The organism is Bacillus cereus group sp. BfR-BA-01379, assembly GCF_022663605.1.
In the GTDB taxonomy this organism is placed as follows: domain Bacteria; phylum Bacillota; class Bacilli; order Bacillales; family Bacillaceae_G; genus Bacillus_A; species Bacillus_A mobilis.
The window spans coordinates 1-50,982 of sequence record NZ_JAKUFT010000038.1 but is presented as its reverse complement, the minus strand read 5'-3'; the positions used below and the strand labels follow the sequence as shown (position 1 = coordinate 50,982).

Genomic DNA, 50,982 nt, shown 5'->3' with positions numbered 1-50,982 from the left:
AGTAAATTCAGCTGATTTTTGACGTATTATTGACATCATTTTGTCTGAAATATGTCTTTTGTCATTTTTTTGAATTAAATTTTTTTCATTACTAAAATGTATTTTTTTAATATAAGACTTACTTTCGTATCAACAAAATAATCGTTTTCCTCTTTATACACTTGACTTTCTTATAAAAAAATGTCCTCTTAATCAATGAAGAAATCAGTTGTTTTTTTGTCAAGAGGAAAATGTATTTTTAAAATTCAAACACAAAATATTGTTATTCAAAAATAGAAAATACCCTCCCTCCTTCTAAACTAAAAATTCATTTTTTTGTCATTTTTCCAAACTGAATTCATACACAAAAAAATACCGAGAATCGATTAGACTCTCGGTATTTTTTAAATTATTTCGCTGTATGTTTTCTAACAGCCGGTAAAATTTCAGTAGCAATTAATTCAATATTTTTCTCAATTTTATTAAGTGGTACACCACCAAAATCAATTTGTGCCATAAAACGTTGTTGTCCAAACAATTCATATTGGTAAAGCATTTTTTCAATAATTTGTTGCGGGCTACCAACCATTAATGCGTCACGGTAATCTACTGCATTTGTAAATTGTTGCTTCGGATACCCACCACCGCGCAGTGTAAGCATACCAGCATTAATATGAGGATAGTATTCATTAAATGCATCTTGTGAATTTTTTGCTGTATAAAATAAACTCGTTGTCGCAACTGGCAAACTTGCTGGATTAAATCCATTTTGCGCCGCAGCCTCACGGTAGGCATCTACTGATCCTTTAAAGTTAATAGCTGGGCCACCTAGTGTTGTTATCATCATTGGTACACCCGCACGTCCTGCTTTAATCGCACTAGCTGGTGGTCCACCAACTGCACGCCAAATTGGTAAGTTATTATTTTTAGCTCTTGGAATAACCGATGCATGTGCAAGCGGCGCTCTGAACTGTCCGTTCCATGTTACATGTTCCTCTTTATTAATTTTTAATAAAAGATCCATTTTCTCTTCAAATAACTCTTCATAATCATTCACATCATAACCGAGTAAACTATATCCCCCAATACGAGACCCACGACCAGCTACAATTTCTGCACGTCCATTAGAAATTAAGTCAATTGTAGCAAAATCCTCATATACTCGTACCGGATCAGATGTACTTACTATCGTTGCTGAACTTGCAATTTTTATATTTTTCGTAGCTTGTGCAATAGCTCCTAAAATAACTGTATGAGCTTGCGTTGTAAAATGCGTTTGATGACTTTCACCGACAGCAAATACATCAAGTCCAGCTTCATCCGCTAACTTAGCTGTTTCAATTAATTCATGAATTCTTTGTTCAGCACTAATTTTCTCTCCGTTATGCGGATTTAATACATGATCCCCAATCGAATATAATCCAAACTCCATTCCTTTACTTGTATCCATACGGTATTTTTCCATAGTTGTTCTCTCCTTTAATGAAGTGTTATTCGTTTCTATTATTAAAACGTTGGTAAGTCAAGTGTATATCCCTATTAGCTACACCATCACTTGACTAATCAATTGATGGTGTAAAAAAAATTACTCATGTGGTAATTCTTTTCTTTCGCTATGCTTATGAACTTTCGTCATTAGCTCGTATAACATTTTCTGCTCTTCTTCATTTAATACATCATCAAAAAACGAAGATTGAAATGTAAGCTGCTCTGGCAGTGCTTTTTCTAAAGCTGCTTCCCCTTGCTCTGTAAGACTAATTGTTTTCGTTTTCCAATCTTGTTTTCGCACAATATATCCTTCTTTTTCAAGACGCGTTAACATTCGAGAAATACCACCTTGTGTAACAGTTACCTTTTCAGCTAACTCCATCTGTGTTAGTGGTTGATACGTACGTATTTGCAAAAGCACATCAAATTGAGCTGTCGTTAAATCAAAACGTTTTAAAAACTCATTTGACATCTGATTACTTTGGTTCGTAAATCGTATTAAACGTAACCATATTAATGATCCTATCGTATTATCACGCATGTTTGATCACTTCCTATCGTGAATCTTACTATCACTTTACTACGCAAGTGATAAAAAAGCAAGAGAAAACGTGAAAAATATCTGATTAGAGTATTGCATAAATAACGATAAGAAAGAATTCATTTCAACATGAAGTCTTTCTTATCGCTATTCTTAACTTTCCATTTCATTCATTGCTATATTTAAAGCTGCTACCGCTTTTGGCCAGCCAACATAAAAAGCCATATGCGTTATTAATGCAATTATTTCATTCTCCATAATTCCATTTTGCTTTGCCAGCCGCAAATGAAATGGTAATTGTTCTGTCTGATTAAGACTAATTAGTGCCGCCACTGTACATAAACTTCTTTCTCTTAATGTTAAAGTGGCATCTCGCCACACTTCCTCGAACAATATCTCTTCACTATATTGAGCAAATGCAGGGGCCATTTCTCTCATTTTCTTTTGAATACAATATTCAATGGATTCATTCATCATCTCATTCCCCTTCATTTTACCAATTGCGCCACTCCTTGACCAAACGACCAATTTTCAGCAGCTGTCTCATTTAGTGTAATAAAAATGTCTGCACTTTTTATACTAGAACATTCAGAAACCTTCAAGGATATCGACTGATACAGATCCCTTTTCTGTTTTATCGTTCTTCCCGGTCCACATGTAATAGAAACATAAATCATATTCTCTGTTCTCTTTTCTCCTCTTTCTAATAAATAATATGGATTAAATAAAAAGTGATTTTGTTTATAAGGTAAAAACATTTGAAAAAAATCATTTTCAGGGATGTTAAAATGTTCAATTAATGAAAGATGAATACATTCACCTATCTTTTTCAACTCTTCTTTATTTAATATATTTTCATAATAATAAACGTTCACAAAAGGCATACATTTCCATTCCTTTTTCTTAATTTAACTTCAACAAGTTTTCATCGTGAAATGTGCAAAATCTCATATACTGTAACCCCTTTATTGGTTACCATGTCGGGCTTTCCTTCATAAAAATTAAACTGACTATACCTCCATTTATCTGGATTATAAATGATTACATTTCCTAAACATTTTTCTATGTTTTGTACATTTTCATTTATAATATTTAATTGCGTTCCCTTCAGTGAATTACTTTTGGAAATACTCCCTGTAAACTCAACAGCATATTTACTTTTTTTAAAATCATCACTTAAATTAACAACTAATAGAACACCTATATTTATTTGTTGCCATCCAAAAGATTGTAAAATATTATCGTAATACCCTTCAAATATAAATTTGTTCATTCCTTCATGGCCATTCCAAATATATAAAGGTGCATAACAGTTATAGAAATTCCCGTCCTTTCCTGCCTCTGTAATTAAATACGCTTTGAAATTCAATTCTTGAAAACCATCCGTTTTATGTCCATTATCCTTTACCCTTTTTTTTATGATTTCCATATCATAATCCTTTGGCAAAATGACCTTATATTGCATTCCAATCATGTTTATCACTCACTTTCTATCTTATATACACAATGATAAACCGATGAGTGACTAGCGTAAAATAGGTATAAATTATGGTTGATATCATTTATAATGATACCGTATAAGGAGCTGTGATACATGGAAATAAATGATCTTATTATATTCAAAACTGTAGCTAGTGAAGGCTCTATTAGTAAAGCTGCTAAAGAGTTAGGATATGTTCAACCAAACGTAACTGAGCGAATCAAAAAATTAGAACAAGAATTAGAAACACCTTTACTACATAGAGATAACAAAGGCGTTTCCTTGTTACCCTCAGGTGACATTTTATTAGACTACACGCATCAAATATTAACTTTAGTAGAAGAAGCGAAAGATAAAATTAAAACGAGTGGTTCTTCTTATATCATCGCGACGTCACAATCTATTTTGACTAATTATGTAAGTAAGCGTATTAAAGAAAATTTCAGGAATTATCAAATATATGTAGAAAATAGTAGTCATTTGCATAAATTACTGCAACAACAAAAAGTTGATATGGTCATTACTTACGAGGATGATCCCGAAGCAGCTTTTAAAAAAGTATTTACTACTTCCATTTCTGTTGGCTTATTAAAAGCGAAAGAAACGCCTATCATTGACTATTCAAAGGAACTCTTCTTCGTTAGTAATGATAAAAAGTGCCCTTTTAAAAATAAGACGATACAATTTCTAAAAGAAAATAATTTATCTCAAGGTCAACTTCAACAATTAGATTCTTATTCGCTTATGGAAGAGTTTATTCAGGACGGTAAAGGAATAGCCTTTTTACCGATTAAAAATGATAACTTAGTGCCCATTGAAGATGTTCCCATTGAGAGATTCGCTGTTCATTTTTTTACAAATCGAAACTCTTTAAAACAAATACCTAATGAACTATTTGATTAATATAATTGCTAGGTTTACAAACTAACTAATTACATACACCAATAAAAATCCCTCCTTTACGAATCTAAAAGAGGGATTTTCATATTCTATACAATTGATTTTTCACACGTTTTGCTCCACTTCTGTACTTTTCTCCTTCTTACTCCGTTTCATATTCTTCAGGCCCTTAATCGTCCCAACTAATCCTTTCGGAAAAACTAGCAAGACGATAATGTACAATAAGCCAAGAATAATTGTCCATCGTTCAAAAATTGGATACGCTGTAGCTAGTTCTGATAAATAATATTTCAGTGATTCAATAATGCCAGCTCCCGCAATTGCTCCTATTAACGTTCCAACGCCTCCAATCATTGACATCAATAATGCATTTAATGTCATTTCAATTGAAAATACAGTCGTATTAACAAAGCGGAGTGTGATAACAAATAAGCCACCGCTAATCGTAGCAACTACTCCTGCAACAATACTAGCAATAATTTTATAATGAAGAACTTTATATCCTAGTGCTTCCACACGTTGTTCATTTTGTGAAATTGCCTTTAATACTTTTCCAATAGAAGATTTTGTGAAAAGACGTAACAGAATAAAAATGACAATTAAACATATAAGTGTTACATAATAAAACGTAAAACGGTCACGAAATAAGTCTGGTACACCAAATGTAAAACCATCTCCTCCGTGAGTGAGCCCACGCCATTTTTCAGCAAGTACGAAAAACAACTGTGAAATAGCAAGTGTTAACATTGCATAAAAATGACTTTTCAGCCGTAAAGAAAGCAAACCAATTATATAACTAACAATTGCTGAAATGATAATTGCAGCTACTATCCCTATTAAAAAGTTCGTTATGGATACTCCTTGCCGATCAAATAAAAGCGCTACGCCATATGCTCCTATTCCAAAGAACATACAGTGGCCGAATGATACAATTCCGGTATATCCAAGCAATACATCAAAACTCATTGCAAAAATAGCAAAGATGAAGATTTGAGTGAACAAAATTAACAAACTCCGTGAATCATTTACGAATGGAAATACACTTAAACAAATGAGCATACATACTCCGAAGTATACTTTAATTCGATTTGAAGTGCTGTTCACCATTTCACCCCTTTTCACCAACAAGTCCGTTTGGCTTCACTATTAAGAAAAATAGTAACATTAACATATTAATTGCAAGTGATAAATCCGGTATAAAATACGCTGTAAACGCACCCGCTAATCCGACAATTAAAGAAGCGATTGCCGAACCTTGTACGCTTCCTAACCCGCCAATAATTACTACTATGAAAGCTAAAATCGCATACTGCATACCCATCTCGGCAAAAATAACGCCTGAATAAGGTGCTAATAGAAATCCTCCTAACGCTGCCATTCCTGCTCCTAATAAAAAGACGAAAGAAAATATCGCTTTTACGTTTATACCGAGCGCTTGAACCATCTCTTTATCCATTACACCTGCACGTATCATAAGACCTATCTTTGTTTTTTTGAGCAATAATAGTAAGGCAATGTAAATGATGATCCCGATTAAAATAACGAATAGACGATATTTAATTAATATAATACCTTCAAATGTATAACTACCTTGTAACCATAACGGTAATTTAGCACTAATGGGATTTGGTCCCCAAAATACTTTAATACATTCACTAAGTACAAGCATTCCTCCAAGCGTCACAAGAAGCTGTCGAACATGATTTCCATATACCGGCCTAATAAGGAATCTTTCTAAAATGAACCCAAGGAACATGCCCATAACTATCGCTCCAATTAACGCTAATACATAACTACCTGTCATATTAAATAGCCAAACACCTGTAAACGCTCCCCACGCAAATAAACCACCATGTGCGAAGTTTAGAACACTCATTAAACCGAAAATAAGTGAAAGACCTGATGCTAATAAAAAAATGAGCATCCCTGTTGAAATCCCATTTACAAATAAATTAATTAACACATCCATCCTTCTCACCCCGGATTCATGTTAAGAGATTCCTAAATATTTATGACACATTTCCTTATCCTCTTTTAGTTCATGCATAAAACCGTTATGAACAATTTTTCCATTATCCATAATATAAAAATAATCACCAATTTGACTAGCCATCATAAAATTTTGTTCCACGAGTAAAACTGTTGTTTTCTCCTTCATTTTCAATATGGCTATCATTAATTTTTCTATCATAATGGGGGACAAGCCTTTACTCGGTTCATCAATAAGTAATAAACCATCACTATTTATAAATGCTCTTGAAATTGCTAGCATTTGCTTTTGTCCTCCGCTTAAGAGTCCGCTTTTTTTGTGCCAAAACTGCTTTAAATCCGGAAATAATTCAAGCATCCATTCTATTTTTTCTTCCGCCTCTTCTCCCTTCCCCCTAGCAAGAGCGAATGTTTCTTCTACTGTCAGGTCATAAAAAATACCTTGATTTTCTGGTACATACCCTATTCCTTTCCTTGAGATTAAATGTGTAGATAATCCATTTACTTGTGTACTATCATAATAAATTTCACCATGTGCGATATGGTGAAAACCCATAACCGAACGTAATGTCGTAGTCTTCCCTGCCCCATTTCTTCCAAACAGTACAGTAATCGTTCCTTTCTCGACAGCAAGAGATACCCCTTGTAAAATATGAAACTGATCTAAATACGTCTCTATATTATTTACTTGTAATAGTGCCACTATATAATCCCCCTAAATAAGCACTTTGTACACGCTCATCTTTCATAATTTCTTCGGGCAAACCTTCAGCCAATAACTCCCCATGGAACAAAACGATAAGATGGTCTGACAAACCTAGTACCATATCCATTTTGTGTTCAATCAGTACAATTGTACTCTCTGGATGTTTCTTAATATTTTCAATCACTTGTAAAATAGCCGGTACCTCCTCAACTGATATACCTGCCGTCGGCTCATCAAGTAGTAACACATCCGTTTTTAAAGCTAATAACATCGCAAGCTCTAACTTTCGTTTTTCTCCATGCGCTAAATCTTTCGCTAATACATGTTCTTTCTCCTGAAGTAATACCGTTTTTAAGAACCGTCTCGCCTCTCCTACTTGTTGTTTAAATTTTGCCGAACTCGGAAAAAAACTATAGTAATCTTGAACAAATGATTGAACACTTAAACGAACATTTTCAAGTACCGTTAACTCTGGGAATATATTTGTAAGCTGAAAGGAACGGCCAATTCCTAATCGAGTTCGATCTGAAATTGATAATTTTGTAATCTCTTGTCCTTTAAAATATACTTCACCCTTTGTTGGAGAAATTTGTCCACTAAGTAAATTAAATAACGTTGTCTTTCCTGCACCATTTGGTCCGATAATGGAAATGAGCTTTCCTTTTTGTACTGTTACATTCACATCCTTAATAACATGATGTTCACCAAAAGATACGCTAAGATTTTTCGTTTCAAGCAAGTGTGTCACGATATCCCTCCCTTTAAAGCTTTCAGTATGAAAGAAATACGTATAAAGAGGGTATTCCCTCTTTATACAAAAACAATAGAAAATTCAGTCTATTTATTTTGAGCTGGTGGTTCTGTCTCTTTCATCGTTAATTCTCGCTCTAATACTGGCACCGGATAGTCAACACCATCTTGCTTTTTCAATGTGATAGAATACAGTGTCTGCATCGCTTGGTGATCCTTTTCTCTAAACTTCATCTTTCCTTTCGGTGTCTCAAATTCCATTCCTTCCATTTTCTTAATCAATGTATCTACATCTGTATCACCTTTTGTTTTCTTTACAGCTTCTACAATTGAAATTGCCGCTGACATTCCACCCGCTGTAAATAAATCTGGCACCGCACCATTAAATCGTTTTTTATGTTCCTCCACTAACCAATCATTCACCTTATTTTTCGGGAGTGTATGATAATAAACAGAAAAACCTTGCATTCCTACTAATGCATCCATCGTTTTTAATGCCGGTATATCTGGTGCACCGGTAGAAATTTTAATACCTTGCGCTTCCACATTCATATCTTTTAACTGTTTCCAAGGTGAATTTGCCCCAGCCCAAACGATAAATAAATAATCCGGTTTTGAGCTAATGATATTTTGAATATTTGCAGTGAAGTCAGTCGAATTCGTATCAGCATATTGCTCGTTGACAATATTCGCACCTAATTTCTTCGCTCCCGCTTTAAATGCCGCAATTCCCTCACGACCAAATGCATTATCCGGGGCAAACGTCGCAATCTTTACATCTTTTTTTGCAATTGCCGCTGCTCCTGCAATCGCATCTTGCGAAGAACTTCTTCCTGTTCTAAAAATATATTTATTCCAGTTCTTCCCGGTAATACTATCAGCTACTGCCGGTTCTACAACCATTATTTTTTCATATTCTTCAGCTAATGGTAAAACCGCTAATGTATCACTTGAACTAGACGATCCGACTAAAAAATCAACTTTCTCTTCTTCTAATAATTTCGTAGCTTTTTTAACTGCTACATCAGCTTTTGTTTCCGTATCTTCTACAACAAACTTAATCTTCTTCCCTTCCACTTTCCCAGTTCCACCCGTTGCATAATCTAACCCTAATTCAAATCCGTTCACTGTTTGTTTTCCATACGATTCTAATGGACCTGTTAATGATGCAAGAACCCCTACCTTAATCGTCTTTTCATCCTCTGTACTTGTTTTCTTTCCTGAACAAGCGGCCGTTATTAATAACGAACCTAAAACACAACCAGTAGCCATCATTCTTAGCCATTTACGTTTTTTCATCGACATTGTGATCCTCCCCATACTTTTCTTTCTGATAGAATCAAACACGCCAAAGTTACCCATCCGTAATTATGACTTTTTCTTTGAATCATACAAACAAATCTGTTTAAAAATTTTAATGAAGTACCTTTACATTCGCCGCCTCTTTCCAAATACCTCCATTTATCATATACTCATCTAGTATTTTTCACCACCTAATTACAGTCGCTGCCCACGTATACCCAGTCCCTGCACTAACTACTACTGCAATATCTCCAGGCTGTAACTTCCCCTGTTCATTTGCAAAGTGAAGACCAATGCATGGATCAAGCGCTGACATATGTCCATAATGATCTAAATATACAACTTGTTCTTCTTCTAGCCCTAGCCCCTGTATCAATTCTATTAACATAGAACGTTTTGTATGCAGTGGTAACAATACTTTAATATCTTTAGGAGTAAATCCACTTTTTCTTAACGCCTCCCGAATAACCTTGTCAAAATTAGGGATTGAAACCTGGTCTAGACGTTCTTTCATACTATTAGGATCTATTACATCAATATAATGTTGTCGATTCTCAACTGTATCATAGCTCGCAACCTGCTTTGATCCACCTGCTGGAATACGTACATCTTCATGAAATGAACCATCTGTTATAATCGCACTTCCTAATATTTCACCGTTTTTAGCGTCCTTTTTCACTAAAGCTGCGCTTCCGCCATCAGCGAAATTAAACATAAAACGTGAGCGTGGATTATCATAATCTACAATTTGAGATTCTTTACATCCACCTACTAATAATATATTTTCAATTGAGTTATCAGAGTAGAGCATATCTTTTGCGACTTTGAGAGCAATAGGAAAGCAAGAACTAACATTCATAATTTCAAAAGCATAAGCATTTTTCAATCCAAGTTCATGCTGAATTTTCGGGGCACTTGACCATACGTGGTAATCTTTATGTGGACTGCCAAAATAAATGACTACATCAATAGATTGAGAATCTACTTGTAATAATATTGGCTTTGCAGCAGCAATAGCTAAATCTGATGCATGCATCGTTTCATCTGCGACATGCTTTTCATATAATCCAAACTTTTCTATAATAATATTCTCAGGGATACCTGTTTTTTGAGATAGGTCTGCCGCCGTCTCTACGTCTTTTGGGAAGAAAACACCAGTCGCTTCAATCCCAATATTCATTAGACTACTCCTCCTTCTTTTGGTACCATCATAGTTGCTACACCAGTTAATACTAAATCTCCTTTTTGGTTATGACACTCCGTCAACAATTTCAAAACTCTCTTTTCTATCATAAATTCTTGTACTGTTGCCGTAGCTGTAACCGTATCTCCTATAAAGACTGGTGCTGTAAATTTAATAGTTTGTTCCATATAAACAGATCCTTTTCCAGGTAAATGAATTCCAAGCAATTGTGATAATAGACTAGAAGTTAGTAAACCATGTGCTATTCTTTGATTAAATCTAGTTTGTTTCGCATACTCATGATTAATATGGATTGGATTAAAATCCCCGCTCAAACCTGCAAATAATACAAAATCTGTTTCTGTTATTGTTTTACTACATGATGCCTGTTGACCAGTGCTATACATCGTCATCTCTTCACCTGCTTTTCAATTGATTTGCTAACTGTGCTTTTTGAATTTTACCAGTTGCATTTTTAGGCAATTCCTCTAGAAACACAATTTCTTTTGGAAGTTTATATTTTGCTAGAAATAAACGACAATGTTCAATGACTTCCTTTTCAGTTAATACACTCCTACTCTTTTTCACAATAAAGGCGATTGGAATCTCTCCCCACTTTACATGTTGCCTACCAACGACCGCTACCTCATATACCTCCGAAAGCTTATTAATGACCTGCTCTACTTCGAGTGGATAAATATTTTCACCACCGGAAATTATCATTTCTTTTTTTCTACCGACAATGTATACAAAACCATCTTCATCAACTTTAGCTAAATCTCCCGTATATAACCAACCATCTTGAATCGTTTCTTTTGTTGCATCTGGTCGATTCCAATACTCTTTCATTACATTCGGCCCTCTTATAAGTAACTCTCCAACTTCACCGATTTCAACCTTATTTTTATTTTCATCCATAAGTACATAATCACAAAACAGAACAGGTTTTCCAATTGAACCTACTTTACGTCTTGCATCTTCTTCTGAAAGCATAAATACGGTTGGTGATGTTTCAGTCATGCCAAAGCCTTGACCAAATAAAAATCCTCTATCTATAAATTCTCTCATCAACTCTTCTGGACATGGAGCACCACCGTTATAAAACCAGCGAACTGATTGTAAATTTGTAGTTTCAAACTTTGGGCAATTAATTAATGCTTGGTGAATAGTAGGTACTCCCATCACTACAGTCACTTTATGTTTTTCTATCATGGAAAGAGCTGTGGTTGGTTCGAATTTTTTCGGAATAATGATTACGCCACCTGCAAATAAAGTTGGAAATGCGAATAAACCAATCCCACCAATATGAAATAAAGGTAATAATACAATGGAGCGGTCGTGAATAGTTAAGTCAATCGCAAATGTATTATTAAGCGCATTCCAAAACATATTTTCTTGTGTAAGTACAGCTCCTTTCGGTTTTCCTGTTGTACCTGATGTATAACATATAATAAAGGATGCGCTTTCATTTTTCTCTTCAAAGTTGTCACTTTTTCTATCTTCTATTTCTTTTAAGCTTTCAATCGAAATAACTCTTTGTACGTACGATACCCTATGCATTGACAGTGCCATATTTTGAAATGTTTCCTCTACAAATAAAACTGTAGTTCCACTATCTTTTAACTGAAATATAAGTTCATTTTCTGTTAAGCGTATATTCAATGGAACAGCAATACATTCTACCTTTGCTATAGCAAACAAAAGTACAATATATTCCAAGCTATTTTGTGATAAAATAGCTATCCTTTCTCCTTTTTGCACATTTACATCGTAAATTAAATATGCTGCTACTTTACTTACATACTCATGTAACTGTTTATATGTCATTTCCTCCTCTTCTGTAATAATGGCAATGCGATCTGGATGTAAATAGGCCCGTTTTTCTATCCAATAAGCAATGCCTTGCATATTTTCCCCACTCCCTTATCTCTTTCTCAATCCTTCAAATATTAATGACATCGCTGCTTCAAATACATCTTCCGGAACATCTTTCTCTTCCCAATAACCCCATCGCATTCCTAGAAATTGCCCAATTGACATAAGACAATACGCAATTGTTTCTTTATCAAGTTGTTTAAACTCTCCCGCTTCCATACCAGCCGATAAACTTTTTAAAAATCCATTTGCGAGCTTTGCATAGTACCATCTATATAAATTTTCATCAACAACTACCGCCTGTTGTACAATGTTATATAGATTAGGACGATCTTTCACCCATCGAAAAAACGCCTGAAAACCTCTTCTTTGTGCCTCTTCATAACTTGATATCCCCTTCATTTCTTCTTTAATAATTAAGCGTAACTCACGGTTCAATCTGCGAATCAATTCATCAAATATGTCTTTTTTAGATGGAAAGTAATTATAGAAAGTTCCATGCGCTACCTTTGCTTCTTGTGTAATATTCACGATAGAAGCCTCGTAATATCCTTTACTACCAAACACCTCTTCTGCAGCACACAATAATTTCTCTCTCGTTTCTAACCCTTTTGTTGTTAGGTTTTTTACATCCATTATTATTTTTTCTGACACCTGAATCACCTCTTAGATTCGATTATAAACATAATTCTGAATTTTACAATTATTTTTATTAGACAAAATCCGCAAACGTTTTTCTATACCTCAACAAAAATTATCTACCTTTGACCAGCTATTAATTAATCAGAATTTTATAGCATACCCCTAGTCAAAATGAATAAACGCCCCGTCAGTTAACTTTTTTGCACTCCCCTCCTTCTTATAACACCATATATATTTAAACAACATTAAGAAGGAAAATCCATATTTTACAAAATCAAAATATGCTAATATAATAGATAAGTGATTATCACTTAAAAGTAACGGATATAAGTGAGAAGATATTGTTTTATATACTTAGGAGGAATCATAATGAATTTTAAACATGTACTCGCAACAGGCTTAATTAGCGCCACATTATTCGGCGCAACGAATGCTCACGCACAAACGGAACGTTTCATCGATGTACCAAAAGGGCATTGGTCTGAAGATTCGATTGACCATTTAACTGAACAAAAGGTCATGAATGGTTATGGTAACGGAAAATTTGGATTTGGGGACAATGTAACTCGTGGGCAAGTAGCTGCGATTATTTCAAGATACTTAAAACTAGAAAATACCGGATCTACTATTAAACATTTCTCTGATATTCATGGGCATATGTTTGAAAACAATATTAAAGCAGTTGCTCAAAAAGGAATCATGACAGGGGAAAATAGCACTGACAAATTTAGACCAGATGATACATTAACTCGATACGAAATGGCTGTTATTTTACAAAAAGCGTTTCATCTACCTGTAAAGACAAACGACCTTTTCTATGATGTTCCAAATAATTTTTGGGCAACAGACTCTGTTCGTTCATTGTATAGTAATGGAATTACAAAAGGAATTGGAAACTATCGATATGGCGGAGAAATGAATGTAACAAGAGAACAATTTGCAAAATTTATGTATAGCGCAATTAATGTAAACCCTTATTTTATTCCTGATTCTATTCCTGCGAAAGATGAGGATAAGTACAAAGAAATTGAGAATATACTGATTGATTCTGGATTTTTAAAAACCGATTATAACTATGTATATACTAAAACTGATCGTACATATGATGGCATTATGTATTTTAATTTTTCTCCTTATGATGACAGCGCATATAGAATGTATATTCATAGTGATGATTCTGTATTAAATGAGCCGGTGAAAAAAATTCTAAACACACTACTACCAACTAAAGCAGATTATCTATATAGTTTAATTAAAAATCCTACTGCAAGTTCTCGAACAATAGAATTAGATGGTCGCAAAATTGAATTTAGAAGAGACTCTAGTACTAGTATAAATGTTTATATTGGAAAACGAAAATACTAAAAGATTGACTATTTAAAATGAATACAAGTATCTATATGCTTATTCATAAAAAATAAAAAGGCTGCCCCATAAGTCGTTTTTACCAATTTATGGGGCAGCTCCCTTTAATGTTAATTAGAATTAAGTTCTACTTTCTCTAACCCTTCAGCCAATTGTTTCTTATCTAGCCCTTCCCCTATTACTACCAAGTTCGTCGGGAAACCGAAGTCTTGTTCCAATAAAGTTGGTACCCCAAATGAATATTGGAATAGGTGCGGGTATTTATCTCCATGGAATTTCACAAATCCTTTTACGCGATAAATACTGTCAGGTACATTCGAAAGCCATTCATATAATTTGTCTTGATCAATCGATTTCGTAAATTGATACGTCATCGTTTGTATATGTAAATGCTGTTTGACATGTAGTGTCTCATGTTCCTCATCATTCGTAAATTCAGCTTCTTCTATGTCTTCTAAAGATATATTACAATATTTTGTTTCAAACAATTTCGCATGATTATTTATCGCTTTCACTTCTTCAATTACTTTGTTCTTATCCGCATCAGTTAGTAAGTCTGATTTATTAATTAAAATGTGGCTACCAAACTTCAGTTGCTCATGCAATAATTGCTGAACGTTTGCACTTAATACACTTCGATTTAACCATCTTACTGCATCTAAAACGACTACAATTGATTTCACTTCTAAGAAAGGTGCTAAAATGGGTGATACACATGCATCTAACACTTCAATTGGATGTGCAACACCTGTCGTTTCTATATAAATGACATCTGGTCTTTCTTGCTGATATAACGAATGTAACTGTATTTCAAGCTCTTCTTTTAGCGTACAACAAATACATCCTTTCAGAAGCTCTCTTAAAACATTCTCTTTTCCAATAATATCGGTATCTACCGAGTATTCACCAATTTCATTCATTAATACTGCAACTTTTCTATTCTTCTTTTTCTCCGCTAACAATAAATTTTGTAATAATGTTGATTTTCCACTACCTAAAAAGCCACCTAATATATGAATTTCTACTTTATTCATTTGATCGACCATCCATTTCTTTATTTCAAACGTATTCAAAGCGTAATAATTACGATTTATATTTATCATTTTATTAAAAGAATGACCATTTGTAAACATAACAGATTCACTGTTCGTTTACTTCATGTGCAACCCTAACTCCAGACTCTATTGCTCCTTGCATCCATCCATGCGTTAATGTCGTATGCTCTCCTGCAAAGTGTACTTTGCCAGCTGGCGGCGTAATATACGGAAATAACTCTAACTCTTGGCCTGGTTCGAAAGCCGTAAATGCGCCGCAAGAATACGGATTTTTACTCCAGCTAAAAGATGTTCCAGTAACAAATTCACTATAGACGATGTCACCGTATATTTCTGCTAAATTTTTTAATGCGTAACGAATACGATCTCTTTGCGGGAGACTATCCCACGTTAACGCCTCATCTGCCCACGTATAACTCGCTAAAACGATGGCTGCCCCTGGTGTATGAATGCCATAACTCGGATAATATGTAAACCTTATAGGTAAATCTGTAATAGATTTACCGCCGTATTGTCCCGCTTTCTCCCAAAATCTACTTTTAAACTCTATCGCAATTTTAGTTGCAGCAATATAATTCAACTCACGAATTGCTCGTCTTTTATAATAAGAGAATAAATGATATGGCTGAACTTCTACAAACCGTAACGCTGAAAATGGAATTGTAATAATAGCACTGTCGCCTGTTACGATAAATGGATGTAACGTTTGCTCCTGACTTCCTTGCATCATTACTTTATTATCTTCTTGTATGATTTTCTCTACTTTATACGACATAAAAATATTATCTTTTAACTCGGGTAAAAATGAATTTGGTAATGCATCCATCCCGCCCGTTATTTCGTAATATTTTGTCGTTGAGGTAAAAAAGATCATTTCACGTAATACTTCAATTAAAGACATTCCCATATATGCTTCCATATCAAGAAGTACCCCAATCATATCTATTGCTCCGTCTGAATAATACTCAATTAAAAATGATCCCAGCGAATATGCTTTATACTTTTTTTCAACGATAATCCAATTTTTATTAGGATCTTTTTTTATAAAATTTAGTATTGGTTCTAATACTACTAACATTAATTCTTCGGCCGTTTTTCCCTTTTCGTTCTCTACATTTGGATATCGAAGTATACTTGGATTTTTTTCGAATATGCTCAATCTCGTTTTAATATTATTCGTATAAATAATATCTGAAGCGGTTTTATTTATAAACAGATTTAACGGTAATTTAAATTTGCGAATGTAAGCTAAAGTTAACTCATGCGTTTCAGGAATTCGCATCGGCCCTGCATTAAAATATAAACCAGAGCTAAATGGTTCACGAATCGTATATATTCTTCCGCCTATTCGGTTATTCGCTTCTAAAATTGTTATGTTATGACCTGCTTCTTTCAATAACGATGCTGCAACTAAGCCCGAAATCCCTGCACCAGCAATAATGATCTGCTTTGGATTCTTCGTTTTAACGAGCCCGACATTAATAATATGTAGCATTCTTTCCATCGTTAATGGCTGCATCATGCCCTTTTCTCCTTCAATAAAGGATTTTATTGCATTATATTCGGTTCACTTACTTACTATGTTTCATGCAAGAAATTGCACGGATACATTTTCAAATACTTGAATATCTTTTATAAAATGTAATAAACTAGATATGACTCTATAGAAGTAAGACGTATTATCTTACATATTAAAATCAATGAAATTGCGAGGAATTTTGAAATGAAAAAAGGTATTAACCGTGTTGTATTAGTAGGAACAGGAGCAGTTGGATGTAGTTACGCTTACTGTATGATTAACCAAGCTGTAGCTGAAGAATTTGTTTTAGTTGATGTAAACGAGGCAAAAGCTGAAGGAGAGGCAATGGATTTAAGTCATGCTGTTCCTTTTGCACCAGCTCCAACTAGAGTATGGAAAGGCAGCTACGAAGATTGTAAAGACGCTGATCTTGTAGTCATTACGGCTGGATTACCACAAAAACCAGGCGAAACACGTTTAGATTTAGTTGAGAAAAACGCGAAAATCTTTAAACAAATCGTTCGTAGTATTATGGATAGCGGATTTGATGGTATCTTCTTAATCGCAACTAACCCTGTCGATATTTTAACTTACGTAACTTGGAAAGAGTCTGGTTTACCAAAAGAACGTGTAATCGGTTCTGGTACAACTCTTGATTCTGCTCGTTTCCGCTATATGTTAGGTGAGTATTTCGATATTGGTCCTCACAACATTCATGCTTATATTATCGGAGAACATGGTGATACGGAACTTCCTGTTTGGAGTCACGTATCCATTGGTATTCAAAAACTACAAACACTTCTTGATAAAGACAACACATACACGCAAGAAGATTTAGACAAAATCTTCATAAATGTTCGTGATGCAGCTTACCATATTATTGAGCGAAAAGGTGCAACTTACTATGGTATTGGCATGTCACTTCTACGTGTTACTAAGGCGATTTTAAACGACGAAAATAGTGTATTAACAGTATCAGCTTACTTAGAAGGTCAATACGGTCAAAAAGATGTTTATATCGGCGTACCTGCTGTTTTAAATCGCGGCGGTGTTCGTGAAATTTTAGAAGTAGAATTAAGTGAAGAAGAAGAATTAAAATTCGATCACTCTGTTCAAGTATTGAAAGAAACAATGGCTCCTGTTCTTTAATCGGGTATTCAAAAAAAGCAATCCAATTTATTTTGGATTGCTTTTTCATTGCTCGCTCATTGAAAACATCAGTTATTTTCTATTTTTTAATCGATTCCTCATTATTTACATTCAGTACATCTAATAAGAAGATGAAGATTGGTATACCAATAATAAGCCCCCATATTCCAAGGAAATGCTCTGAAAAGATGAGAATCATAAATGTATAAAAAATCGGTAAATTCGTTTTCGCAGACATGAACTTCGGGTTTAAAAAATAACTTTCAAGAGCATGGATTATCGTAATGAACACAAGTATGTATACAACGTACATAACTCCGCCTACGTTATAAGCAATAATACATAGCGGGAACAAGGAAATGATTACACCGGCAACAGGAATTAATCCTAGTAAGAAAATCATGACAGCTAATACGAGAAGCTGTGGAAATCCTAAAACGATTAATGCAATGACAGTAAGAATACAATTGACAACTGCAATTAAAAACTGTGCTTCAATTACTTTACCGAACGATCTTGCAAACCTTTCACCAAAATATGCAATCTCCTCATAAAAAACCCTCAAACTACTATCTTTAAATTTCGAAGTAAATGATATGATGCGTTCTTTTTCTAACAAGAAAAATAAACTTAAAATAAGAGAGAGTAGTATTTGCAAACTGACTTTTCCTATATTTGCAATCGATTGATATATGACATCTACACCTTGTTCTATATATTTTGATACTTCCATCCCATTAATTGTTGAAAGTGCATATTTAATGATCTCATTATCAGGTGGATTTTGAAAAAACAACCTAAACTGATAAATTAATTGGGAAATTTGTATCGTTAGCACAGGTAAGTATTTATATAATGTTGTGCCGATAAAAGTAACTAATATGATATACAAACATGCGATAACAATTTTCCGATTCACTTTCAATTTCTTTGAAATAAAACGTTGAAACCGATCCATTAAAAATGTAAGTATGAACGTAATTAATATTAAATTGATCATACTTTTTAATCCATATAATACAAACGCTACTATTATTAAAACGAGAAACCGTTGGAACCCTCTACTTCGAAAGAAATTTTTCACTTCATTCATTAAGATTTAACCTCCCCCTTCAATGGATGGAAATTGAATATATTACATTTTATGAACTTCTATAGACAATCTTTCTTACTAATTGAGAAGAATCCTTTTTTTCTTTTAATAATGTTAGATTCTTTTTATATTAGCCGACCAACATAATTTAGTGGCGCTCTTTTTTTCATTTATCCTTTTACAGTTTTGGTGATTTTCTATTTTTAGACTGCTGTTCATACGCATATCCTATATTGAACAGTTCTTTCTCACCGAATTGCTTCCCGACAAACACTGCACCTACTGGCTCTCCATTGTTATCATATCCTGCTGGCACCGCTAATTCTGGATAGCCAGCTACAGCTGATAGAAGAACTTCATCGTTGTTAATCATAACTAAAGCATCCAAACCTTTTTCTACTAAATACCTATCTAACTCTTTTCTTGCATTTTCTTGACTCGTTTGCACTACTTTTTGAAACTCATCTTTCGTTATAGCAGATTTTTCAGATCCCTCAATTAATGTTTGTCCATATTTTATTCGTCTATTACTATCTTTTTTATTAAACGTTATAATCTCTTCTAGCGATTTTACCGGTACATTTTTTTGCTTTGAAAGATAATCGTTAACATTATGTTTGAACTCATATTCTAATGTTTGCAGATTATCTACCCCCCATCGTTTAACTGAATATCATCAGTCAAGATCGCACCTGCATCTTGAAGGTCTTTTCTAATCTTTTCTGCTACTTCTTTTCTATTCTCATCTTGCCTATCTATTGAAAATAGTACGCCTACTTTTTTCCCTTTCAATCCGTCTATTGATAAGTCCTTCGTATAATCGATTCTTTCTTTATCTTTCTTTATCTTTCATTTTTTCTGTCATAGCATCTTTTTCATCATAACTTACCATTGCGTTAAATAACTTTGCTGCATCCTTTACCGTCCTTGCCATCGGTCCTGCTGTATCAAGTGTTTCAGCTAATGGAATAATGCCTGATCTACTCACCATACCTAGTGATGGACGTAATCCAACTACTGATTGCTGCGTCGCTGGTGCTACAATTGATCCAGTCGTTTCCGTCCCGATTGCAAGTGGTGCAAAATCTGCGGCAACTACTGTAGCAGATCCAGAACTTGATCCCGATGTATCAAACGTAATCGGACCGTATGGATTCAAATTTTGTCCTTTTTTCCCGCTATATCCGCTAGGCATTGTAAAGGATAAATAATTTGCCCACTCAGACATATTCGCTTTTCCTAAAACGAAAGCACCTTCTTCTTTCAACTTCTTCACAATCGTCGCATCTTCATCTGCAATCCAATCTTTTAACACATACGTGCCCGCACTTGTCGGCATCACCTTTTCCGTTTGTACATTATCTTTTACGATAACTGGCATGCCGTATAAGTTCGACTTCTTATTGAAAGATCTTTCTTCATCTAACTTTCGTGCTTCTTCCATTGCATTTGGATTAATCTCTGTAACAGCATTTAATGATATTCCATTTTGGTCATGTTCTTGTATTCTAAAAAGGTAAATACTCGTTAACTCTTCATATGATAATTTCCCATCATCAATCATTTTTTGAAGCTCATCTACAGTCGCATTTACGACTTCTTTTTCTTTTATCTTTATATTTTCTATGTTAATGCCTTTCAACTGATTATGTATCGGTTTTAACACTCTATCTTTATCATATACGATACGCTCTGGTTCCTTTGGAAAATAATTTTTATACATGTAATACCCTCCGGCACATACCAACAGGACAATACCTCCAGCGATCGACAACGTTATCTTTACCCACTTTTTCATGTTGTTACCTCCACTCTAAAAGTTGCTAAATTGTATTGAAAAAGAGAGTTATCCTTGTAACTCTCTCTAATTGAAATGCTACATGAAAAAATGAAGAATTTCAATTTCATTACTTCTTTTTTTGCTTTTGCTTCGCTAATAATTCTTTCACCTGATTATATGTTAAGCCTGAATTCTTATTTAAACGTTTTACTTCCTCAACATCAGTACCTACTACTGTATATTGTTTCTCATCATTCATTTTTCCACTTCCCTTTCTATTGCATTATTTCTAATATTTTTCCCCTAAACTTATATAAATTAATACAAATAAGGAAACTATACGAAATTCGATAGCTAAAGGGAATTCAGTTACATAAGAGGAAAAGACAAAAAAATGTCGAATGTATATATTTGTTGAATTTAAGGGTTTGGAGGGTACATTTTGAAAACATATGAGTTTAAACATAACATTCCAACATTGGAAGAGTATAAATATTTATGTGATTCTGTTGGATGGACTAATTATATGAATTTTGAGGTGGCGGAAACTTCACTGAAAAATTCCATTCACTGCATCACAATCAATGATAATGAAAAAATGATCGGCATGGGAAGAATTGTTGGTGATGGATCTATCTATTTCTATATTCAAGATATAGTAGTTCATCCGGATTATCAGAAACATGGTATCGGGAAAGAAATCATGCATCGTTTAGTTACATACTTACATGAAAATGCCCCTGATAAGGCGTTTGTCGGTTTGTTTGCATCAGAAGGTAAAGAATCGTTCTATGAGAAATTTGATTTTAAAGATTTTTCACCAAATATGACGGGGATGTTTACTGTCATTTCAAAAACATAATAGATTTTTAATTGTAAGGAAAGGCTTCGGTTCATATAGAGGAATTTGTTCTTGCAGTAAAAGTTTAACTATTACATACGAAAGGAGAGTACATATATGGCTCATATGTACTCTCCTTTTATTTCGCTCTTTACATATTAAATTTCTTAATAAAATTTCACTACATCTTCAGTAGGTAAAAATGTTCTTTCTCCTGGTTGTTCATTTGGCTCTCCAAATGGCATTTGTCCTACTAAACTCCACTCTGCTGGAATGTTCCAAGTTTCTTTCACTTCAGCATCTACGATTGGATTGTAGTGTTGCAGGGATGCGCCAATTCCTTCAGCTGCTAATAACATCCATACTGTATGTTGTAACATTGCATTTCCTTGATGAGACCAGAATGGGAACTGATCTTTATATAACGGGGCATTTTCTTGCATTTTTTCTACTGTTGCTTGATCTTCAAAGAATAACACAGTCCCAACACCTGTATGGAAACCTTTTAATCTTTCTACAGTCGCTTCAAAGTTTTCTGCTGGTACGCGGGCTCTTAGTGTTTCTTTAACAATATCCCAAAACTTTTCATGCTCTCCATCCATTAATACAACCATACGGCCACTTTGCATATTGAAAGATGTTGGCGCGTGTAAAGCTGTTTTTAAAACTTCTTCAATTCTTTCTTTCGTAATTGCATCGTTTTTTGTTACTTTACGAATAGAACGACGGTTCACGATTGCTTCTTTTAAGTTTGTTGTAGTTGCTGACATGTTAATTCCTCCAAATATTTGTTTTATAATTTATTTTATTATTTCATAACAAGCGAATTAGCAATATCCATCTGTATTACACTGCATACCTTCAAATGAATTTGTTTTTTCCTTTTCAATTTCTTTATCAATTACTCTTTGTAGCGTTTCTTTACTAGCAAGTCCTTGAATGACTTCATCTCCAATCATGACAGTTGGAACAGCCATAATATTCGCTTCATCATATGCGTGCTGAATTGCTTCTTGATGCTTTTCTTTATATTTACGATTTACTAAAGCATCTTTAAATTCGGCTTCAGGAAGACCTACTTCTACTGCTAATTTTGTTAAAACATCAATATCTTCAATGTTTTGCTCTTCTTGGAAAAATGCTGTGAATACACGGTGATGATACTCATTTCCAAGTCCACGTTCTTTCGCAAATTGACATCCTTCAAAAGCTAAATGTGTATATGGTTGCGGAGAAACACGCGGCAAACGCATATCGATTCCTAACTTTTTCGCGGTTGGAAGAATGAAAGCATCCCATGAACCTAATTTTTCCGGCTCATTCCATGGATCTATTTTTGAATATGGACTTGGGCGTAATTCAAATGGCATCCATTCAATCTCTACATCATTCTCTTTCGCTACCTCATCTAATGGACCTTTTGCTAAAAAACAAAATGGACATATAAAATCTGAGTATACTTTCATTTTTACAGTCATAATTTTTACACCTTACCTTTATAGTTGTAATCGAATTAGTTACATTAATGATAAAAAAAATATAAATATGATTTAAGCATTCATTTTTTCTTGCAAAGTTTCAAACAACTGCCCCATCGTAATATTTCTTAAAACTTCTTCCATCGCAGATTGCGCTTGTATTAATATAACTTCTAATACGGCTTGAATATTCGCTCCAATTGGACAATCTGGATTTGGTTGCTCGTGAATATGAAATAGCTTGTCTTCTTCGACTACATTTACTGCATGATACACATCCAACAATGTGATTTCATGTAAATCCTTTAATAATCCCGCACCACCTGGGCCGCGATTTACATATACAAATCCAGCTTGCTTCAAGTACGACATCATTTTACGAATGACTACTGGATTCGTATTTACACTTTCAGCCATATAGTCTGAAGTACAAAGTGAAGATGGATTGTTTTTCAAAATAGATAAAATATGAACAGCTATAGAAAAGCGGCTACTAATTTTCATCGTGATCACCACCTCGATGTAATCATTATAGTTACAACAAAAAGATAAGTCAATCCTTTTCATAGATTTTTTATAAACAAATTAAAAAGTGTCCCATTATGATATATGAGACACCTCTTTTTATTCTGCAAATAGCGCTTGAAATTCCTCAATAAATAGCTGCACAGCGATTGAAGAGTCCTTTAATGAAGGAACAGCTAAAGCAATTTCTCTCCATACTTGCGGCTCCAATTCTCTCGTTTGCACATTCTGTGGTAAATTCGTTAAAGATAATTCAGCTAATATTGCAATACCTAAGCCTTCTTGAATCATATTTAAAGCTGTAGTAACGGTCGAAATTACATATTCAGCCCGAAGTGGTACGTTAGCTTGTTTAAACATATCAATAATGGGTGGTTCGTATCCGCCCTTACATAATATGATCGGCTCATTCTCTAAATCACTAATTGTAATAGAGTCCTTCTTACAAAGAGGATGATCCTCTCTTAAGATAGCAACCATTTTTCCCTTCGTTAACGGGACAATCTCCATCTCTTTATTAGGCAAGATAACAATTCCTATATCAACAATCCTTGATATTAACCAATCTTCAACTTCTTTAATTGTTCCTTCACAAAGAACGACCTCTAAGTTCGGATACTTCTCCTTAAAATGGTTTATCATTTTCGGTAAGAAATGTGCCGAAGCACTCGGAAAACTCCCAATTCGAATCGTCCCCACTTCGTGTCCTTTCTCCATCGCAACTTCTTGTTCAATCTTCTCTACACCGTTCAAAATCTCTCTAATATGTACAAGAATTCTGTTTCCTACATCCGTAACGATTAATCCTTTTCGTTTATCACGTATAAGAATCGTAACTCCTAACTCTGACTCAATACTTGAAATGGCATGACTTACAGCTGGCTGCGTCATATTTAACACCCGAGCAGCCTTCGTAAAACTACCTAACTCAACAGTTTTTATTAATACTTGCAGTTGTGTAATGGTCATAACTAATCACTTATACTCCTTATAAAAAAGATTCATTTTATTTATTACAGTCGATATCATATCATAGTGAAATGAATAACAACAAGGAGGTCTTACCGTGACACAGCTTTCTCGAACTAAGACGGCCATAATCCTTACCTTTCTCGTTGTCATGTGGGGAATCAATTGGCCTTTATCTAAGTTTGCCCTGCATTATACACCACCCGTTTTATTTGCAGGCGTTCGAACTTTAATTGGAGGATTCATTTTACTCCTTTTCGCATTACCGAAATACAAAGAGTTACACTTAAAAGAAACTTGGCATTTATACGTTATTTCTTCTTTACTTAACATCATTATATTCTACGGATTACAAACTGTCGGCCTTCAATATATGCCTGCTGGTTTATTTTCCGCCATCGTATTTCTACAACCTGTTTTACTTGGCATTTTCTCATGGATTTGGCTTGAAGAATCTATGTACGGCTTAAAAATTTTCGGGCTTGTTCTTGGATTTATTGGCGTAGGTGTGATTAGCTCTAGTAGTTTAACTGGACATATTTCTATTATCGGAATCCTTCTCGCGTTAGGATGTGCGATTGGATGGGCACTAGGTACAGTATTTATTAAGAAAACTGGTCACCGCGTGAATGCTATTTGGATGGTAACACTGCAGCTTATTATTGGCGGTGTTTGCTTAATTGGATTTGGATCAGAGTTTGAAAGCTGGTCTAGTATCGCTTGGAGTATACCGTTTGTTAGCGTACTTCTCTTTATTTCATTCTTTGTTATTGCAATGGGATGGCTTGCATACTTCACTCTTGTTGGAGCTGGTGAAGCAAGTAAAGTTGGGGCTTATACATTCCTCATTCCACTAATCGCTATTATTGTAAGCTCAATTTTCTTACATGAGGCCATTACTATTAGCTTATTCATCGGACTATTATTTATTGTGGTGAGTATTTGTTTCGTAAATATAAAGCCGAAAACACTTGCTGTAAGGCAGCAGGTTGAAGTGAAATAAAAATAAGAAAGAGTCTACGTTTGTAGGCTCTTTTTTATTTTATGATGATATTTAAGTAGCAAGAGTATTTTTCTAATATATACGAATAGACTAACAATTCTAATCGTAAGGAGGAATTATATGGTTTTACAATATAAAGAATTTGGAGATTCAAGCTCTCCACTATCCTCATTCTTACTAATCCATAGACCTAATAAAAAAGGTCTCATTATTTACGATGAGACCTTTCAATCTTACTTATTTTTTACGGCGTACTACAAAAACACACGCACCTACCGACGATACAATCGCTAAAATAGATAAGACAATTGCTATCAATTGCATATTACTAGTACCTTCATTCTTTTCTACATTAGACACTTCACCATGTTCCCCTGTTAATGACGTACCTTTTGCAATTGTAGTAAGTGAATGTGGCTTTTCAGCTTTCTCATCGCCTGTCCATTCAACAATTTCTCCATCTTTATATTGTTGATATGCATCCCAAGCTATTTTTTGTTCTTTATCCGGATTTTTAGCGACGAAAGTAAATCGCTGGAACTGGCCGGGTACAATCCCTTCTCCCGTTGCTTCCCATACTACAGTTTTAACTTTTCCAGCATTGTCTTTTTGCTCTTCCACTGTCCATCCTGGCACGGGTTCATACTGTTGAAACTCCACTCCAGACGGTATTTTCAGTGTAACTTTTGTCGTTGCTACATTCTTTTCAACCGGTACTTTTATCGTGTAAGTCTCCCAAGAATTAACGTCTGAAGTTGCTGGCTTCACAGTGACATGCGCACTTACAGGTAACGAAAAAATTCCCATTGCAATTATTGTTGCGATCATTGTTGTGCCAATTTTTTTTATACGTTTCATTTTCTATTAACTCCTTTTTATTTATACCTTCACTTTATCCCGCATTAACGGGCAGTAAGACTCCCACCTCAAAATTAGGCTGGAGCAAGAAGTTAGGTGGGAGATTAACTGCCCGTAAAAGCCCGATTGGTTCAACTATTAATCAGTGAGGATGAACAAAACCCCCACTGATTAAAGTTTCACTTTATCTGCCGCCTACTATAAATTTATAATCCGTATCAAAACTATCAAGAGATTTTGTTAATCCGTGCACTTGTATATTCCAGTTTCCTGTCATGTTAATATACATACCTTCTGCTTCATATTCTCCTGGTGAAACGGCCGAAACTTTAAATGAACCTTTTCCCATGTTCATATCCAATGATTGTGTAGTTAAAATAATTTGCTCCATATCAGTAACAGGTTGTCCGTTCTCATCCTTTAAAGTAATATGGAATGTATTTTGTCCTACTTTATTAGGACTTACATGTAAAATAAGTTCATATCCATTATCTAATTGCTTACTCTCTGTAAAAGGTCCAGTTGGAGGCATCGGCGGTGTTTGTACGTTTGTCATAAAAGCTACGATTACGAAAAGGATAATTCCAATGATAAACTCTACTTTCACTGTAGCGCCTAATCCTTGCTGCGCTCTCATTTTCCCTTTCACATAATGAACAATTCCCAATATCCCCATGCAAATGAATAAAAGTATCTTTGCTAATAAAGCTAATCCATACTTCGTATCAAATAACGAGTGGATTGTTGGAATAAAGAATGTACTGTTAAAAAGACCTGTTATTAAAATCACGATGACAGCACCTGTTGCCCACGGTGAAAAGCGCTTAATCATATCCCAATACATACTCCACTTATCATCCTCTTTACGCAACAGAAGAACAATAGATGATAGACCACCAATCCATAATGAAGCTGCGAATAAATGTAGAAAGTCCATAACGACAGCAATCTCTTTAAACTTTAAACCATATGCGTGACTATTAAAGGCTTTCATAACAAGGATCCCAATAAACAATACTATCGGAATGCTCCATACTTTAAACGACGATAGCTTCTCACACTTCATCGCAAAATACGTAACGATTATAAGCAAACTAATAAGAGCCATTTGAGTGAGCCATACGTAACTAAAAACAGAGAGCTGTAATGTTTCTTTTAATAGTAAAGGATCGAATGCTTCTAGCCATGAAACATCAGCATTTATTCTCGCTTGCAGTGGTAGAGTGAATAGTAAACTAATAAATATGCCAATTAATGAGATCCATATTATTTTTTTGCTTCTTGATCGAACCGAGATTGCATTCCCTTTGTACATAATAAGATTAAAGAATAGCACTCCTATAAATAGTGAGAAACTTGTATATAAAATTCCACGTTCCATTATCATATCTATTTGCGGGACATACCCCATCTCTTCTACTTGTACATCGTCTGCTCCGGCTTCTGCTGATCCAATTCGGAACGGAATCACTCCTTGAATAGGATGCCCGTCAGCTGAAATCACTTTCCACTGAATAGAGTAGAGTCCGTTTTTCAAATTTTCTTTTAACCTTGCTTCTAATAATTTTTTATTTTTCTTATCGATATGAGCATCTTTTAAATCTACTCTTGTACCTGATGTATCTCTTACAAACAATGTATTAAAATGCGAAACTTGTATATCCTCATCGAATTCAATTTTCACAACAGCTGGTGCTTTCTTCAACGTTTCATTTTCAGCAGGGTTGGATTTCACAATGTACGCATGAGCAGATGCACTTTTTGGTATCGATATAATAAGCACACATGCAATGAATAGCCATGCCCCTAACCTTTTCATTACTTTCACAATCATTTCACTTCTTTCTTCTTTATACACTTTCATTACTTTTAACTACCTAATCTTGATCATTTGACGAAATATTAACCTTATTAAGTATAAATTTCTGCACAGTATGACTCTTAACTTCTCCCCACCTCTAAACTTCTAATACAATAGTAACTACCTTCATATATATAACTTATATTTTTAAAGCTGATTGTTATTATATCATAAAATATATTTATGTAAGTTTTCGAAATAGAAAAGTTATCGTGAATCATTTGTGAAGAAAATGTGAAATATATACAGCAAAAACTTTAATCCTCCCCACACAAGTCAATCTCCAGCCTAACTCCCTCCACATTCAACCAGTTTTAAGATTGGAGTCTTACTGTACACATATAGCAGAATAAATAAAAAGGTATTACGTTGTTACGTAATACTCTTCCAGATAATCATAATTCTCAATAATCGTTCACATTGAAAAAGACATAAAATGAATCTTTAATAAGTATTTTTTTGTTCATCTCCACAAATAGCAGGATAAATAAAAAAGTGTCACATTATAAATGGATACAGATTATTATTATGTAACACCTTTTCGTAAAAACATATAGTACTACTTGAATTGCGATACCGCTATCCCCAACAAAATGAAACACTTCTTTAAATCCCTCCATGATAGAGGGCTCCCTTTATATCGCCACTTCTATATCATCGTTTTAATTATAATTAAAAGCTATCCTTTTCTATACAATATATCCTTTTATTTTTCGTATATGGTTAAAGAATGCATTTACATGAAACAGCTATTCCTAACGTATCATATTAGGAATAGCCTCAATAACAAATATCTTATCTAGCTTAAAAATTAAATTTGACATTTTCAATTTCTGTATTCTCGATTACTAACCCTTCAATCTTAATATTTTCTAATTTTATATCCTTATTTGAGCTAATCGTGTCTAAGATGCCTAAAAAATTCTCCGCTAATTTTTTAATGGTTTCCATTCTATACAAACTACTTGCATATTCAAATTCAAAAAATAACTCTTTTTTTCCTTTTTCTACAAATAGGGTTAGATCAAATTTCGAAATTTTCTTTCTGTATTTAACAGGCGTCATTTTCAAATTCCCCATTATATTTTCATTGATTTGAGATTCTTGAAAAGCTAACATTGTAGAAAATATAGGGTTTCTCCCTAAGTCTCTCTTAATTTTTAACTTATCAATAATCATATCAAACTGATAATCTTGATTATCATACGCTTTAATTAACTGTTCTTTAATCTCTGACAAAAACTCCGTAAAGTTTTTTTTCTCAATGGGGAAACTTCTAATTGCAATAGTATTTGCAAACATACCAATGATATTTTTCAAATCAGAATGTGTCCGCCCTAAAATAGGCATTCCTACAATTATATCGTGCTGCGAGGAACATTTTGATAATAAAATACTATAAGCTGCAGACAAAATCATGTACAATGTCGTATCTGTTTCTAAACATAAATTGTCTAAACGTTGCTTTAATCCATTTCCTCCTTCAAAAATAAAACTATTTCCTTCAAAGCTTTGTATAATTGGTCTTGGAAAATCTGTAGGCATATCTAATACTGGAAGATCCCCTGAAAGTACATCTAACCAATATTTTTCTTGTATACTTGCAGCACTAGTCTTTAAAAACTCATTCTGCCAATAAACGAATTCTTTATATTGAATAGGGTTTTCCTGTAACAGTTTTCCTTGATATAATTCTGATAACTCCTGCAGTAAAATATTGACTGAATATCCATCTGAAATCAAATGGTGCATATCTGTTAAGAGCACATGTTTATGACTACTTAAGCGAATGATCTTAACTCTTACTAAAGGAGCTTTACTTAAGTCAAAAGGTTCAATAAATTCATCAATTATTTTTTCCAGTTCGACATTTAGCTTACTTGATGGATTAGAACATAAATGTTCACCTAAAACAGAATAACTAATTTCTATATCTACTTCTCCCTGAATTCGTTGTTTGGGCACACCATCTACTACTTCAATAGATGTTTGAAATGCCTCATGTCTCTTTACAATCTCACAAAAAGCTTTTTCCAATTTATCCAGGTTGATTTCACCTTCAAGTAAAGTTGCTCTTGGCATATTGTAACTAGTTCCAACCTCTACCATCTGTTGTAGTATATATATCCTTTTCTGAGCGGAAGAAAGGTCGTAATATTCACACTTTTCTACAGGTTTTAATGACACATACTTACTTTCATAGCTTTTCTTTATATGCTTACTTATACCTCTTACTGTTGGTGCTTTAAACGCTTCTCTTAACGATATATCTACACTAAACTTTTTATGAATCTCTGCCATTAAAAGCATTAACGACAATGAGTTTCCACCCATTTCAAAAAACGAGTCATTCATACTAATTTGCTTAACATTAAGAGTTTCTTCCCACATTTGTGCAACAGTTTTTTCAATTGGATCCTCAGGCAGTTCATAATTAGTTTTTATCAATAATTCATCCTTAATTTCTGGGAGCGCTTTAACATTTAGCTTACCATTTGGAGTCAAAGGAATTCTATCTAACTTAATAAAAATAGAGGGTATCATGTAGTAAGGAATCTTACTTGAAAGGTATTCCCTTATTCCCGACCCATTCTCGTTCTCTTTCAACACAATATAAGCACATAGTATATTATTATTTTCTTTATCTTTTTTTGGAACAACAATTGCATCAAGTACCATATCATGTTGCAACAGTACTGAATTTATTTCTTCTAACTCCACTCTATATCCTCGAATTTTCAATTGATTATCCATTCTTCCGAGAAATTCTACTTCTTGATGGCATGTGAGCCTCCCTATGTCTCCCGTTCTATAGAGTTTGATTTTTTCATGTCCCAAAGGTGAAACCGTAATAAACTTTTCGCTATTCAAATCAATTTGATTCAAATAACCTTCTGTCACTCCTACTCCACCAATACAAATTTCACCAGCCACTCCAATTGGAACAAGTTTTTGATCCCTATCCAAAATGAATATTTTCGCGTTATCTACTGGTTTTCCAATAATCGTTCTCTTGGATACAAGGTCAAAATCAGTAGCATTAAATTTGTTAAATAGAGCGCCAATAGTGGTTTCTGTAGGTCCATAGTGATTCATAACTGCAGTTTGCGGATACACCCTATTAAACTTACTAATATCAGCTGACTTCAATTCTTCACCGCCCAATACGATTAACCTTAGTGCCATGCAATTCTCATAATCTTCAATCGCGCGATGGTTAACTAAATAATTGAATAGTGAAGGAGTCAATTTTATATAACTTATCTTTTTCTCTTTCAAATATGTTATAAGGGTTTCTGGGAGCATATAATGTTCTTTTGGGACCAAATGTAACTCACATCCATTTAATAAAGCTGTATACAAACTTGTATATCCTAAATCAAATGCAAAAGAAGATACCAATAGTGTTTTATCACTATACATTATACTTGCTTCTCGTGTGAACCATGAAATATAATTTACCAAGCTTTGATTCTTAATTGGTACCCCTTTTGGGAGCCCAGTAGTACCAGATGTATAAATAATATATATTGGATTATCAACTGTACTTCTTTCTTCTATGTTTGAAGGACATTCAAAAAATAAGCTCTTATCTTCCAATTCCATAACCTCACAAGTAAAATTATTAGAAGTTAATAAGTGAGACTGGGTCAAAAGAAGAATTGTATCACTGTCTTCAATCATGCTATTTATTCGTTCTAATGGAAACTCCGGATCAAGGGGTAGATAAATTGCCCCACTTTTAATAATACTCCATAGTCCAATGATCATTTCAATAGAAGGCTCAGCTAATAAAGCGATTACTGTATCACTTCCTGCCCCCTTCTTAATCAAGTGTTTAGCTAATTGATTTGCTTTATCATTTAATTCCTTATAAGTTATTGTCCTCTGTCCAAACACTACAGCAGTACGATTCGGATGTTTTTCCACCAGTTCTTCAAATATACGTTTAATCGTTTTTTCTTCTGGATACAAAGTATCAGTATTATTAAAATCACCTATTCTATTTTTTTCTTTCATGGTTACTATATCAATTTCCTCAATTGGAATAGTAATGTCCTCTATGATAGTATCAATAATTTTAACAAAATGTTCCGCCATTCGTTCCATCGTCTCTTTACGGAACAAACCTGTACTATATTCAAATATAAAACGAAGTTGTCCATCCTGCTCAGTTACTTTCAGCTCTAAATCAAATTTAGATGTACGATTCGTATACTCGTACGGTTTAATTTCAAAATCACCTATTTCCGCCCTTACTGCATCAACATTTTCAAAAGCAAACATCACATCAAACAGAGGATGACGATTCACATTTTTTCGCAATTGTAGCTTATCAACGAGCATCTCAAATGAATATTCCTGATGTTCCAGAGCTTGAAGTGTGTGGCTTGCAACTTCTTTCAAAAAATCCTCAAACCGTTTCTCTGAAGTAGGATAATTTCTGAGCGCAAGTGTATTAACAAACATACCTACCACATTTTCTAATTCAGAATTCAGTCTTCCTGCTACTGGGCTTCCGATTATAATGTCTTCTTGTCCGCTATATTTAAACAATAATATATTGAATGTCGAAAGTAATAATGAGTACAGAGTAGCTCCTTTTCGGCTTGAGATTTCATTTAATTTAGATGTATAATTTTCATCCAAATTAAATTGAACTACATCACCTTCAAACATTGGCTCATCTAATCTTGGATAATCAGTTGGTAAATTGAGTAATGGTATTTCTTTTGAAAATATTTCAAGCCAGTAAAGTTCTTTTAGTTTCCAGTTCCCGGATTCTATCATTTTGTTTTGCCAGTTTGAAAAATCTTTGTATTGAATTCTTACATCTGGCAAATTATTTTTTTGATAAAGAGATGCAAACTCTCTAATTAAAATTCCCATTGATAAACCATCGGATATAATATGGTGCATATCATAAACAAGCAAATATTTCGATGATGATCGCACCTCCACAATTGCCGCTCTGAACAAAGGCCCTTTCTCTAAATCAAATGGTCTAATAAATGTTTCAACAACACTCTCAAAATTTTGTTCATCTGCATACAAGTGTTGCATATTCCATTCAGGATTCTGATGGATTTTTTGAACTATTTTCCCTTGTACTTGTTTAAATGTTGTTCGCAAGCTTTCATGGCGATTAATTAAAGCTTGCAATGCTTTTTCTATCTGTACTATATTAACTTTCCCTTCAAGAAATACTGCTCCGGTAATATTATAGTTTGTAGATGCACCATTCAATTGACTAACAATATACATACTTTTTTGTGCTGGAGAGACTTCATAATACTCCTGTGGTGCTACTAGACAAATCGCTTCATATGTTTCTTTTTTCCCCATCATTTCTTCAATGATTACAGCCAATTCCTTAATAGTAGGAGATGCAAATATATTTCCAAGTGGAAGTTCAACTTCAAATTCCCTATGAATTTCAGAAACAAGTGTTATTGCTTTTAACGATTGCCCCCCAATTTCAAAGAAATGATGGTTAATGCCTACACTATCAGTTCCCAGTATCCTTTCCCAAATACTTACAAGTTTTTGTTGTATCGTATTATAAGGTTTTTGATACTCTTCATCAAACTCTACTTTAATCTCCATGCTTTCTAGGGACTTCCGATCAATTTTCCCATTCGGACTGAGTGGAAGACTTCCTAGTTGAATAAAATAAGAAGGAATCATATATTCAGGAAGTTTCTTCCGCAAAAAATCCCTTATACTGCATTGATTATTTGTATCATGTGAGGGGGAGTCATAGAATGCAACAAGATACTTATCATTTGCTACTCCATTCTTCACGACAACTATAGAGTTTTTTATGCTATCACATTTGTTTAAAACAACTTCAATCTCTCCTATATCAATTCGATGCCCTCGTATTTTTGTTTGGTCATCCTTCCGTCCCAGAACCTCAATGTTACCATCGCAAAGTAATTTCCCCATATCTCCTGTTTTATAAAGCATTTTTCCATAATTATGATAATATGGATCTCGAATAAACTTATCCTTCGTCAACTTAGAATTGTTAATATAACCTCTAGCTAAAGGTATGCCACCTATGAATATTTCCCCCTTCACTCCAATTGGCAAAGGATGCATATTCTCATCAAGGATATAAATGCGCCTGTTAGCAAGTGGTTTTCCCACGGGAATAAATTTTAAATTGGCGCTTTTAGTTCCTTTTCCAGACACTTCATATAAAGTACTTGTCATCGCCGTTTCAGCAGGGCCATATGCATTTAATAAAATAATATCTTCTAAAGGTAACTGTTCCCACATCCCTACTTTCTCCGCTGGCATTTGTTCCCCACCAACTATAACGAGTCTGAGCTTACTATCTGGAATTATTTCTGGTCTTGTATACCATTCTTGTACAATTTCGCCCCAATAATTTGTAGGTAGATTAACAACTGAGAGTCCAAGTTCAACACATTTCTGAGAAAACTGATACGGAGTCCATATATTCTTATCACGCAAAACAAGAGAACTTCCTGCAGCTAGTGTTGTAAAAATCTGTTCAAGTGAAATATCAAAACTTATCGAAGAAAACTGAAGAACACGATCCTCTGGTGTCAGCTCATAACGTTTGCGAATATCAATGGAGTGGCTTACAACTGCTTCATGAGACATCATTACACCTTTTGGTCGACCAGAAGAACCCGAAGTATAGATGATATATGCCAAATTCTGAGGTTCGATTCTAACACTCGGTTGTTTTTTTGGTTCTTCGAGCACTGAATCCCATTCTATATCAAGACAAACGGTATGCCCCTGATAATCTCTAATCTTCGATTGTAAATTATTTTGGGTGAGTAATATAGGTACTTGGGCATCTTTCAACATCAAATTTATTCTTTCTCCAGGATAATCCATATCAATAGGTAGAAAAGCTCCACCAGCTTTTAAAACTGCTAAAATCCCTACAATCATTTTAGGTGAACGTTCAACATACACTCCCACAGGTATTTCAGGCCCGACCCCTAACTTAATGAGCTTATGTGCTAACTGGTTTGAAAGTATATCTAATTCTGTGTAAGATAAACTTTCATTCCCCTGTATAACAGCAGGTTTGTTTAAATTTAATTTTACTTGATCAGTAAATAAATCCTGAAAACATTGATTCTTAGGATAATCCAACCAAGTAGAATTATTATCACTTAAAATATGTGTAAGTTCTTTTTCGGAAATCATTGAGATATCCTCTAACTTATCATCTTCGCTAACAAGCATTTCCCACAAAATATTGATTAAATGCGAAAGTATCTGATTTGCTTCCGTTTCATTTAAAAAGGAACTATTGAATAGTAGCTTCAATTGCAGCTTTGGTTGTAGATTACAATAAACAACCAAAGGGTAATCCATTTGTTCATCTATACGTACTGATTTCACTTGTAATGAACCAATTCCAACTTTCAATTTCACATCGAATGGATAGTTTTCAACAATTACAATACTCTCATACAAATCATATAAGGCAGAGCTTCTTGGCATATCAATCCAACTTCTTATGTCAACGAGTGAGGTATATTCATATTGACGCATTTCAACCTGCTTCAGTTGTACATCTTTAAGCCACTTAATCAAATTTACATTTTTATTTATCTTTACCCTAAAAGGAAGAGTATTCATAAAGCAACCAATTATTGAATCCGAACCTTCTAACTCAGCTGGACGCCCTGATGAAGTTACCCCAAAAATAATATCTGTTTCTTGGGAATAGCGATTTAAAAGAATTGCCCAGGCCCCCTGAATCATAGTATTTAGTGTAATCCGATTCTTTCTAGTAAAGTCTTGAATTATCTGCTGTTTATCTTCAGACACTTCGTATACTACATCTCCAAAAGCGGATAACTGATTTGAATTTTTTGCAGGAAAAATATTATTGAATCGTATAGGTGTTTTAAATCCATCTAACGCGGTTCTCCAAAATTGTTCCGCTTTCTTCTTATCTTGCCTACGTAACCAGTCGATATAATCTTTAAATGAATATACGTGTCCAAATGTTATCTTTTCACAAACACATAAGGCTTCATAACACTGACCCAGTTCTTTAAAGAGGATGCTATTACACCAACCATCTAACTGGAGGTGATGATGTGTCCATACTACATCATAGGCATACTCGTCTTGCTTAATGACCAAAATTCTCATAAGTGGTGGTTTTGAAAGATCGAATCCTTTTTTACGATCTTCCTCAATAAGTTGTTCTAAATTTTGCAATCCTTCAGATTTTGAAAAATTTGTCCAATCTAAAACTTGGAAAGGAATTTTTATATTTTTATGAACAATCTGTACAGGTTCTTCTAGTCCTTCCCAATGATATGATGTTCTTAAACTTTCATGTCTATCTAAAAGTTTTTGCCAAACCTTTTCAAATATCTCAATATCTAGTTTTGATTTTATTGAAAATATTGTTTGCTCCACAGTTACTGACGATTTTGGTGAGTAGATATGATGAAAAACCATACTTTGTTGTACAGGTGAAAGCATGTATATATCTTCTATATTTTTATATACCTCAAGCCATTCATCAATTTTCTTTTGATCTATGGAGGCAAGAGGGAAATCTGAAGGCGTCAAATATGTGCCTTCTTTTGTTTGACAGTGGTCAATTATATCCTTCAAATTGTTGACAAAGTCCTTTGCCAAGCCTTGAATTGTTTCAACCAAATGACTATTCGCACTGTATTTCCATTCTACACATAATTTTTTGTCAACGATCATACATTCAATTTCAAGCAAGTGACTTCTAATTCCATTCAAATCACGGGTTAGTCCTGTATTCACATCCGATATATTAAATAACTGCTGTTTTTTAGTTGCTTGCTCGAACTGTCCTAAATAATTAAAGCTTATTTGTGCCCTTTTCCTAGACGAAATTTGCTCTCGCATCTCTTTCTCTGCTAAGTAATATAAAATTTCATAACCAATTCCACCATTTGGTATAGCACGATACCGCTCTTTTACTTCCTTCAATATTTCTGCTATGCCCTTCTCTTTTTCAATGTCGCCTATAACAATAGGATAGACACAAGTAAACCATCCTATAGTTCTTGAAGTATCGTACTCTTTTAACAAAGTATTCCTACCATGGCCCTCCAAATCAACTAGTGTTTCACCACTCCAATTTGCTAATGTACTAGAAAGTGCGGAAAGCAGAATATCATCAATTCTCATTTTAAATAATTGATACGTGTCATGCAGTAAATACTTTGTTTCTTTCTCCGTCAACATAAAAGAAAGTGTACGAGCAGATTTTTCATCATTTCTCCCCCCTTCCATGTCAATAGGTATAGTATTTATAGAAGAAGGGACATTGTTCTTCCAAAAAGCAAGTTCATCTTTTAGCTGATTGGAAGAAGCATATTCATAGATATGCTCAGACCATTTTTTAAAAGAGAGACCTTTCACGGGAAGTTGAACAGAACCACTATTTGTAAGCTGTTCATATATCATCTGTAGGTTGTCCAGCATAAGTCGCCATGAATATCCGTCTATTACAAGATGATGTACTGTTATAAACAACCTTCCTTTTTCCTGATGCCCAGAATCAAAATATGCAACTTTAATTAATGGCCCATCTGTGATGTTTAATTCATAATGCAATTTTGATAAAATTTCATGCATATGACTATTATTAAAATCATGTAATTCAAATAACACATTCTCATCAGACTCTGAATAAACTTGAATCCATTCTCCAGCTCTTTGATAATAACGGAGCCTAAAACTATCATGATAATTTGTAAGTATACGAAAACTTTCATGCAACAAATCCGGATTTATACCTGCTTGTGTTTCCAATAGCACAGATTGATTCCAATGATGATAATTTTCCAAATCTTGCTCAAAAAACCACTTTTGAATCGGTGTAAGAAGCACTTCACCAGTCTCAGGTTCTTCTATTTGATCTTCACTATAGCTTTCTTTAATATCTACAATACAATCCGCCAGTTCTGCTATCGTTTGGTTCTCAAACATCTGACTCACGGTAATCTCTATACCCTTTTGAAGAGCTTTACCTACTATTTGAATACTTAGAATCGAGTCTCCTCCCAACTCGAAGAAGTTATCATGTATACCAATTTCCCTCTGATGTAGACCCAATACTGCAGACCATACCTCTACTAGTTCTTCTTGAACTTTATTTTTTGGAGCAACGTAACCTTTATAGGTATGAATTTGAGGAACCGGTAAGTTCCTTCGATCAAGCTTTCCTATCGAAGTTAAGGGCAGACTCTCTAGCTGAATATAGTATGACGGAAGCATATAATCTGGTAACTCTTTTGCTAAAGATTCCTTAAGTTCCTCCATGTTAATCTGAACATGGGAAACGATATATGCACAGATAACTTTTTTTCCATTATTAATTTCCCAATCAATTACAGCAGCATCTTCAATGTAGTTTCTTTTTAATATTAAATTATGAATTTCTGAAAGTTCAATCCGATACCCTCTGATTTTCACCTGATGATCCTCTCGTCCAAGAAACTCAATTTCTCCGTTTGGAAGCCATCTTCCTAAGTCCCCTGTTTTATACATGCGATCATTTGGATTAAAGGGATCATTCATAAACTTATCATTTGTAAATTCTGGAATATTCAAATAACCTCTTCCTACACCGTCTCCAGCAATATACAACTCACCAGGAACACCTATTGGGCTAATATTTTTATCTTTATCCAATATATAACATCTAACATTTGAAATCGGTCTCCCTAAAGAGACTGTACTTTCGGAACATTCAATACTTAAAGCATCCACTGTTGTTTCTGCTGGACCATAATTATTATATAATTTATATCCTCTATCAATCAGTGCATCTTTTAATGATTCTTCTAGTCTTTCTCCACCTGAAATAACTGTGTGTAAACTCTGTAATTTGCGATCATGACATAATAATTCTTTTAATACAGTCGGTATGAAATTAATAATATGAATTTCATGTTGATCAACATAATCACAAAAGTGCTTCCTATTTAAAATCAAATTCTTTTCGGCTATATGTAATGTCGCTCCATAAAGTAATGTACCGAAAAAATCCTCAATACTCGGATCAAACACATAATTTGTTAGTTGTAATAGATTCGTTTTTTCCGTTATATTAAATGTTTTTCCAAACCACTGAACAAGATTAACAACATTTCGATTTTCTAACATTACACCTTTAGGTTTTCCTGTAGTACCTGAAGTATACAAAACCGTAAATAAATCATTCGGACTAAGATTTACTTTTGGTAGAAGAATCTCACCTGAAAAATCCCCACTATTATCCAATGCAAAAACACAATCATTGCTGAATTTTCCAATCACATATTCGTTTTTATTAATTAAATCCTTACTGGTCAATATGAACTTTGTTTGACTATCCTGTATCATATACATTTTCCTTGACTCTGGATATTCTGGATCAATTGGCAAGTATGCAGCTCCGACTTTTAAAATAGCAATTATCCCTATTAGCATTTCAATTGATGGATCCGTCATGATTCCAATAATCTCACCCTTTTTCACTCCTTTTCTAAGCAGTTCATTTGATAAGTTATTGGACATATCATTTAATTCTTCATAAGTCATAGTCTTATTTTTATATACAATCGCAATATTATCCGGGGTTTTCATCGCTTGTTGCTCAAACAACTGACTAATCGTCAACTGATTTGAATATGTTTTACGAGTATTATTAAATTCCAAAAGGATTTGTTTTTTCTCTTCAATAGATACGATATCAATCTCTTCTATTTTTGTTTGAGGGTTTTTTATGACTGCTTCTGCAATTATAGTAAAATGTTGAGCTAAACGCTCAATTTTAGATGATTCGTATAATTGTTCGTTGTAACTGAAACATATCTCAATATCTTTGTGCAAACTTATACTAATAGATAAGCCATAATTAGTCATTTCAAAGGTGGAATATGAATTCAAAGCGATTCTATTTTTGTTTTTCAGTATCGTTTGATCTAAAGGATAGTTTTCAAAAACAACAATAGTATCAAAAAGATCGTTTTCTATTTCCAATTCACTATATTTTTTTATATCTACCAAAGATGATGTTCCATACAATTCCCAATCCTGCAATGTCTTATTTAATTTTTTGATAAGTTCTATAGATGTTTCGCCAGCATCCTTTTTGACTCTTAATGGAACTGTATTTATAAACAGGCCTACCATTTCTTCAATCCCATTAAATGTTCCTGCTCTACCGGAAATAGTTGAGCCAAAAATAATGTCATCACAATTATGATTCTTTTGTAGCACAATTCCCCATAAACTATAAACAAGGGCGGCAAGAGTAACTTCATTTTCCTTCGCAAATCCTTCCAACTTATCCCTTGAAAATCGAATACGATACTGATGATCTTTTCGAATTGATTTATGTTTCTTTTTTGTTACTTCCAATCTATTTTGCGAGTTAAATCCTTTTAAATACTCTTGCCAAAATACTTTCTGCCTTTCTTTATCCTGTTTTTGAATATATTTAATAAAATCTTTATATTTTTTTTTAGTAGGCAGATTGTAAGTTTCTGATTCACTAAGGCATCGGTATGCGTTTAGGAATTCTTTTAAAATAATTCCATTACTCCAACCATCATATATAATATGATGATTACTTATAATCATTTCATATCTTTCTTCTGCTAATATGCACAAAGTAACCCTGAATGGTATTTCTCGAAGATCGAACTTTTTTTCACGATCTTTAACTTTTATCTCTTCTAGTAAAATATTTTTTTCACTTTCACTCTTGTGTGTAAGATCAATTATTTTAATATGAGGGGTATGTTCTTTCAATACTATTTGAACAGGAGTTTTCACTTTTTCCCAACGAAATAGTGTACGTAACTGCTCATTTGTTTGGACAACCGCCTCCCAAGCTTTCGTAAACAATCCTGCATCAACTCTACCTGAAATCCCCAAACATATCTGTTCAAAATACTCATCGCTTTCAGGATTTTTTAAATAGTGAAATAACAACCCTTCCTGTATTGGCGCTAAACCAAGAATATCTTCCACATTTTGTTTATCCAATTTTATCATCATTGAGCTCCTCCTTGAGACAATCAAATGAATCTAAATAATTATGCTTCTGCATATTTTCTATAATTTTCCCTCTTTCCATCTTGATAACTTTATCCGCGATATGAAAGTACCTATCATCATGAGTAATAGCAATGATAGCTTTTCCTTTTCCCTTTAATTCAGCCAATAGTTCTGTATAGAAAAAATGTCTAAATTCAGGGTCTTGATCTGCCGCCCATTCATCAAATAGATAAATAGATTTATCCTCTAAATAGCTAATTAATAGCGCTAGTCTTTTTCGTTGTCCTGTTGAAAGTTTAGTTGTACTAAATTCTCCATTTTGAATTTGTACTTTTTCATCGATACGTAATATTTTCAAATATTTTTTTATTTCTTCTTCTTTTGAACCATAGTCAATACCATAGACTTTTGTAAACAAATAAAAATCACTAAATATTGCGGAATATAGCTCTCTTAACTGTTCCTGATTTATTTCTTGGTTGTTAACAAATATGTTTCCGCTATTTGCAGAATACAAACCTGTAATTAGTTTAGCAAGAGTTGATTTACCACTACCATTGCCACCGGTTATAAATACAACCTCTCCTGATTTAAGTTCAAAATTAATTGGCCCTACTTGAAAAGCTTCTCCATGTTCACTTTCGTATTGATATACTACCTCTTTAATCTCCATGTTTATTTTACTTTGAGGCATCAAAGTACTGTTTACGTCTGTCTTACTAGTTTCAGTTTTTAAATACCTTGAAAAATCGTTTATTCTCTTCCAACTAATTTTCATTTGAATCGCATTAGGGATAGTATTGAGTATACTATGTAGCGGCCCTGTCATATAAAGAAAAACAAAAACATAGCTTCTTAAAAACTCACTCTGTACCCCTTTAAATAAAAGCGGAAATAAAAATGTAACAGCCCCAATTACCATAACAAACAGCAATTCACCAATAATAAAGACATTAGCAAACTTAAGACCACCTTGAATCCGCTTATCCTTATAATCCTCACAGCTCTCTTGCATCCCTTGTCCAAACTCTTCTCGTTTTGACTTTCCTATACTTAACTCTTTATAACCGCCAATAAGATCGTTTATATATCTAAAAAAAGTGTTTTGGATATTTCTTGTTTGTTCCCAAAGATTATTAGCTGATTTTCCAGCTACATAATACATACCTGCTGCAACCAAAATAACTGCAATAGAAACAAGCAGTCCATAAACATTAATTACTCCCAAATAAACCAAACAACATAAAAGTGTAATTGAATCAGTCAAACCAGTAATTATGGTGGCAGCATAATTACTGATAGCTTCTGTATCATTATTTAAGGTGGTTTGAATTCTTTCTGACTCTATTTTTTCAATTTTTTCATAAGGATTTTTTAATATATCGTTAATTAACTGGATCCTTTTTTCATAAATTAGATTATTTGTAATGGTAATCAACTGCGTCCGTACCAATTTTTGCGCTAATACATAAGTAATAATTCCTAGCAAAAAATATAAAAATAGACTATTGTTGCTTGAATAATTACTTATAGTTAAAGCTTCATTAATAATAAAAATAATCATCGCATTTCCAAAACCACTGGTTACACTCAACACAAAAATCGGAAAAAAATTTTTCTTATCATGCAAAGGAAAAATAATTATTAAAGATAAATATAGGCAGAACAGTACAATACCAATTAAAGTAGCCCATACCGCAAAACTCATACTGATAGGTAACCAAACATTAACAAAATCCCAAGAAAGTCTCCCGAAAAATACAAATGGAATTTTATAAAGCGCATACCCAGCTAAGAACGCAAACAGAAACGTTATGAAGGGGATACAAATACTTTTAAATTTATTTTTTTCCAATTTCCTTATTTTCTTATACACCTGAATCATAACTATGAAAATAAAGTATAGAGTAATAATTGAAAAAGGAACCATAAACAAAAGTACAGTAACAGAAAAAGCATCGATACTCTTATACATATCTTTACCGTTTGTCACCACACTCTCCCCCACAAGTGTGTCCATAATACCTTGGCCAATATTTTGAGTGTAATCGGAGTTCATGTTAGCCATCACCGCAACTCCCAACTTCTCTTGAGGATGAAATACAACAAAAGAGGAGAAATTCGGATTACTTCCTGCATGTGATATTTCACCAGGACCATTTTGAAAAACTTGCCACCCTCCGGCATAAGAAGAGCCATCCTCAGATGGTGGAACTGATCTGTTTGGTATATGTGTACTATAAATTGCCTTTTGCTGATCATCACTTAGTCCATATATCCCAAGCTGCATACGAAGCCACTTTTCCATGTCTTCAGTATTTGAGATAAAATAACCTGCGGGTGTATTCCCTCGATAAATAGGTGCATTAAACTCTATAGGCTTTAAAAAACCTATTTTATACCCCTTTGACATATCATATTTAGCGACATCTTTTCTAAACAAAAAAGTATTACTCATATTAAATTGGTTTAATATATTATTCTGAACGTATTGTTCAAAAGATTGATTGGTAACTTTTTGTATAACTAATCCTAGAATATCGTAGTTAATACTAGCATAATTGAATTGCTCTCCTGGATATGTCTCCAATTTTTGATTTAATATTTCTCTAACTGTATTTTCCAACGCATCATTATCATTTGAGATAGGTATGTCCCCAATCGTATGAAAAGGGATCCCACTCGTATGATATAAAAGCTGTTCAAGAGTTATTTCAACATTTTTATTAAGTTGTTCTCCTTTATAATTACCTTCATATGTCATTTGAAACCAATGCAAATATTTGCTAACGGGGTCCTTTAAATCAATTAACCCCTTTTGAACAAGTTGATATATTGCGAGAGCTGTAAACGCCTTACTATTCGAACCGATTTCAAATAATGTTTTTTCCGTTACACGTCGCTTTTTCTCAAGATTTGAATAGCCAAAACTTTTTTTATATACAGCTTGATCACCTTTGACTACTATCACTGACATTCCAGGAATTTTGGCTTCTTGCATTTGTTTTTTTATAAGCGAGTCTAGTTGTTCTTTATCGTTTTCCGTAAACATTCTATCATTCTCTGCATTTGCTATTTGAATCCCAAATAATATCTGTACATTTAATAATATTACAAGGGTAATCAAAACAATTTTTACTCTCATCATGATTGAATGACTCCTCTCTAATATCATATATTAAATATATTTTCAAGATCTTCATTCGAGAGGTTTGCCGTTTCAAAATCAGATGGAGTGAATTCAACCTGTCTTCTCTGGCAACAATGTTGAATCAAATCTCTCAATTGATTCATATACTCTGTGAAAAATTGGGATATTGTTTCTTGTTTAAATTTGTTTTTGCTGTACGTAATCGACAAATTCAACTTTTTATCTACTGTATACGCAACGATATCTAACAAACAATCCATCTCATTTTTATTGCTGTTATCTTGACCGGAATTTTCATACGCAAACTCAAAAATCCCACTGGAAAATGTAGCATTAAAATCACCTAAATAGTTAAAACGAACATGTTTTCGAGATTCGCAACTTAATTCCTTCGAAATATACTTTAAAACTCCATAATTTAGACCTTTATTCGGAACGCCACGCAATTGCTCTTTTAATTGTTTAATTTGTTGTGATATATCTGTATCCTCAAATTGTAACCGAATTGGAAATAGACTCGTAAACCATCCAATAGTTCTCGATACATCGATATCATCATTTAATTCTTCACGCCCATGCCCTTCAATTTCAATAATCACATCATTTGTTTTAATATACTTAGCCATTACCAATGATAGCGCTATAAGCATTAGCTCATTACCTTTTGTTCGATAAGCTTCATTTGCTTTTTGTAACAGCTGCATAGTTTCTTCTTCTGTTAACTTCTTAATCATTTTCTCGCAAAATTCCATACGATCCAATCCTAAATCAAAATCATTAAATGATTTCTCTTCATATTGATATACATGCTCCCAGTATCGCTTTTCTGATTCTGAAATTTGTTTACTTATTCTCTTCAACTCAATTGCCCAATCCTGTACCGAATTATCTTTTGGCGGCAAAGACGGTTTCCCCTTATTTTCTATCTGTTTATATAATTGATTTATATCTTCAAAAATAATTCGCCACGATATACCATCAACAGCTAAATGATGAGCTGTCATCAATATTCTTTTACCGAAATTACCTAAATCAAATATACAAACTTTAAGAAGAATTTCATTTTCAATATTAAAACTTGATTTCAATATTTCTCCAATACTAACAATACGAACACTTTGTTCTGATTCCGATAATTCAGATAAATCGAATGATTCTATTTTTATTTTTTTATTGTAATTATTTTGATTATAAAATAATTCCTTCGTTTCCATCCGGTAATTCAAGCGAAAAGCGTCGTGATGACAAACTAATAAGCTAAATGCCGATTCAAGTATCCCAACCTCAATGTCATCCCTTACTTTGACTAACACCGACTGTGTATAATGGTTTATATTGTTCAAATTTTGCGAAAAAAACCATGAGATAGATGGTATCGTTTCAATACTACCAACACATTGTTGATTACTCTTCTGCTCTTTTGTGCTATTCATTTCTAAATATAAAACCATATCTTCAATAACTGGATTAGCCAAAATATCCTTTGTTTTTATTTTAATCCCTTTCTCACGTATCTTAGAGGAAATTTGAATTGCTTTAATGGAATCCCCACCTAGATGATAGAAGTTGTCTCTTATACTTACTTTTTCAACATTTAATACTTCACGTATAATACCTACTAAATCACTTTCTATCTCGCCCTCAGTTTTTTTCTCTATTTTAATTTCAGGTTTCGGCAAAGCCTCTCTATCCAGCTTTCCGTTAAACGTCAACGGTATTTCTTTCAACACAATAAAATACGAAGGAATCATATAAACTGGTAAGCTTTCTTGTAAGAATCTAAATAGTTCGGATGTCTTCACCTTAACATTCTCAATATAGTAGGCACAAAGATAGCTATTTCCATCATAATCCTCTTGATCAATCACTACTACTTCCTTAATGCTCGGATGTTTTTGCAAGTTTATTTCGATTTCTTTTAGTTCTATACGGAACCCACGAACTTTTACTTGATCATCTTTCCTTCCCACATACTCGATCTTATCCCCTTCAATAAATCTTGCTAAATCACCCGATTTATACATCTTCTCTTTTGTCGAATATGGATTTACAATAAATCTCTCTCGTGTCAAATCCTGATTGTTAAAATATCCTTTTGCAACACCCTCCCCAGAGATATAAATTTCTCCAACCTCCCCCATTGGTACTGGCCGAAGATCGGAGTCCAACAGATATATCTTCATATTTTGTGCAGGTACACCAATAGGAACAGATATCCCTTTATCTTTTTCAATATCGAATTGATGAATCATACATCCTACAACTGTTTCTGTGGGCCCATATTCATTATATATTTTTGTTTCTCTACCTAATTTTTTCTGTATGCTTGCGGCAAGGTTTACTGTTAAGTTTTCTCCACCAACAATAATTTTTTTGATTGAACACTTATATATTTCTGAATCTTTCAATAAACTTAAGTGAGATGGGGTTAATTTAATAATACTTGCTTTTTTTTCTTTAAATATCTTATATAATACATATTCGTTTTCATCAGCAGGATAAATAATAATTTGATTACCACTAATTAATGGGGTAAATATAGTTGTAACAGTAAGATCAAAAGCAAGAGATGAATACAATGGAAAAACTTCATTTTCACTTGCGCCTACATATACTTGCTTTGCCCAAGAAATATAATTAACCAATCCTTTCTGTTCAATCATTGTACCTTTAGGGTTTCCCGTAGAACCCGATGTATATATGATGTAAGCGAGGTCCGTCGGCTCACTTCTATTTTTAATATTAGAAGTATCTCCCATATAAATATGAGCTGAATTTATATGGATAACCTCAATCGCATACAAAGAGAGATCCCATTGATGCGAAATATCAAAATTAGTGAACAGAATATTGATATCTGAATCTTGCAGCATATAATTGACCCGTTCAGATGGGTATTGTGGATCAATAGGTAAATATACCGCTCCCGCTTTTAAAATCCCTAAAATTCCAATAATTGTTTCTAGAGAATGCGTAGTTGATATTCCTATCACTGTACCTTTTGTTACATTTTTCTTTAATATATATCTCGCTAATTGATTAGATCTATCATTCAATTCACGATACGTAAGTTCCTTATCTCCCAAGCAAATTGCAACTTTATCTGGTGTCCTTTCTACTTGTTCTTCAAAAAGCTGATGGATTGTCTTGTTCTTTGGATACCCCCTATTCGTTGCATTAAATTCATATATCAATTTATCCCACATATCTTCTGGTAAAATTTCTAATTCCATCAACTTTTTATTAGGCGATTCCAACATCTGATTCAGTAAATGACTGATTCCAAGATACATTTGTTCAATTTGCTTTTCTGTATACATATGATCCTTATAATCTATATCTAGATTAAATCCTCCTAATCTAGACCATTCTCGAATAATCAATTGAATTGAATAAATCTGATTCCTATTGTAAAATTCTTCATTTTCTATTGGTGTACCATTAATTTCAGTAGGAAGTTTTGTATTGTAATAGTTAATACATGTATCAAATAAATCACCGTATCCCTTTTTCTTTAATTCCAAATCTTTCACCAATACATCATATGGATATTTTTGATGATAATAACAGCGAACCAATTCACGATTAATGCCTTTTATAAAATCTAAAACTGTCATTTCACTATCAACAGTATGACGAAATGGCATAGTACTTGTTAACATCCCCACAATATTTTTTTCATTTTTTCCCGCTCGATTAAGTACAGGCATTCCAATAATTAAATCATCCTGTCCATTTACTTTATTTAAGTAAATATAATATAAGGCAACAAAGAATGCGTACACAGAAACATTTATGCCAGTAGCAAATTGTTTAATTTCATCCGATTGATTATTTGTTAAAGAATATGTTTTTCTATTTGCCTTTGCACAATCTACTTCGTTCTTCCGCTTCACAGTTGGAAGCTTACTAAACTTCTCATTCCAAAATTTTTTATCCTTCATAAATCTTTTTGAAGTTAAATAGGATTCTTCCTTCTCAAGGCAATACATATAGGTACTATTAAGCTGATCTGTTATTTTTTCACCTTTCAAAAATTGAGTGTATGCATTACAAACCTGTTCAGTTAAAAGATTCATAGACCAACCATCAGAAATTATATGATGGACCTTAACGAAATATCCCCCTTCTTTAGTATCTCGTAATTTAAACAAAGCAAAATCAAATAAGTCTTGCTCATTGATATCGAAAGGTTTCGCAGCTTCCTGCTGAACCCAGGCATCTAAATCCTTATGACTATTAAAAATAGTATATCGTACTTGATATTTATGATATTCCTCCACATATTGATGAACCTTCTCATCCGATTCTACAAATCGATGCCTGATTCCATCATTTTGTTTTATAAAATAATTAATTGCTTTCTCAAGGCAAACAAAATCCACTTCTCCTTGTATCTTTACTGTTCCCCCAATATTATGCAATGGCTGATGAGGATTAATTTTCTCCATATACCAAATCCTTTGTTGAGGATGAGTTAGTGAAAAATATTCTCTATACTTCAAATTATCACCACTTTATATTTAATGTTTTTTGAAATAATTCACTTTTTGACCATATCTAATCATTTTTTTAGTCATTTCATCTGTAATATTATTCCATACAAAACCCGTTTTTCTTAAAAGCATATTCGTTTTATCCCCCATTATATGGAACAATGTTTGTTCAACATCATTAAATGTTTTCAATTCATCTCCTATACAATGCAGCTGTAAATTATATATATCAGATGCATGTTGATTAGCTTGTTTTTCATCAAAGATATAATCTATAAATTTTTCAATTGAGGTTTCTTTTACGTCTATGTCTAATCCATACGTTGTTAAAAGAGCTGATAAGCTTACATAGTTAGGATTGAAAATGTGATGAGTCTCATTCATTAATTCTTTTTTATTGAACAACTTAATAATTGCCTGACTAACATCATCCACACATGCAAAGTCTATATCTCTTTCCATTTCTGGAACCAATCCAATTCTTATATATGATTTCATCATTGAGTATAATGCATTCTGCTCTATGTTTTCTTGAAACCTTCCTGTTTTAGAATCAAAACCGATGTTTCCCACTCGAAAAACATTTACATTTATCCCCTTATCCCTCGTTTCCAGTACAATCTTTTCAGCCTCTAACTTTGTCTTTGGATAAGGATTTTCAATAATTTGCCCTAAATCATTATCATACTCTGTATACAATATGTCTTCTTTATTCTTTACCACACCAGAAGCTACAGCCAATGTAGAAATATGATTCACATCTTTCTTTACTCCCTTAACAGAAAAATCAATTACATTTCTCGTGGCTAGAACGTTTGCTTCATAGGATTTTTCATATTTCCCATAATGACTAACACTACCTGCTGAATGTATAATACATTGGATTGTTTCACTCAAATATTGATAGTTCGGCAGATCTAAACCCATATATTTTTTTGTCAGGTCGCCACTATATACAAAAATTCTTTTCTTATACCTATCATAAAAAGATGTTCCAAAATAAGAGCAAACTTTTTCTTTAATGCGATTTTCTGCTTTTATACAATTGTCACTTCTTATAATTAAATGTACATTGCAATCTAATTCAGTTAATAAATCATGTAATAAGTAAACGCCCAAATATCCCGTGCTTCCTGTCAATAGAACTTCCTTATAGCCGACTTGGCAAGAAAGGTTGATTCCGTAATACTTTTTGTTTCTATCATCATATAAACTTCGTATCGCTATGTCTCCTCTTATCTTCTCCTCCATCAACCGATGCCTTTCTCCTCTAGCAATCAGATAAGTTGCTAATGCATCTGGAATAGTCTTCTCCTTTTTATATGTCATATGTTGCGCTAAATCAGAGACTCTAGGGTATTCAAATAAATGATTAATAGAAATATCAAAATCCTTCTGCAAACTCGAAACAACATTGATAGCCGTTAGTGAGCTACCTCCTAATTCAAAGAAATCATCATGGATACTAACTTGTTTTACTCCCGTAACTCTTTTATATGATTCTATAATTTTCCGCTGTTTATCATCTTTCGGAATAATATTCTCCTTTAGCTCTTCTACATAGTCGCTTTGCGATAAAGGGGACCTCTCTTCCATTTCAATATCCTTAGAGAGGCTAAAGAACTGTCGTTCAAAAGGATACGTAGGGAGCGGAACACGATATCTTCTTTCTTGCGAAAAATACTTGGACCACTCGATTTTCACGCCATGAATATGCAACTTACCAATACTTTGAAGTAAGTACTTGTCATCATCAGTTTTTTCTTTCGGATGCCTTACAGTATTTACAATCGGGCAACTAGATTCTCCTTGAGTATGTTGTCTAACAAAACTGCTTAATGTTCTACCTGGTCCAACCTCCACAAAAACATTTTCCGTATCCGATAGTAGATGCTTAATTCCCTCAGAAAATTTCACTACATGTCGCAGATGATTCACCCAATAATCTGCACTTTTT

At 33.6% G+C, this 50,982-nt stretch carries 33 protein-coding genes and 1 pseudogene; 5 read left to right on the top strand and 29 right to left on the bottom strand.

The window, feature by feature from the left end:
- Positions 1-388: 388 nt before the first annotated feature.
- From MR113_RS15805 to MR113_RS15785, 5 genes are all read right to left on the bottom strand, one after another.
- Positions 389-1,444, bottom strand: coding sequence for an LLM class flavin-dependent oxidoreductase (locus MR113_RS15805; protein WP_242255392.1), 1,056 nt, complete (start codon positions 1,442-1,444; stop codon positions 389-391).
- 120 nt (positions 1,445-1,564) lie between these two features.
- Positions 1,565-2,008, bottom strand: a complete 444-nt coding sequence (locus MR113_RS15800; protein ID WP_242255391.1) for a MarR family winged helix-turn-helix transcriptional regulator — start codon at positions 2,006-2,008, stop codon at positions 1,565-1,567.
- Between the two features lie 153 nt (positions 2,009-2,161).
- A complete protein-coding gene (locus MR113_RS15795; protein WP_242255389.1) occupies positions 2,162-2,485 on the bottom strand; it encodes a carboxymuconolactone decarboxylase family protein in 324 nt (107 codons plus the stop codon).
- An 11-nt stretch (positions 2,486-2,496) separates the two neighbouring features.
- Positions 2,497-2,892, bottom strand: a complete 396-nt coding sequence (locus tag MR113_RS15790; protein ID WP_242255387.1) for a tautomerase family protein — start codon at positions 2,890-2,892, stop codon at positions 2,497-2,499.
- A gap of 41 nt (positions 2,893-2,933) precedes the next feature.
- A complete protein-coding gene (locus tag MR113_RS15785) occupies positions 2,934-3,482 on the bottom strand; it encodes a DUF4865 family protein (RefSeq protein ID WP_242255385.1) in 549 nt (182 codons plus the stop codon).
- Positions 3,483-3,602: 120 nt separating this feature from the next.
- On the opposite strand from MR113_RS15785, the gene MR113_RS15780 reads away from it, so the two are divergent.
- Positions 3,603-4,391 (top strand): LysR family transcriptional regulator, encoded by a 789-nt coding sequence (locus tag MR113_RS15780; protein WP_242255383.1) that lies wholly within the window; start codon positions 3,603-3,605, stop codon positions 4,389-4,391.
- Between the two features lie 102 nt (positions 4,392-4,493).
- Here the strand turns inward: MR113_RS15780 and MR113_RS15775 are convergent, their stop codons facing one another.
- The 9 genes from MR113_RS15775 to MR113_RS15735 all read right to left on the bottom strand — a co-directional run bounded on the left by MR113_RS15775 (position 4,494) and on the right by MR113_RS15735 (position 12,847).
- On the bottom strand, positions 4,494-5,447 hold the full coding sequence (locus MR113_RS15775) for a branched-chain amino acid ABC transporter permease (protein WP_242255398.1): 954 nt from the start codon (positions 5,445-5,447) through the stop codon (positions 4,494-4,496).
- Positions 5,448-5,496: 49 nt separating this feature from the next.
- Positions 5,497-6,357: a branched-chain amino acid ABC transporter permease gene (locus MR113_RS15770; RefSeq protein WP_242255382.1), complete on the bottom strand. Its 861-nt coding sequence runs from the start codon at positions 6,355-6,357 to the stop codon at positions 5,497-5,499.
- Between the two features lie 21 nt (positions 6,358-6,378).
- A complete protein-coding gene (locus MR113_RS15765; RefSeq protein WP_063261805.1) occupies positions 6,379-7,080 on the bottom strand; it encodes a branched-chain amino acid ABC transporter ATP-binding protein in 702 nt (233 codons plus the stop codon).
- Positions 7,058-7,831 carry an ABC transporter ATP-binding protein gene (locus MR113_RS15760; protein WP_000149330.1) on the bottom strand — a complete coding sequence of 258 codons (774 nt, stop codon included), beginning with the start codon at positions 7,829-7,831 and terminating at the stop codon, positions 7,058-7,060. The genes MR113_RS15765 and MR113_RS15760 overlap by 23 nt, the downstream gene beginning before the upstream one ends.
- Positions 7,832-7,920: 89 nt before the next feature.
- Complete coding sequence (locus tag MR113_RS15755) at positions 7,921-9,138, bottom strand: substrate-binding domain-containing protein (RefSeq protein ID WP_242255380.1); 1,218 nt, start codon at positions 9,136-9,138, stop codon at positions 7,921-7,923.
- 181 nt (positions 9,139-9,319) lie between these two features.
- The gene (locus MR113_RS15750) at positions 9,320-10,315 is read right to left on the bottom strand and encodes a 3-oxoacyl-ACP synthase (protein WP_242255379.1); all 996 of its coding nucleotides are present in this window, start codon (positions 10,313-10,315) and stop codon (positions 9,320-9,322) included.
- Entirely contained in the window at positions 10,315-10,731 is a 417-nt protein-coding gene (locus MR113_RS15745; protein WP_242255378.1) for a MaoC family dehydratase, read from the bottom strand. The genes MR113_RS15750 and MR113_RS15745 overlap by 1 nt, the downstream gene beginning before the upstream one ends.
- A 4-nt stretch (positions 10,732-10,735) precedes the next feature.
- On the bottom strand, positions 10,736-12,226 hold the full coding sequence (locus MR113_RS15740; RefSeq protein ID WP_242255377.1) for an o-succinylbenzoate--CoA ligase: 1,491 nt from the start codon (positions 12,224-12,226) through the stop codon (positions 10,736-10,738).
- A gap of 15 nt (positions 12,227-12,241) precedes the next feature.
- Positions 12,242-12,847 carry a TetR/AcrR family transcriptional regulator gene (locus MR113_RS15735; protein ID WP_242255376.1) on the bottom strand — a complete coding sequence of 202 codons (606 nt, stop codon included), beginning with the start codon at positions 12,845-12,847 and terminating at the stop codon, positions 12,242-12,244.
- A gap of 357 nt (positions 12,848-13,204) precedes the next feature.
- On the opposite strand from MR113_RS15735, the gene MR113_RS15730 reads away from it, so the two are divergent.
- Positions 13,205-14,200: an S-layer homology domain-containing protein gene (locus tag MR113_RS15730; RefSeq protein WP_242255375.1), complete on the top strand. Its 996-nt coding sequence runs from the start codon at positions 13,205-13,207 to the stop codon at positions 14,198-14,200.
- Between the two features lie 110 nt (positions 14,201-14,310).
- Here MR113_RS15730 and MR113_RS15725 read toward each other — a convergent pair whose 3' ends face one another.
- Together MR113_RS15725 and MR113_RS15720 are read right to left on the bottom strand one after the other, a co-directional pair.
- Complete coding sequence (locus MR113_RS15725; protein WP_242255396.1) at positions 14,311-15,234, bottom strand: CobW family GTP-binding protein; 924 nt, start codon at positions 15,232-15,234, stop codon at positions 14,311-14,313.
- A 106-nt stretch (positions 15,235-15,340) separates the two neighbouring features.
- Positions 15,341-16,777, bottom strand: a complete 1,437-nt coding sequence (locus tag MR113_RS15720) for a flavin monoamine oxidase family protein (RefSeq protein ID WP_242255374.1) — start codon at positions 16,775-16,777, stop codon at positions 15,341-15,343.
- A gap of 201 nt (positions 16,778-16,978) precedes the next feature.
- On the opposite strand from MR113_RS15720, the gene MR113_RS15715 reads away from it, so the two are divergent.
- A complete protein-coding gene (locus MR113_RS15715) occupies positions 16,979-17,923 on the top strand; it encodes an L-lactate dehydrogenase (protein ID WP_064476369.1) in 945 nt (314 codons plus the stop codon).
- A gap of 79 nt (positions 17,924-18,002) precedes the next feature.
- Here MR113_RS15715 and MR113_RS15710 read toward each other — a convergent pair whose 3' ends face one another.
- The 3 genes and pseudogenes from MR113_RS15710 to MR113_RS28360 form a co-directional block, all read right to left on the bottom strand.
- Positions 18,003-19,016: an AI-2E family transporter gene (locus tag MR113_RS15710; protein ID WP_242255373.1), complete on the bottom strand. Its 1,014-nt coding sequence runs from the start codon at positions 19,014-19,016 to the stop codon at positions 18,003-18,005.
- A gap of 178 nt (positions 19,017-19,194) precedes the next feature.
- A pseudogene (locus tag MR113_RS15705) lies at positions 19,195-20,814 on the bottom strand (amidase family protein).
- Between the two features lie 109 nt (positions 20,815-20,923).
- Positions 20,924-21,055, bottom strand: coding sequence for a hypothetical protein (locus MR113_RS28360; protein WP_270728079.1), 132 nt, complete (start codon positions 21,053-21,055; stop codon positions 20,924-20,926).
- A gap of 183 nt (positions 21,056-21,238) precedes the next feature.
- Here MR113_RS28360 and MR113_RS15700 point away from each other — a divergent pair, with 183 nt between their 5' ends.
- Positions 21,239-21,658, top strand: coding sequence for a GNAT family N-acetyltransferase (locus MR113_RS15700; RefSeq protein ID WP_242255372.1), 420 nt, complete (start codon positions 21,239-21,241; stop codon positions 21,656-21,658).
- A 146-nt stretch (positions 21,659-21,804) separates the two neighbouring features.
- On the opposite strand, the gene MR113_RS15695 is transcribed toward MR113_RS15700, so the two are convergent.
- The 4 genes from MR113_RS15695 to MR113_RS15680 form a co-directional block, all read right to left on the bottom strand.
- On the bottom strand, positions 21,805-22,407 hold the full coding sequence (locus MR113_RS15695; protein ID WP_001277029.1) for a nitroreductase family protein: 603 nt from the start codon (positions 22,405-22,407) through the stop codon (positions 21,805-21,807).
- A gap of 57 nt (positions 22,408-22,464) precedes the next feature.
- Positions 22,465-23,115, bottom strand: coding sequence for a DsbA family oxidoreductase (locus MR113_RS15690; RefSeq protein WP_242255370.1), 651 nt, complete (start codon positions 23,113-23,115; stop codon positions 22,465-22,467).
- A 72-nt stretch (positions 23,116-23,187) separates the two neighbouring features.
- Entirely contained in the window at positions 23,188-23,619 is a 432-nt protein-coding gene (locus tag MR113_RS15685; protein WP_063261795.1) for an Rrf2 family transcriptional regulator, read from the bottom strand.
- Positions 23,620-23,739: 120 nt separating this feature from the next.
- Positions 23,740-24,609 (bottom strand): LysR family transcriptional regulator, encoded by an 870-nt coding sequence (locus MR113_RS15680; protein ID WP_242255368.1) that lies wholly within the window; start codon positions 24,607-24,609, stop codon positions 23,740-23,742.
- Positions 24,610-24,706: 97 nt separating this feature from the next.
- Here MR113_RS15680 and MR113_RS15675 point away from each other — a divergent pair, with 97 nt between their 5' ends.
- Positions 24,707-25,612 (top strand): DMT family transporter, encoded by a 906-nt coding sequence (locus MR113_RS15675; RefSeq protein ID WP_242255366.1) that lies wholly within the window; start codon positions 24,707-24,709, stop codon positions 25,610-25,612.
- A 237-nt stretch (positions 25,613-25,849) separates the two neighbouring features.
- Here the strand turns inward: MR113_RS15675 and MR113_RS15670 are convergent, their stop codons facing one another.
- From MR113_RS15670 to MR113_RS15645, 6 genes are all read right to left on the bottom strand, one after another.
- Positions 25,850-26,470: a YcnI family copper-binding membrane protein gene (locus MR113_RS15670; RefSeq protein ID WP_242255364.1), complete on the bottom strand. Its 621-nt coding sequence runs from the start codon at positions 26,468-26,470 to the stop codon at positions 25,850-25,852.
- Positions 26,471-26,654: 184 nt separating this feature from the next.
- On the bottom strand, positions 26,655-28,304 hold the full coding sequence (locus tag MR113_RS15665) for a copper resistance CopC/CopD family protein (RefSeq protein WP_242255394.1): 1,650 nt from the start codon (positions 28,302-28,304) through the stop codon (positions 26,655-26,657).
- A gap of 831 nt (positions 28,305-29,135) precedes the next feature.
- Entirely contained in the window at positions 29,136-41,375 is a 12,240-nt protein-coding gene (locus MR113_RS15660; RefSeq protein ID WP_242255362.1) for a non-ribosomal peptide synthetase, read from the bottom strand.
- On the bottom strand, positions 41,359-44,526 hold the full coding sequence (locus tag MR113_RS15655) for a cyclic peptide export ABC transporter (protein WP_242255359.1): 3,168 nt from the start codon (positions 44,524-44,526) through the stop codon (positions 41,359-41,361). Before MR113_RS15655 ends, MR113_RS15660 begins: the two co-directional genes overlap by 17 nt.
- A 23-nt stretch (positions 44,527-44,549) precedes the next feature.
- Positions 44,550-49,034: an amino acid adenylation domain-containing protein gene (locus MR113_RS15650; protein WP_277929708.1), complete on the bottom strand. Its 4,485-nt coding sequence runs from the start codon at positions 49,032-49,034 to the stop codon at positions 44,550-44,552.
- An 18-nt stretch (positions 49,035-49,052) separates the two neighbouring features.
- The coding region (locus tag MR113_RS15645; protein WP_242255355.1) for an SDR family oxidoreductase at positions 49,053-50,982 on the bottom strand (1,930 nt) is incomplete at its 5' end.

Bases quoted from the DNA above. Each gene is read 5' to 3' on its own strand.
- MR113_RS15665 (WP_242255394.1), bottom strand. From the start codon at position 28,304: ATGATTGTGAAAGTAATGAAAAGGTTAGGGGCATGGCTATTCATTGCA.
- MR113_RS15805 (WP_242255392.1), bottom strand. From the start codon at position 1,444: ATGGAAAAATACCGTATGGATACAAGTAAAGGAATGGAGTTTGGATTA.
- MR113_RS15755 (WP_242255380.1), bottom strand. From the start codon at position 9,138: ATGTCGATGAAAAAACGTAAATGGCTAAGAATGATGGCTACTGGTTGT.
- MR113_RS15750 (WP_242255379.1), bottom strand. From the start codon at position 10,315: ATGAATATTGGGATTGAAGCGACTGGTGTTTTCTTCCCAAAAGACGTA.
- MR113_RS15660 (WP_242255362.1), bottom strand. From the start codon at position 41,375: ATGATAAAATTGGATAAACAAAATGTGGAAGATATTCTTGGTTTAGCG.
- MR113_RS15680 (WP_242255368.1), bottom strand. From the start codon at position 24,609: ATGACCATTACACAACTGCAAGTATTAATAAAAACTGTTGAGTTAGGT.
- MR113_RS15670 (WP_242255364.1), bottom strand. From the start codon at position 26,470: ATGAAACGTATAAAAAAAATTGGCACAACAATGATCGCAACAATAATT.
- MR113_RS15775 (WP_242255398.1), bottom strand. From the start codon at position 5,447: ATGCTCATTTGTTTAAGTGTATTTCCATTCGTAAATGATTCACGGAGT.
- MR113_RS15690 (WP_242255370.1), bottom strand. From the start codon at position 23,115: ATGACTGTAAAAATGAAAGTATACTCAGATTTTATATGTCCATTTTGT.
- MR113_RS28360 (WP_270728079.1), bottom strand. From the start codon at position 21,055: ATGAATGATGAGAAACAATATACAGTAGTAGGTACTGATGTTGAGGAA.
- MR113_RS15800 (WP_242255391.1), bottom strand. From the start codon at position 2,008: ATGCGTGATAATACGATAGGATCATTAATATGGTTACGTTTAATACGA.
- MR113_RS15770 (WP_242255382.1), bottom strand. From the start codon at position 6,357: ATGGATGTGTTAATTAATTTATTTGTAAATGGGATTTCAACAGGGATG.
- MR113_RS15745 (WP_242255378.1), bottom strand. From the start codon at position 10,731: ATGACGATGTATAGCACTGGTCAACAGGCATCATGTAGTAAAACAATA.
- MR113_RS15720 (WP_242255374.1), bottom strand. From the start codon at position 16,777: ATGATGCAGCCATTAACGATGGAAAGAATGCTACATATTATTAATGTC.
- MR113_RS15795 (WP_242255389.1), bottom strand. From the start codon at position 2,485: ATGATGAATGAATCCATTGAATATTGTATTCAAAAGAAAATGAGAGAA.
- MR113_RS15655 (WP_242255359.1), bottom strand. From the start codon at position 44,526: ATGATGAGAGTAAAAATTGTTTTGATTACCCTTGTAATATTATTAAAT.
- MR113_RS15685 (WP_063261795.1), bottom strand. From the start codon at position 23,619: ATGAAAATTAGTAGCCGCTTTTCTATAGCTGTTCATATTTTATCTATT.
- MR113_RS15725 (WP_242255396.1), bottom strand. From the start codon at position 15,234: ATGAATAAAGTAGAAATTCATATATTAGGTGGCTTTTTAGGTAGTGGA.
- MR113_RS15715 (WP_064476369.1), top strand. From the start codon at position 16,979: ATGAAAAAAGGTATTAACCGTGTTGTATTAGTAGGAACAGGAGCAGTT.
- MR113_RS15695 (WP_001277029.1), bottom strand. From the start codon at position 22,407: ATGTCAGCAACTACAACAAACTTAAAAGAAGCAATCGTGAACCGTCGT.
- MR113_RS15790 (WP_242255387.1), bottom strand. From the start codon at position 2,892: ATGCCTTTTGTGAACGTTTATTATTATGAAAATATATTAAATAAAGAA.
- MR113_RS15780 (WP_242255383.1), top strand. From the start codon at position 3,603: ATGGAAATAAATGATCTTATTATATTCAAAACTGTAGCTAGTGAAGGC.
- MR113_RS15730 (WP_242255375.1), top strand. From the start codon at position 13,205: ATGAATTTTAAACATGTACTCGCAACAGGCTTAATTAGCGCCACATTA.
- MR113_RS15740 (WP_242255377.1), bottom strand. From the start codon at position 12,226: ATGCAAGGCATTGCTTATTGGATAGAAAAACGGGCCTATTTACATCCA.
- MR113_RS15710 (WP_242255373.1), bottom strand. From the start codon at position 19,016: ATGAATGAAGTGAAAAATTTCTTTCGAAGTAGAGGGTTCCAACGGTTT.
- MR113_RS15785 (WP_242255385.1), bottom strand. From the start codon at position 3,482: ATGATTGGAATGCAATATAAGGTCATTTTGCCAAAGGATTATGATATG.